Source organism: Simiaoa sp., from assembly GCF_051972595.1.
Taxonomy (GTDB): domain Bacteria; phylum Bacillota; class Clostridia; order Lachnospirales; family Lachnospiraceae; genus Acetatifactor; species Acetatifactor hominis.
The window spans coordinates 1-57,671 of record NZ_JBOKRY010000008.1 but is presented as its reverse complement, the minus strand read 5'-3'; the positions used below and the strand labels follow the sequence as shown (position 1 = coordinate 57,671).

The window sequence follows — 57,671 nt, the reverse complement described above, 5'->3', positions numbered from 1 at the left end:
ATATATATTTATATTCCATGGGAAGCATATCATAATGAGCCCTTACCATATATGAAAATTCGTGCTGAAATAGAAGGGGTATTAGAGGAAGTAAGTTCTCAATGATTGTTAAAAGAAAGTTAGAAAGAGGATTTACTTGATAAAGAAGCTATAGAAAATAGTTTCTCTTATTAAATACAGTATGTGATTGTGTATGCTGTACGAGAAATTATAACTGAAAGAGGCAATAGCATGAATCTGATCAATATAGAAAAACTGACTAAGTCCTATACCGAAAGAAAACTATTTGAAGATGCTTCTTTTTCGCTCCAGGAGGGAGAGAAGGTTGGTATTATCGGTATCAATGGAACAGGCAAGACTACGTTACTGCGGATGATTATGGGAACAGAAGAAGCAGAGGAAGGAAACATCACGGTTGCCAATCATGTGGTAATGCGTTATCTTCCACAGCATCCGGAATTTTCGCCTGAGAAAAGCAGTTTGGAATGTGTATTGGAAGGAAATGTGACCGAGGAAAACAGGTGGTCTATAGAAAGCGATGCCAAGGCAATGATGACCAGACTTGGGATTAAAGATTATTCGCAGCCTGCCGGACAATTGTCTGGCGGACAGAGAAAACGTCTTGCGCTGATTTCAGTGCTTTTATCTCCTGCGGATATTCTGCTTTTGGATGAGCCGACCAACCATTTAGATAATGATATGGCGGACTGGCTGGAGGATTATCTGAAAAAGTGGAGAGGTGCCTTGATTATGGTTACCCATGACAGATACTTTCTTGACAGCGTATGTAATCGAATTGTGGAGATTGATAAAGGGAAAATATATAGCTACCAGACAAATTATTCGGGATTTCTGGAACTGAAAACACAGCGTCAGGAGATGGAAGTTGCAAGCGAGCGAAAACGTCAGTCGATCCTGCGAGTGGAACTGGAATGGATACGCAGGGGAGCCAGAGCACGTTCCACCAAACAAAAAGCACATATTCAGCGTTATGAGGAGCTGAGGGATAAACAGGCTCCGGTACAGGATTCACAGGTGGAATTGAGTTCTATTTCTACAAGATTGGGAAAAACCACTGTAGAACTGGATCATATCTGCAAGTCCTATGGAGAGAAAAAACTGATTGATGATTTTTCCTATAATTTTTTGAAAGGGGACAGAGTAGGATTTATTGGCCCTAATGGATGCGGAAAATCGACACTGATGAAAATGATTGCAGGAATTATTTCTCCGGATTCTGGAAAAGTTATTATCGGTCAGACAGTCAAAATGGAATATTATGCGCAGGAGATCGCTTCAGAGAAACCCACGGATGAAACGGAAATAGATATGTCCTATATGGATCCGAACCAGAGAGTGATTGATTATGTGAAGGATACAGCAGAATACATCCAGACAGTGGACGGACTGATGTCCGCATCAGTGATGCTGGATCGATTCTTGTTTCCGCCGGAAAAGCAGTACAGCCTGATTGGAAAACTATCCGGTGGTGAGAAGAAAAGATTGAACTTACTTCGAGTGCTGGCATCGAGCCCTAACCTGCTCATTCTCGATGAACCGACCAACAATCTGGATATCGCTACGCTGACCATACTGGAGGATTACTTGGATCGCTATGAAGGAATTGTCGTTACGGTATCTCATGACCGATACTTCCTGGATAGAACGATGAGACGCATCTTTGCTTTTGAGGGCGATGGAAAAATCAGACAGTACGAAGGCGGCTATACCGATTATGCCTTAAAAAAACAGGCAGAGAGGGAAGCCGAAGAAACAGAAACACCCAAGAAAGCGGAAACGGCAACCGGAGCAACACAAAAGGGACAGCGTACCCGTGGCCCCCAGAAGTTAAAGTTTACTTATCAGGAACAGAAAGACTATGAAACTATAGAAGCGGACATTGCTGCGCTGGAAGGGAAAGTAGAAAAGCTTGATAAGGAAATGGAGACAGCATCGACGGATTTTGTAAAATTGAATCAATTGGTAACAGAAAAAGAAACAACAGAAAAGCTGTTGGAAGAGAAAATGGATCGGTGGATGTATCTGGAAGATCTTGCGACAAGGATTGCGGAGCAATAAAAATAGTTTGAAAAAGTGACCTCATGGGGTCACTTTTTTAGTGCCTGCAAATCTAGAAGGTGATAAATGGAGTCTTAGTATAAGGACATATAAAGACGAGGGGCAGAGATGATATAGGAAAGGAATTGCATGAAACGAAGAAAAGGGTACCAGGTAGAATATTAGGGAAAAAAATATGACTCATTAAGTGAACTTAGTAAAGACTTAGAACTACCATATTCTCCGCTTATGCATAAATATTATCGAACGAAAGATGTAGATAAGGCCGTGAAAATAGCACAGAGGGCAAAGGAAGCAGAAACTTATGTCGTATGGGGAAGAAAATATAAGAGTGTCTCAATGATTGCAAATGAGTATGGAATTAAACGATCAACTATTTTCAAAAAAATGGAGCAGGGAAACACGTTAGAAGAGGCTCTCACAGAAATACTTAAAAAAGAAGTTATTTTTTTTCAAGGAAAAGAATTTCACGGATTGACGGAGCTTAGCTGTTATTATGGTCAGGATGTGTCATTGGTATGGGAGAGATTAGCATATGGAATGAATTTGAAAGAAGCATTGTTCAGCCCGATCAGGAGAAGGAATAAGCCTCAATGCAAAATAGAGTATCACGGAATAACATATGAAAGTAAAAGAGATTTCTCGCGGAAAAAGAAAATAAGTGTTGGCTGTATTCATGAAATGATGGTCAATAATAACGTAGACTTTGAAACTGCTGCAGACATTTTACTGGAGGTAAAAGAGAAAGCGGGGATACCGGCGGACCGTATGATAAGTCGAATTCCTATGTGTATTATCCGGGGAAAGGAGTATAAAAGTATTGCTGAACTGGCATCTGAATTAAAAATTACAACAAGGGCCATTAGTACCTACAAAGCAAGAAATGGATGTGCCGGAATTTTGGAAGCATTAGCTCGAATGCAGAAGGAGAAACGAGAAAAACATATTATAAACGGGAAAGCAATTTCCTATGAGGAAATGAGTAAGATGGGATACTCTAAGTACAAATGTGGGAAAGTTCCCAAACAAGAGTTTCCTTTATACCCGCAGCTTATAGGATATGATTTTGCCACAGATTGTATAGATGTTGCTCAAATCTACGCGGAGGTAAAAGCAGAAAAGCTGGAACAGGTGAGGGGAATGATCATGGAAATATAGAGAAGCATTTTTATAGAACAAGGAAGACAATTATGAGACAGGAGGAGAGGAATGAAAATTACAATATTAATCGGAGGACATAGAAGTATTGAACTTCCGCTGTCAGATGAAGAACTAAATTTTCAAATGAGACAGATGGGCATGAGAGAAACGATACCTAAGGGCAAACTTGTGAAAGTGTCAGAGAAGGATAATCCCTTACAAAAACTGGAAGGACAGTTTCTGAATATGGATGAGGTAAATTTCTTTGCCAGGAGAATGGAGCATCTGACAGAATATGAAAGAAAAGTTTTGGCAGTATATGCCAATGACTGTGACGTGAGTACAATAAAGGATTTGATCAATCTAACATTTAGTATGAAAGGCCTTTCTCTGCTCACAGATTTTTCAGATGCCAGTCAGGTGGGAGTACGTCTTTATACGGACGAGTTTTCAGAAATACCAGAAGAGCAGATGGATTTCACAGAGTTTGCAAAAAACGCCTTAAAGGAGAGCAATGTGAAAGTACTACCTTATGGAGTGTTGGTAGATCATGGATTTGAATTGTTGGAAGTATATAATGGAAAGACATTCCCGAAATTTATTGTATCAGAGGAGACGGTTGCAGTTGTCGAGGTACAGAATACTACTGGGGATAGAGAATATCTGTATCTGCCTACGGATATCTGTTCCATGGATAAAGTAAAAGAAAGGCTGCAGGTGAGGGAATATCGGGAGATGAAAGTGACAGAAGTGAAAAATCTGCGTTTACCTGATACTCTTGTGCCGATACCGGAGGATATAAATGAGATTCAGCAGTTAACCTTGTTTAATGAAATGTGTCGAAAAGTCAGGAGATTTCAAGAAGCAGAACTGAAGCAGCTTGCGGCGGCTGTGCAGTTTACTGGTTTAATCAATTTCTCCGATGTTGCTTATATTGCGACGCATCTTAACGAGTTTGAAATTAATCCTACGGTACATAACGATGAAGAATATGGAAAGTATTTAATAACGGAATCGGGATTGTTTGAAGTGGATGAGTTGTTGCTGCCGCATATTAATTATGCAGCCTTTGGAGCGGATAAAAAAGCAGGGACATTTGAAGTAAGCGGTTATATAGATGATGGATTTGTAGGGGTAACCAGACCAATAGAAGAGTATAGTCAGTACAAGGGAGAATTTGCGGATCCATTGGAAATAACGGAGGAGGGCTTGGAAAAATTCTGTCTGTTTAGTCCATTGATTGCAAATCTGAACATGAGAGGAATAGCTGAAGGAGAACTGTACGGCAGTGATCTTGTACAGTATTTAGAAATAATAGAGGAGGCAATTGAAAGAGAAAAGTGTGAGGGGGAAGAAGCAAGAGGACTTATGCACTATTTCGATGAAAGCAGGGAAGTGGCGGCAAAAGTAGTATCGGCACATCCAAAGGTAGCTGATGTGGATGGTGAGCTGTATGGTGTGCTGGAATGTAAAATAAGGGATCCTTTAACGGAAGAAGAAATCAAGATATTGAAAGACTTTTGGACAGGACAGATGAGTGATGGCTGGGGAGAAGGATTTGAACAGCAACCACTTACAGTAGAAGATGGGGAAATCTATATCAGCTTTTGGAGCAGAAAAAGTTTTTGGAGTGTCATGACAGAGAGAGAACTTATAGGGAAACAACAGGTACAGAATACGGAAACACAGATGCATATGTAAAGCGGCGCTTATTAAAAAATAGGCGCTGCTTTTTTATGAAAAATAAAGGAGGATAATATTTTATGGCAGGATTGTTTTGCAACAGCCCGGAACTGCAAAGACTGGAGAAACAGATGCGGCAGCCCCCTGGGTATCGGGCGAGGGGACATGGCAGCATAGAAGACATGAGTGAGTGGAAGGAGATGGGAGCTTACTCTGAAATCGTGGATTATGTTATTGACCGTATGCACTTGGAATATTTGAAAAAAAGAATCAGTGAGATCTTCGATCAGACAGAGGATGAACACTTTTTCTACGACAGCGACCATAAAAAAGATTCTATTTATTATGGTCGGGATCGAAAGAGAATACGCTGTCCAGGTTACCGAACTATGCAGCTACTGTTTTTTTACTTTCTGCGGATGAAAAACTGTGGGAAAAAACACGCAGGCAGATGTCAGATACCGGAATTTATTTTAATCAAGTTCGGTTGGGAAGTGTTACTTTGGAACAATATATTCTGTTCCATGCGGCAAAAGACGCTTATCACGGGACAAAGCATATCCGCCTGTCGGAATTGACAGACAGAGAACTGGTACCGGATGAGATATTGAGACTTATTGTAAATGCTTTTGTGATCGAAAGATATGGCATGGATATTGTGGAACAGAAAATGTGTGAAGAAATCCTGGAAGAACGGAATTACACAGTACTTGCGCAGAGCTAATAATGTCACAGTAGAAGAAAATACAAGGAGGAAGCAGTGTTAAGCAAAGCAGAAGTAGATGAAATTAAAAGAATGTATCCGCAGGGGATGAAAATCCGCTTGATTGAGATGCAAGGGGAACCTCAGATGCCGGATGGACTTGAAGGAAAGGTCAAGATGGTAGACGATGCCGGACAGATTCATGTGGCATGGAGCAACGGAAGCAGTCTGGCGCTGAATACAGAAAAAGATTATTTCGAAGCTGTTATTACGCAGGAATATTTAGAGCAGAGACGTAGAGAAGCCATGGAGGAAAAACAGAATTCAAGAGAAAACCCTGAGGAAAGTGGTTCGGAAATAACCCAGAATATGATGTAATACAGGGAAGGAGCAAAGCTTGAACAGTATAATCAGTTGGGTCGGCGGGAAAAAGGCATTGCGGGATCTGATTTATCTGCGAATGCCATCGCAATATGACCGCTACATAGAAGTGTTTGGTGGTGGAGGCTGGGTATTATTCGGAAAGCCGCCGGATAAATGTATGGAGGTTTACAATGATTTCAATTCGAATCTTGCAAATCTCTTTTATTGTGTCAGGGAGAGACCTATGGCTCTCATTAAAGAACTGTCTTTTTTACCGTTTAATTCCAGGGATGAGTTCGTAATGCTACGGAAGTTTTTAACAATGGAGGAATTTAAGAGTGAACATCTTTCGGAAGAATTGGAGATCGCCACACATTTCTTAAAAGAACCGGAGGCGGCAGAGATCCGTGACATTCTTATGGAGCGGGCGGCGGTGGGAGATGTGAAGAGAGCAGCGGCATTTTATAAAATTATCCGCTACAGTTACGGAAGCGGATGCACCTCTTATGGATGCCAGCCCTTTGACATCCGCAAGACATTCACGATCATCTGGGAAGCAAACCGGAGACTGAAAGATACCGTAATAGAGAATAAAGATTTTGAGGCACTCATCCGTCAATATGACAGACCGAATGCCTTTTTTTATTGTGATCCTCCCTATTATGAGACAGAGGGGCATTACGAAGTGGTGTTCCGCAAGGAAGACCATGTAAGACTCCGAGATACTTTAAAAGGAATTCAGGGGAAATTCATGGTTTCTTACAATGACTGTGAATATATCAGGGAATTATACCGGGACTTTCAGATCGAAGCTGTAACCAGAATTAATAATATGGCACAGAGGTATGACAGTGGTAGTGAATTCCCGGAGGTGCTGATCGCTAATTATGACATGGGAGAGCGTAAGAAAAATCAGCCCAGGCAGATCAGTTTATTTGAAATGGGTGCAGAGGAAACTTCGATTTTATGGAGAGGAAAGGAGAAAGAATGCTCCAGTTAGTGGAAATGGAAGGAAGAGTGACAGAGAACGGGTGTATAGAGATTCCTATGACGGTACTGGATCAGACAGGGATCTGTACCGGTGATGCGATAAAACTGATTTACATGGCAGAAGAGGAAGAAGTTAAGAGTGCGGCAAAAGAATTTTTGCTTGTGAGAAATGATCAGGATGTAGTAGAGGAACTGGCAAGGGAGCAGCGTGTGTCACTACAGATCCCGGAAGAACTGTTACAGGATGCAGGAATTTCGATGGATGCAGATCTTGACATTGTGTGCCAGAACGGTCGGATTGTCATTTTTTCATCGGAACTTTTGAAAGAAATGGAGATCCCGGAAGAAGTTATGGAAATCTGTAATGAACTGGGAATCTCAGAAGATAAGGTAAAGATCATATTGAATACTACGGAAGGGGTATCGGATGAAAAAACAGGTACATAAGCTGTTGGATGAAAAAGGACGAATTCTGATTCCGAAGGAATTTCGTCAGATGACAGAAATGGAATGTGGAGACATTGTAAAGCTGTCTGTGAGTGGCGGAAAAATTATATTATCCAAAGTAGATATTGTAGAAATGGGAAGTCAGGATCCGGAGACCATGGAAGCCTATGTGAATGCCGCAGTAAAACAGTTGAACCCTGCAAAGCAAGTGGCACTTGCTGCAAGGATTTTGAAATTCGCACAACAGGAAACGTAGAGCAGGAATATTTTTCCAAACAGCGTGGTGGGGAGGACAGATGAAGAGAATAGATATTGTGGATGGAATCCTGTATTACTATGGAAATCCGGCTGGCTGTGTCAGTGGCGAAACTGCTATCCTCGATACCATGTTTCAGAAAGAGGAACTGATTCGTTTTTTAACAGAAAAAGGGATAGAGAATCCGGTATTCCGTGGCGGCGTATATGATCAACTATCGGAAGATAGTGGTACAGAAAAAACGATAACTATCGACAGAAAGGAGTCAAAAAAATTCAGGATCTATCAACTGGGACAGAAGAGTCCTGTTACGATGCGGTTTATCAGTCTGGCAGAGCGAAGGAAAAGAGGGTATGACAGACCGCAGCGAGGGGAATATGTTCTGGTTCATGAAGAGGAGATCGAAAAATTCAATCTGGAAGAAGTCTGGGAGAAATATGGACAGGCGGTTCCCGAAAACTTTGCGGGACATGCCTTGGCTATCTCGGACGTTATAGAGTTTGCGGATGGTGATGCCAGCCGCTTTTTCTATATAGACGCTGCCGGATATGAAGAAATTCAATTCTGATAAGGAGGAAGATTATGCCCAGAGAAAAGGCAACCCAACCCGGGGGAGAAAGCACAGAGAAAAGAGAACAGCCCAGTGAAGCACACAAGGAGGCAGCACCGATGCAGCTTGAGGTGCGTATCCATTCGATCCGACCGAGTGAAAGCATCAAGGGAACGGCATCTGTGAATATCAATGGAGCATTTGCTGTTCGGGGAATCAAGATCATCGAAGGAAGCAATGGACTGTTTGTATCCATGCCGAGCTATAAGGCCGGTAATGAATACAAGGATATTTGTTTCCCCATCACGCAGGAGTGCAGAAAGCAGCTTCATGATGCAGTAATAGGTGCTTACGAGCAGGCGATCGCACAAGGACAGGACACTGTAACAAAGCATCACGAGATGCAGGCTCCCGAGGGGCAGGCAATCGAGATGAGTGGCATGTAACACAAACAAGCGATAGTAACAGAAACCAATAAGAAGAAAATAACAAAAACAGGAGAAAAAATATGGCAAAAATGATGAAGAAAGTAGCAAACGGAGTTAAGACAATGGCAGCGAGAGCAACTGGTCTTGTGAGAGACAAAAAGGGTGAGAACTATGTGGATACCGCAGTCAAAATTCTGATTGCAGTGGTTCTCGGAGCATTATTGTTGGCAGGTCTCTATGCTCTTTTCGGAGATGTGGTCATGCCCACGCTTACGCAGAGAGTTCAGGAAATGTTTAACTATGCGGGATAGGATGTTTCACAGACATGGAAAACAGTTACAGGATCGGACAATTCACGGAAAGAAAAGGAGAATATAGATGCTCGGAGAAATGAATACCAACTTGAAGGTAGAAGATTTACAGATGGATGTAATGATCACGGAGACATACCCCGGAAAAGGGGTACTGGCTCTCGCAAATGTTAAGATCGGAAACTTTGTGACTATCCGCAATGTCAGAATCAAAAAGGATGATTATGGATTCACGGTTGCCATGCCTAAGACAAAGGGAAATGCAGCGGGACAGTACCAGGATACGGTGTACTTTGCAAACAGGGAAGCGAAGGAAAAATTTGATCAGGTGGTACTGAAGGAATATGAGGACTATATCCACCAGCCCACAGCACTGGAAAGGAGAGAACAGGGCAGAGAGGAATGTGACGACTTGGAGGATCTTGAACAGGAGGAAGATAACAGCATGAATATGGATCTGTAATATGATCCGGCTGTTGTATTTCTTTATGGCTCTGTTTTCGGCGGCAGTCATAGATCTGCAAAAGAGGATTGTCCCAAATTGGATGGTATGCCTGGTGGCACTGATCAGTATTGTGCCGCCGGGACGGCCCTGCCTTATGGGAATTCTGGCAGCCCTGCCGCTGTTCCTTGCAGGGATCACCATAGGAGGAATTGGTGGAGGAGATGTGAAACTGGTGGGAGCCTGCGGTCTGGTACTTGGCCTGTATCAGACTGTCATAGGATTGATTTTAGCACTGAGTCTGTTAATTCTGTGGCATATAGTGAGAACTGTAACTACCGGCAGAAAAGAAAAACAGGCGTATCCGTTGGTTCCGTTTCTTTTACTGGGAATGTTTATTAGTGTTTTGACAGGAGGATGAGAGAGCAATGAAATTGTTGAAGAATCGTACTGTGTTGGGACTGCTTTGCATTGCAGCAGCCCTGCTTATCTGTTTTGTACTGACCCCGTTACTGAATGCCGGGATGTCGAAGAAGACGACCATTGTGCGTTTTACGGAAAATGTGAAGGCAGGAGAAGAAATCAAAAAAAGCATGCTGCAGGAGATCGAGGTGGGAGCCTATAATCTGCCGCCTGATGTATTAAGGAGCATTACCGAAGCAGAGGGAAAATACCTGACGACGGATGTGTATGCGGGGGACTATCTTCTGGCAGAAAAGGTATCGGAGGAACCCGCTGCGGAAAATCAATATCTCTATCACTTAAACGGAGAGAAACAGGCGATCTCTATTACCATCAGTTCTTTTGCGGAGGGACTGTCCGGCAAATTGAAGAGCGGAGATATTGTGTCGGTGATTGCCCCGGATTACCTTGGCAGTGGAGAAACAGTGATCCCGGCAGAATTAAAGTATGTGGAGGTCATTGCGGTGACGGCAAAGTCCGGTAACGATGCGAACACACAGGAGATGGAGGAAGAAAAGGAGTTACCCTCCACCGTTACGTTGCTTGTCCGGCCGGAACAGAGCAAACTGCTGGCAAGACTGGAAGCGGAAGGAGAAATCCATCTGTCACTGGTATACAGAGGTGACAGGGAAAATGCAGCAAAGTTCGTAGAAGCGCAGGATCTTGTGCTGGAGGAAATGCAGCAGGAAAACGGGGAGGAAGAGTCTTGAACTTCATGAACAATTCTATATTCCAGAGAAACAAGGCATGTGAAAGAGAAGAAGAGAATCCGGAAGAGGGAGGGGTACTTGCTGTATGGGGAAGTCCCTCCAGCGGGAAAACAGTAGTATCCGTGAAATTGGCGGAACATCTGGCAAAGAAAAAAAGAAACGTTATCTTAATTCTTGCAGATATGATTACACCACCGCTGCCTTACTTATGCGTTCCTTCAGATATGGAACAGGAGAGGTCACTTGGAAGTATTCTTGCAGCAGCACATGTGACAGAAAATCTGATAAAAAAGAACTGCATGTTCTATCGGAAGAGCGAACATCTGTCCATAATCGGAATGTTGAAAGGTGAGAATGTATTCACATATCCACCTTATGAAAAAGAGCAGGCAGAGGAACTGATCCGCCAGACAGCGCAGATTGCACCTTATGTCATTATAGACTGTACCAGTAACATTGCGTCGGATATTCTGTCTGCGGTGGCACTGATGGAAGCTGATACGGTACTGCGGCTTGTGGGATGTGATCTGAAATCCATCAGTTATCTATCGTCCCAGCTTCCGATGCTTTCCGATCATAAGTGGGATGCCGATAAGCAGCTAAAGGTCGTATCCAATATCCGTAAACAGGATACCGGCAGTCATATGGAACAGATCCTCGGCAAAGTGGCATTCCAGATTCCCTACAGTAGTGAAGTAGAGGCACAGTTTTTAGAGGGTGAACTGCTGGGAGAGCTTGGCCTAAAGGAAAGTCGGGCATTTCGCAGAGAAATTGAGATAATCAGCAGGGAGGTGTTCGGAGTATGAAAAACAATCAGAACCTGTTCTTCGCTCCGGAGGAAACGGGAAGATCATTTTCGGATGTCTTAAAAGAAGTACAGGAGTATATCTCCAGCAAATATTCTACGCTTATGACAGAGAGCGGAAATGAGGAAGTAAAGCAGCAGATCAAACGGTATATTACAAAGTATATTTGTGATTACCGCATCACGGTGACAGGAAAAACGCAGGAACAGTTGATCGATGAGCTTTACACAGAAATGGCAGAGTTTTCTTTCCTCACCAAGTATATCTTCGGAACCGGGATCGAAGAGATCGATATTAACTCCTGGAGAGATATTGAAGTACAGTACAATGACGGCAGATGTGAAAAGCTGGAGGAACATTTTGAATCTCCGGATCATGCGGTCAATGTGATCAGGCGTATGCTTCATGTGTCGGGAATGGTATTGGATAACGCTTCCCCGGCAGTACTGGGACATTTGAGCAAGAATATCCGAATTGCGGTATTGAAAACACCCCTTGTAGATGAGGATGTGGGAATTGCGGCATCCATCCGTATCGTCAATCCACAGAGCCTGAAAAAAGAAAACTTTGTGGAGAGCGGTACTGCAACAGAGGAGATGCTGGATTTTCTGTCAGCGTGTCTGCAATATGGCATCAGTATCTGTGTGGCAGGAGCCACCAGCTCCGGAAAAACCACACTTGCGGGATGGCTCCTTACCACGATACCGGATGGAAAGCGAATTTTTACCATTGAAAACGGCAGTAGAGAACTGGCACTTGTCAGAGAAAAGGAAGGAAAAGTGACCAATAGTGTCATTCACACGCTGACAAGGTACAGTGAAAATGAGAAACAGAATATCGATCAGGATATGCTCTTAGATATGGCGCTACGTTTTAATCCGGAGATCATCTGTGTGGGAGAGATGCGGAGTTCAGAAGCATATACGGCACAGGAATCTGCCAGAACCGGACATACGGTACTGACTACCATCCATAGTAACAGTTGTGAATCCACTTACAGCCGAATGCGGACACTGTGCAAGAGAAAATATGATATGGATGATGAGGTGCTGATGGATCTGGTGACAGAAGCCTTTCCTATTGTGGTGTTCACCAAGCAGCTTGAAAACCGCAAGAGGAAACTTATGGAGATCATGGAGTGTGAGATCACAGCAGACGGAAAGAGAAAGTATAACCCGCTGTATCGTTATGAAATCACAGAGAACCGAATGGAAGGGGATCAGTTTATTATTAACGGCATTCATAAAAAGGTATGTGGAATTTCGGAAAGCCTCAAGAAAAGATTTTTAGAAAATGGCATGCCGGTGGATGTATTAGAAAAAATTGAGAAAGGAGGCGGGAAAGCATGCTGACTTTACAGATGATTGCCTGCATCGGAATGATTGTGGGAGCATTTCTGCTGCTTGGCATCCAGCTAAATGACTTTACAGGGAACATTTTCCGGAAGCTTTTGAACAAACCCCAGGGAATCAGGGAAGAGATACTGGAAGAGACAAAGCAGAAGAAAAAGTCTTACTTACGCAGAGAAATAGAAGAAGTACAGAAAATCCTGCATACCACAGGCAGGGAAGATTTTTTCCCGATGCTATGTACAATCTCAATGCTTCTGTTTGCAGCCGGAGCGTTTACGGCGGTAATGCTGGGAAATGTGTTCCTGATTCCGGTACTGGCTGGTGGGTTTCTGTTCCTCCCTTTCTGGTATGTGAAACTGACTGCCTCGCATTTCAAAAAGGATGTATCGGCGGAACTGGAGACCGCCTTATCGATCATCACCACAGCATACCTGCGCAGCGAAGACATTCTGACTTCGATAGAAGAAAACCTTGCGTATCTGAATCCGCCGGTGAAAAATGTGTTTGCAGATTTTGTGGCAAGGGTACGCCTGATAGACCCGGATCTGGAGGCGGCACTGGACGTGTTAAAAGAAACAATGGAAAACGAGGTGTTTCAGGAATGGGTGGATGCCATGAAAGCGTGTTTGTATGATCGATCACTTAAGACCACGCTGACATCGATTGTTGCAAAATTATCGGATATGCGTATTGTAAATGCAGAATTGGAATATCTGGTAGTAGAGCCGAGAAAAGAATTTATTACCATGGTGGTACTGGCGGTGGGGAATATTCCACTGCTATATTTTCTGAATCCATCCTGGTACGATACGCTCATGCATACCATAGCCGGACAGATTATGCTGGCAATTACCGGCATCGTCATTTTTATTTCTGCAGCATGCGTCATAAAACTGACGAAACCGATTGAATATCGGACATAAGGAGGAATAGAAATGAAAATCATACTGTTGTTTGTATTTATCCTGACAGCATGCGGTCTGTTCCTTTTGCTGTCCGGATTTTTAAGACTGCCTACGCTGCGGAGCGGCAGGGCAATGGTGCGGGCCGGAAAAAAAGAAAAGAAACTGCAAAAGGTACTGGATACCTTTTACATGGACGGGGCGGTATATCTTGGAAAATACATAGGCATGAATGTCTATAAGAAGAACCGGATGCAGAATGTATTAAACGCCGCGGGATTTAAAATGTCGCCGGAAACCTATATGGCATATGCTTATTTGAAGGCGGGAAGTGTTTTTTTACTGATTCTTCCGGCACTGTATTTTTTCCCGCTACTGGCTATTTTCCTCGTTCTGTTAGGAGTTATGATCTACTATAAGGAAACGGGAAAAGCAGAGGAAGTATTAAAGGAAAAGAGAGAGCAAATCGAGGGAGAACTGTACCGTTTTGTGTCTACGATATCTCAGGAACTGAAAAACAGCAGGGATGTATTATCCATGCTGGAACATTATAAGGGAAATGCAGGAGAAGATTTCCGGAGAGAACTGGATATCGTGTGTGCGGATATGCGTTCCGGCAGCTATGAAGCAGCACTTACCCGCTTCGAGGCAAGAATGAATTCACCACAGCTATCGGATGTAGTCAGGGGACTGATCGGCGTATTGCGGGGAGATGATGGAGCCATGTACTTCCAGATGCTCACTCATGACTTCAAGCAGGCAGAACTACAGAGATTAAAAGCAAAGGCAGCAAAGATTCCGCCCAAAATCCGTGTTTTTTCATTTGCTATGCTGTTGTGTTTTCTGGCAACCTATTTTGCCATCATCGGATATGAAATTATAAAGTCCATGGGAACACTGTTCTGATAAAAGCACAGGAAGGAGAAAAAATGAAGCGGGTTTGGAAAATTATGAGAGACAAAAAAGGGGAGGGATATATTGATGCGGCGGTTGTTGTATTCTGTGTAATGTTTGTCATCGCCCTTGGGGTCAGGGTATTTCCTGTGTTTATCACGAAACTCCAGCTTGATAATTTTGCAGATGAACTGGTGAGAGAAGCAGAGATCAGTGGCCGCATAGGATATGAAACAACTGCAAGACAGAGGACACTGGAGGAGAAAATGGGGATCCACCCGACAGTAAGCTGGTCCAGACAGGGGAAGATTCCTTTGAATGAGGAAGTCACAGTGACACTGATCCTGCAAAAAGATCTGGGACTGTTTGGGAGGCTTGGTTCTTTCCCGGTTACCATGAGAGCCAGAGCATCGGGAAAAAGTGAGGTATACTGGAAGTGAGAAAACATGATCAGAGAGTAAGAAAACTGTTAGGGGGACAGGAAGGAAGCATGGCTCCGCTGGCGGTGGCTGCAGCAATCGCCATGCTGATTATAATTCTCGGTGTTTCAGAGTATATGCGTCTTGTGATTACAGCGGCAGGGGTAAAGGATGCCCTGGAATCTGCGGCTATTGCGGTGGTAAATGATAATTATAATGAAGTATATCACGGAATCAGGGAAGGATATGCCGCAGGGTATGAGCCGGATGATACAGGATTTATGGAATCCCTGGATTATGGGGATGTTTACGGCAGAATGTGTTCCCTGCTGGGACTGGAAGAAGACGGAGATGGCTGCGTGTGCCGTAATACAGCAGGCAGACTGGAATATCGGATAAAAAATCTGACTGTGAATGTTCATAATACAGCGCTGGCATCACCGGGAGGAACTTATTATGTGGAGGCAGGACTTACCATAGAAATACCGGTATGTTTTGGAGGAAAGATTGTGTCGAATCTGTCCATTCCACTGAGAGTAAAAGCAGCTTACAGGGAGAAATTTTAGTAAAATATTACAGATATCGTGATTGTTTATACATTCTCATAGACTTTTCAAAAGTTTTATGATAGCGTGTGAACTACGACAGATAAACGGAAAACAAAAAGGAGGGTATGCCATGAAAGATAAGACAAAAAAGTGGCTGGCAGTGGTAATACTGCTGGCAGTATGTGCAGGTCTGCTGTTTGGAATTCACAGGATGTTTTACCGGGAACCGGGCAGAGAAGCAGAGGGAGTGCAGGCTACGTCTGAGGAGACAGAAATCTATGTGGAAACAGAGACGACCGATGTGAGTGAGACGGAAAATCAGGAAGCAGAACCGCAGGAATCCCTTGTGATCGAGGCAGAGGCAGCAACTTCTGTAAGTGATACAGAACAGGAGATTCAGGAAACCCCGGAGAAGACAGAAGATGCAAAGCCCGGTGTACCGCCGGAAGTGTCGGAGGATACAGGAATAGATCAGCCGGATACACCTCCGGTCTATATGGAAGAAAAGGCGGAGCAGCCGACAACGGCAGGGAGCCAACAGCCTAAGACTGGAGATTCCAAAGATGGAATGGTATATGTAGAAGGGTTTGGCTGGATTAAAGATGAAGGAGCCGGATCGGGGATCTATGCGGGAGATATGTATGAAAACGGGAATAAGATCGGAATCATGGATTAAGGATGAGAAAGCAGATGCGTAGAAATACGATCTGCTTTTTTCGTGAGGAAAATAAGATGAAATTTATAAAACAAGGACTTTTTCTGCTGGTATTTCTGCTTACTGTGAGCATTCCCATAACGACTTATGCGGCCGGAGAAGGGAACATTGACCATGGCGGTGGAATGCTGGGGGAAGGAACCGGTATTAACTTTTGGAGCAGTCATGACGAGGGAGTGCGGGTGACAGTGGTGCGGGCCAGTGACGGTGCAGTCGTGTCAGCATCCATTGATCTGACCAATAAGCAGCCGACAGACATTCGAGTGCATTTCGGCAAGGTGAGTAAAACGGCATACCGGAATGGAACGGGACTGTCTGCATGCATGGGCGGTTATACATTTTATAATCCGGCACAGCATCTTCCCCAGATTATCAGCACTTCAAACGGTGGGGCAAATCTTACTGCTATCAAACAGTATTTCACAGACGAGCAGGTTATCAGAGCCATTGCCGGATATGTAGGCATGGACTTTCAGGCATTGGTAAACGGTGAGTATAAGCTATTGCTGGAGCCTGTGGCTTATGTGACCTTTGAAGGAGTCAGAACGGCATTTACAGCTACAGAGGCAGCAAAATACAACCAGTTAAGAGGCGGCATGATTCGTAAGAAGATGCCGTCTCTTTCTCATAAGAACCTGCCACTGGCTATGTTTTTGGAGATATCGGATCTGGGATATCCGGCATGGAGCGGCTCCAGAACGGAGAAGGCAGGCGATGAAGATATCATCCGGGCATTGGGACTTGGTATTGTGAGATTTAATGAGACGATCACACCGGAAGTCATTCAGGCAGATTACACATACCGTGTGGATACTGATGTGATAACGGCAGTCACAGTGAGCGGAGGACAAAGCGATCCGGATCAGCCGGTCAGCGTGACATTTTCTATCTTGGGAAGAAGCTACAAGGTTGAAAATGTGTATTACCCAGAGGATGGACAGCAGCTCGTGTGGGTAAAATGGCATACCCCGTCCACAGAACAGCATATCACGATTAGCGTGACCGTCAGCGGAGGCAGTGCATCCGTGAGCCGGGGAACCATCACGGCGAACATTGAGGATCTGGATGACAATCCACCGCCCAATCCTGTTGCAGATGAAAGAAATGACAGCTACCGGAAAGAAAATGCAGTGATGCCCGTAAATCCAGAAAAGACAGAGGCAGCATGGAGTGTATGGAGACCCTGGTGGAAAGAAAACTGGGTATGGCATAGTGACTGGAATTGGGAGGATGACGGACATTCGGGGGACTGTGCAGCAGGATGTACGGAAAAACATGGGCACTGGGAAGACGATGGAGAATACAAGGATGAAGGCTGGTGGGAGTTTGCCGAGGATCATTATTCGGCGTCTCTGTCTGCAACAATGGAACTTGTTACAGATGAAACATCTCCCACAGCGGATGGAAGTACGATAAAGAGCGGGTATGGAGTCAATGTGTTTGTAAACACAAGAGCCGCTACCAGCCAGTCATCAGCAACAACGGCTCCGCAGACAGCGGTCAGCTATTTTCCGGAATTCTATTATGAACGATACTGGCGGTTGCTGGATAGAACAAGAAACGGTTATAGTGCGGTGTTTGAATTTCGAAATAACAGATATTCCACTTACCGCCGGCGGACACATTTTACTCCCATCTGGATGCCGGATGGGGAATATAGAGTCTATACCTATCTGCTGGACTGCTGGACACCGGATGGAATGCTATCCATGAATCTGACAGATTCGGTGCAGATAACAGGAAACCTGTGGGAAGACTGGCATATTGCACCGCAAAATATTAGATAGAAGACTGAAAAATACATGCACGGAAAGGAAAAGTGAATGAAGAAAAAGAAATGGATTATGACAGTATTCTTAGTGCTGGCACTTACGATGCTGTTTGGAATGACGGTATGTGCTGCTGGAAAAGGAGATGTGGCCGGAGCCATTGAGAAAACATGGGAGGATGCTTCCGAACAGATCAAAACGGTCGTCAACAAGGTAGTATTTCCGGCAATCGACCTGGTACTGGCTGTTTTTTTCTTTGTGAAATTGGGTACGGCATATTTTGATTACCGGAAGCAGGGGCAGTTTGAATGGACAGCACCGGCGATTTTATTCGTTTGCCTTGTGTTCACACTGACAGCCCCCATTTATATTTGGAAAATTCTTGGGATGTAGAAATCATACCTGAAAAGAGGTGCAGAATGACATTTTTTGAAAGTGAATTAGAGAAGATCCTTGGAAAAAGCTCTCTGTTAAAAAATAAAAAATATCTTGGGAAATGCTGTTATGGAATTCTGGACGGAGATATCAGAGCAAAGGTAGAATTCAAGGATAGACAAGTGGCGGATAATTATTCCGGCATCTGGGTGACGATCCTTAACCGGAAAGAAGGTCCCTTGGATACGGTGTATCTGTCTTTTTCCGAGATTCTTGGAAAGAAACAGGTGAATAACCCGAATTTCCGTGAGGGTGTAATTCCCCATATATGGACAAACGAAGGCAAAGATCAGTGGTATGCATATCAGCCGGTGAAAAGTGATTACCGGAAATTGACGGAAAAAGTCGAGGATTACCTGTCTGTATTTTTGGAAATGGACATAACAGAAGAAATGCAGGAAGGAGCAGAACAGAAATTAATTTAGGGCAGGATCGGGGAAAGAAGGTGTTACATGTTTATATTTGATTTTGCCGCAGATACGGTATTGGATCAGATCATTGACTGGCTGTATGGTAAGATCATTGGCTTTCTCAATGATTTTTTTGCAATGATGAACAATATGGGGGTGGAACTATTTGAACTACCCTGGGTAAATGCAATTACCACTTTTTTTGGCTGGATTGGCTGGGCGCTGTTTGTTGTTGGATTGGTAGTGGGAGCTTTTGAATGTGCCATAGAGTACCAGGGAGGCAGAGGCAGCATGAAAGATACCGCCCTAAATTATATCAAAGGATTTATGGCAGTCAGCCTGTTTTCTGTACTTCCCATCAATCTGTATTCCCTCAGTGTGTCACTACAGAGTTCCTTTGGATCAGCATTGTCTGGAATTACCAACACGGAAAGTATCGGCATGACAGCACAGGAGGCATTGACATCGGCAGTTCTGTCGGCTATGGGAGATCCGATTGTACAGATATTCTGTGTGATCATGATGGGATATGCAGTGATAAAAGTATTTTTCGGAAATCTGAAAAGAGGAGGAATCCTTGTAATTCAGATTGCAGTCGGGAGCCTCTATATGTTTTCTGTTCCCAGAGGATATATTGATGGTTTTACCCAGTGGTGCAAACAGGTCATAGGAATCTGTCTTACCGCCTTTTTGCAGGCAACCATACTGACAGCGGGACTTATGATATTCAAAGATCATCCATTACTGGGGCTTGGAATTATGCTTTCTGCTGCGGAAGTACCGAGAATTGCCGGACAGTTTGGAATGGATACCAGCACCAGGGCAAACCTGATGAGCGGAGTCTATGCGGCGCAGGCAGCGATCAACATATCCAAGACAATCGTGAAAGTAGTGGCGGCATAAGGTGGTGCAATGGAGAAAAAACTGGGAAGTCTGTTTGACGGGATCGGAGGGTTCCCGTTAGCAGCAAAAAGGAATGGGATAAGACCGATATGGGCAAGTGAGATCGAAAAGCTCCCCATGGCTGTGACAAGATACCGGTTTCCAAAAATGACACACATGGGAGATATTACAAAATTACATGGAGAAAATCTTCCGGTGGTAGATATTATAGCCGGAGGTTCTCCCTGCCAGGATCTGTCTGTGGCCGGGAAACGTGAAGGTCTTGCAGGGGTGAGGTCAGGTCTATTCTTAGAGCAGATACGGATTGTGAAAGAAATGAGAAAACAGGAGGAGAGGAGGCAGCGAAGCAGTGGAAGGAGAGCAGATGTCCCTGTTCGACCTCGGTATATGGTCTGGGAAAATGTCCCCGGAGCCTTCTCAAGTGGAGAACCTAAAGGGGCAGATTTCAGAAGAGTCCTCGAAGAAGTCTGTGGTATATCGGAGAAGTCCGTATCTATACCTGGACCGCCGGATGGGATATGGACTCCTGCCGGGATTGTGCTGGGATCGGGATTCTCTGTTGCTTGGAGAGTACTGGACGCTCAATTTTGGGGAGTCCCCCAGAGACGGCGTAGAATCTTCCTTGTCGCAGATTTTGGAGGCTATAGTGCCGGAGAAATATTATTTGAGTCCCAAGGCGTGTGGAGGCATTATCAGGAGAGCAAAGCATCGAGGGAAAAAACTGCCCAGGCTTCTGGAAGAGGCTCTTTTACAACAGCAGGAATAGGTGCAATAGATGAAGAACCTTACTGCATTGCGGGAAATATTATAAACAGACAGGACAAAAACGGCGGCAATGGCTGTGGCTATCTGCAAGGAATCAGCTATACACTCACAGCAACGGATCAGCATTGTGTAGCGTATATGGATGATCTGCCGGAACTTTATCAGAATGTGATCGGAGCCTTGTGCGCCAGGGATGAAAAAGGAGTAAACAGCACCTATGTCTCACAGGATAAATGTATCGTCAGCAGGAGAAAAAGAGTGAGGAGAATTACTCCGCTGGAATGTGAAAGACTCATGGGTTTCCCGGATCACTGGACAGACATTCCGGGGGCCAGTGACGGCGTAAGATACAGAGCCTTGGGAAACAGTGTGGCAATACCGTGTGTGGAATATATTCTAAGCGGTATTGCTTATTTTTTGGAAAAACAGGAGGAAGAAGATGTACATATATCCGGATAATCTGAAAGCAAAAGCAACCATGTGGCTGTGGGAGTTAAAAGACCTTGCAGTGATAGGAATCCTTGTATTGATTTCCGTGTTTGGATTCGCTTATGCAAAACTGTGGTTCCCGTTGATTTTTGCAGGAGTATATGCATTTCTTACCATACAGGTGGAGGACATTTCCATTTTGAAATTTATCCGGTATGCCTGCGCTTATTTTTTAGTGGAACAGCAAAGTTTTGAATGGAGATACAGGGGGATGGTTGCAGATGAGTAAGAGAAAAGAAGAAACAACACAAGAACTGCTGGGAATCAAAGAACTATTGGAGTATGGAGTACGCACTTACAGAAAGGAAGAACTGGCATACTTTCTGATCCAGCCGAGCAACCTGTCTGTGTTGTCTGAGGAAAGTCTGTCGGCAAGAATCTATGGACTGATGACGGTGCTGAAAGGGATTACGGAGATTGAAATGATGTGCTTAAATTCCCGTGAAAACTTTGAAGACAACAAAAGATATCTGAAGGAACGCATGGAAGAAGAAACAAATCCGGCCGTAGGAAAACTGTTGGAACTGGATGCCGGACATCTTGACCGGATACAGGTGCAGATGGCGACGGCAAGAGAATTTCTGCTCATTATCCGCATGAAAAAGCAGAAAGAAAGTGAGATGCTTTCCTACTTCAACCGTATTGAAAAGATGCTGGTAGAGCAGGAATTTAAAGTAAAAAGAGCAGAAGAGGAGGATATCAGAAGAATCCTTGCTGTCTATTTTGAGCAGAACGTTACAACGGAAAAATTCGAAGAATTTGATGGAGAGAGGTGGATAATCTTAAATGACTAACAACAAAAAGAAAAAAGTGCAGACAACAGAAGATGCTAAAGTGAAGGGATTTTTAGATATGATCGCTCCATCCGTCATCCAGTTTTACACAGATCATTATATCTGCGGAAATACCTTCCGGTGTGTCTGGGCGCTTAGGGAATATCCGACAGCAACAGATGAACAGGCAATCCTGCGGTATCTTGGTGAAATGGATGGTGTGACACTGCGGATATATACAAGACAGGTGACTCCGGCAGAGGAAAAAAGGATCATCAGTAATGCCGCAAATAAGAACCGCATGAAGCAGGGAAATACTGAAAACTTACAGGAAACGGTGACGGCTGCACATAATTTACAGGATGTGACAGATATTATCGCATCCATGCACCGAAACCGGGAACCGTTACTGCATACGGCAGTATACCTCGAACTGTCAGCTCCGGACATGGACAAATTAAAAATGTTGCAGACAGAAGTGTTAACTGAATTGATCCGATCCAAGTTAAATGTGGACAAGCTGTTGCTCCGCCAGAAGCAGGGATTTGTCTGTGTACATCCGGCTGGCAGAAATGTCTTTCTTGATCAGTTTGAGAGAGTACTTCCTGCTTCCAGTGTGGCAAATCTGTTCCCGTTCAACTATTCCGGCAAGACGGACCCGCAGGGATTCTATATTGGGCGGGATAAATTCGGAAGCAATGTTATTGTAGATTTTAACAGAAGAGCAGTGGACAAGACCAATGCCAACATTCTCATTCTGGGAAATTCCGGACAGGGAAAATCCTATCTGTTAAAACTGATACAGACGATTTTCCGGGAATCCGGAATGAAAGTTATTTGCCTTGACCCGGAACATGAATATGTAGAACTGACGGAAAATATGGGTGGATGTTTTGTGGATTTGATGAGTGGGGAATATATCATCAATGTCCTGGAACCCAAAACATGGGATGAAAATGGCAGCCCGGAGGACGCAGAGGCTCCGGAGGCGTTTCGATGCTTGTCCAGACTAAGTCAGCATATTTCCTTCTTAAAAGATTTCTTCCGAAGCTATAAGAATTTTACGGATAACCAGATCGATACCATTGAGATTATGTTGGAGAAGCTGTATGAGAAGTGGAATATCCGGGATAACACAGATTTTGGGGAACTGACACCGGAGGACTATCCGATTCTGTCGGATCTGTATGATCTGATGGAAGAGGAATACAAGCACTATGATCCGAAAAAGAAACAACTGTATACGGCGGAACTTTTACAGGAAATCTGTCTAGGACTTCACTCCATGTGTAAGGGAGCGGAGTCTAAATTTTTTAACGGATATACCAATATTACGGATAACAGCTTCCTGACCTTCGGGGTAAAGGGCCTGCTGCAGGCAAGCAAAAATGTAAAGGATGCCATGCTATTCAACATTCTTTCCTATATGTCGGATGCCTTGTTGACCAACGGACATACCGCAGCCTGTATCGATGAACTCTATTTGTTCCTTACCAATCTTACGGCAGTAGAGTATATCCGCAATTTTGCAAAACGTGTGCGCAAGAAGGATAGTGCGGTCATTCTTGCCAGCCAGAATCTGGAAGATTTCAATATCGATGGGATCCGGGAGTACACAAAGCCGCTTTTCTCGATTCCTACCCATGCTTTTTTGTTTAACGCCGGAAATATAGATGCCCGTTTTTATATGGATATGTTGCAGCTTGATAAGAGCGAGTATGAACTGATCCGCTATCCGCAGAGAGGAGTGTGTCTGTATAAATGCGGTAATGAACGCTACAATCTTATGGTTCATGCACCGGAATATAAGGAGAAACTGTTCGGGACAGCAGGAGGAAGATAATGGACCGCACGGAGAAAAGAGAAGGGAGGAAAAAACAGTAAGATGGATATGCGGGATCAAAAATTCGGCATAGAGATCGAGATGACAGGGATTACCAGAAAAATGGCAGCCAGCGTCATAGCAGCTTATTTTTCCAAACAGGCACAACATGTTGGTGGCGCTTACGATGAATATATGGTTAGGGATACTTCCAACCGAAGATGGAAAGTCGTAAGCGACTCCAGCATTATAGCGCAGCGAAAAGATGGTGGCTATGCAGATAGAGAATATAAGGTGGAATTTGTGTCTCCTATCTGTGAGTATGCAGATATCCCGGTGATCCAGGAATTGGTGCGGCAGCTTCGTCGTGCAGGTGCGATTGCAGGGAACAATACGGGAATCCATGTACATATCAATGCGGCTCCCCATGATGCCAGATCACTACGGAACATCACAAACATTATGTACAGCAAAGAAGATCTGATTTACAAAGCTTTGCAGGTAAATGTAAAAAGGGAGCATAAATACTGCAAGAAGGTGGAAGAAGATTTTTTGCAGGAATTGAACCGTAAGAAGCCCAAAACACTGAAGGAAGTAAGTGATATCTGGTATGGCGGTAATGACGGAAGTGACTACCATTATCATGAGAGCCGCTATCACTGTCTGAACCTGCATAGTGTGTTTCAAAAAGGAACGATAGAGTTTCGTCTGTTTAATTCTACAACCCATGCAGGAAAAATAAAGACTTATATTCAATTCTGTCTGGCGATTTCCGCACAGGCACTTAACCAGAAATCGGCAGGGCGGATCAAGACGACCAGCACCAATGAAAAGTATACGTTCCGGACCTGGCTGCTGCGCCTGGGAATGATAGGGGATGAATTTAAGACAGCGAGGAGGTTCCTGTTAGAAAATCTCGAAGGAGGAATTGCCTGGAAAGAGCCGGAACAGGCAATGCGGCAGAGGGAAAGGCTGCGAGCATTGAAGGAGAAAAAGGAGCAGGAGCCGGTGAGGACAGAGAATGCGGAAGACATGCCGGAAGAAACAGAAGGACTTCACATGAATATGTGAAAACAGCAGAATGGAGAAACAAGATGGACATGAACGGAAGAAAATATATTGCCTACGGATCCAATCTGAATCGTGAGCAGATGGCACAGCGCTGCCCCGATGCAAAGGTAATAGGAAGTGGAATGCTTAAGGACTATGAACTGCTTTTCCGTGGGTATACCGATGCGGCGGTTGCCACGGTAGAACCGAAAGAGGGAGAAAATGTGCCGGTTTTAATTTGGGAGATCAGCCCAAGAGATGAAGTTAATCTGGATCGGTATGAAGGCTATCCCAGACTGTATGGCAAACAGATGTTAGAGGTGGAGGTAGAAGGCGGCTGTGAAAAAATGATGGCATATATCATGAAAGACGGACCTACCATGGGAATTCCGTCGGGGCGTTATCTGAAAACCATACAGACGGGATACAAAGAGGCTGGGTTTGATGAAAATGTGCTGATGAAGGGGGTGAGAAAAAGCATGGATCGGATGATGCAGGAACTGGGAGAAGGAAGTATGGGGGAAGAAGAATGCGGCCAGCAGCAACTGTGATGACAAAGATAGCGTTAGCAGGCATTGGGCTTCCGGTGATCCTTGTGCTTTTATGCTATCTTAGTCTTTCTTCCGGAGGAGCAGATCATAACCGTGCGGCAGTGCATCTGGCGTTTGATGGAGGAGATATTCCGAAAGGAATGTCTTCAGACTATCTGGAATATATCCGTCAGATGCAGAAGAGCTTTGAGGAACTGGATGCGGTGCTGGATCATCTTGATGAAATGGCAGAAGAAGGGAAAATAGACAGATATCTGGTCAAGTCTGTTTTTTATGCTCTGTATTTCGGCGCAGACCGGGTTTTACTTTCCACAGAACGCTATACGCAGTTTGCAGATTGCTTTGTGAATTACGAGGAGCGGACGAAAACGGTATACCATGAGGATGAAACAACCACGCAGGAAACCTATACGGTGGTAATTCCGATCACGGAAAAGACAGAGATCTTTCAGAAGCTGGCGCGGAATTATGGAAGAATGGCGACCTATGAACAGCAGTCAAATGCCATGAATATCTGGTATATAGCAAGGTATGACAGACAGGCTCCCATGGAAGGGGATGAATTTAGCGGCTGGGGAAGCTGGAATGCGGCAGGAAATATACAGACCTATGACCTGGCGATGAATGAAACGGCAGGCGAAATCGTAAGGCTTGCCATGTCGAGACTGGGGGATCCTTACTCACAGGAACTTCGAGGTTTGGAAGAATATGTGGACTGTAGTTATCTGACGCTGTGGTGTTACCGACAGATAGGAATATCCCTGCCGGGAACGGCGGCCGAACAGGCGAGGTATCTGGAGGAACATTGTCTGACGGTTGCAAAGGAATCTTTGCAGCCGGGAGATCTTGTGTTTTGGAGTTATAAACCCAATGGACGATACAGAAACATTACACATGTAGGGATCTATGTTGGAGATGGCATGGTTGTGGATGCGTCTAGCTCCAAGAGAAAAGTGGTATACCGGAGCTTGTTTGACAGTGACAAACAGGTGATGTATGGGAGACCGCAGTAACCATTTTTGATGCCATCGGCATCTGTTTTCCACTGGGAGGAGCCTATGAGAGCAGCATTTCAAGGGAAGGAACCGCAGATCTGTGCAAAAGAATGTACCATCGAAAAGATCATCGTGTTACCTGTGCAGCAATATGAGAAATTTACGAAAAATCTATTGCAACGATATGATTTCATTGCTGAAAACCTGAATCTGATGGGAATATCCGGAGATACATGGAATTGTATTCTGGTAACGGCAAGAGGTGTACAGGAGGGGGTGTTGGTGCAGAGCGATGGTGCAGATTATGCGAGATATGCATCCCTCATTCCGATTTTGACGGAAGATATGATACAGGAATGTAGCGGATCGGAAGAACTTACAGAAGAAACATTACATCAGCAGATATTTTGAAAGGAGAAGACATGACAGAAAAAGAAATCAAAATTACATTTCCGGAAGCCAAGCTGGAGGCACTAACATTTTTCCTGATGGAACAGAATGAGAAAAGTGTGGAGGAACTGTTAAAGGGCAGCCTTGATAAATTGTACGAGAAGAATGTTCCGGTGGCAGTCAGAAAATTTGTAGAAAGAGATGAGACAATGGAAACTTCACAGGAGACGCTTTCAACAGAGCAGGAGACACAAAGTGAGAGGGCAGCAAGACAGCCCAGAACAGCAGGTAGAAGAAGCAGAACTGTACAGTCACAGGAAGAAACGCCACAGCAGCCGACAACGGAAACGTCAGAAGAGATGGCGGAAAATACTATGAGTATGGGGATGTGAGGGAAAATAGATGAATGGATACGAAGAAAATATAAAAGACCGTCTGTTTCTGGAAATATACAACGCATCCTTAGTGAAAGAAGGAAGTAGACTGGTCTGTGAGCGAAGAGAAGATCTGGTAGTGGTGTGTCGGCTTGCCGGATATGATGAGGAATTTCACAGAGACTGTCAGCTTGTTGTGAAGGAGCAGTTAGAGCACTGGGGCATTGAGGAAACTGTGCTTTTTCAGGATGCGTGGGCGAATACTCTGGAGAAACACCCTCCAATGCTGATAGGCAGTTATGAAGTTCGAAGGGGAAACTATGGTCATAATATTCTTAAAACCGGGGAAAAGTGTTGCACGGCAGATGCGGAGTTCTATGCTTTGATAAAAAACATAGGTCATGGAGCCGTATATATGATGGATGAGGGAACCATGCAGAAGTGTGCGGAGTTACTGGATGGTAATCTGATTGTTCTTCCAGCATCTATCCATGAAGCGTATCTCCTTGTAGAACGGGAGGATATGGATCTTGATCGGATAAGAAATACAGTACATACCGTCAATGGAATGTTTCCGGCAGAGGAATATTTGTCTGATGAGATCTACAGATATGACAGAGAGTCAGGAACTTTATCTATCATAGCAGCAAGCGTCTCGGAAGAATACGCAGAAATGGTACAGCAGTAAGAAAACGGAGGTAAAGGATGAAGCAAGCAGTTGTTACAATCAAATATGATGAGGAAAAGTTAAATGCAGTAAAGCAGTATATGGGGAAAAAGGACGCAAATTTTGATACGGAGATGAAGGAGACGCTCGGAAAAATGTATGAAAAATATGTACCCCAGGCAGTCCGGGAGTACATCGAGAGCAGGGGAGATGTTCCCCCTGTCGTGAAGAAGACAAGCCGCCAGCAGATCAAAAACAGAGAGGCATCCGATGGGGCTGAGGAAACCGAGTAAGGAGGAGCGAGGAAGAAGATATGCAAAAAATAAAGATTTTGAAGATTGAAGAGGGAAAAGCTCCCTTCGTGAAAGAGATAGCCAATAAACTTGAGGACTGTCAGGCAGAAGTCGGAGGACTTATTGACTGCGTTTGTTTTGAGGATGGATGTCTGGCAGTTGTCAACGATGAGGGAAAAATTAACGGAATGAAGCCGAACCGCAGAAATGGTAATGACATTATCTGCGGCCCTTTTTTTATTTGCGGAAGCGACAGGGAAGGCGATTTTACTTCTCTGACGGAAGAGCAGATCGAGGACTATACCAAAAAATTCGGAGAGATCGAGCAGTTTACGGGGCATGAACCGGAACTTGTGCCGAGGATGATGTTTCTTGGATTTTAGGATGCGGGGCACATAGCCCCGCGTGAGCCTGCGTGTGGCGCTGTGTGCCCTCATTTGACAAATAAGGATAAAGTTACCGATGGAGACGGAAAAAGCCCTGTATGAGCCGATTTGGAAAACTAGGAGGGAAAGAAACCAGTGGGGAACGGAAGCAGGACAGAGGATATGAGACAGTATAAACTGGGTCGAAAATAGTGCAGGTTAAAGGGGTTATGCCGCCCAAAGGCGGCTTAACCCGTGAAACACCCACCGGCAGAGCCGTTGGGTGTTTCTAAGAATGGCATAACATTTTTGAAAATATCGGAAATGTTATGCCACACATTTTTTTGACACAGAAGAATCAAATGCTAGAAACAAGCAAAGAATTATAAATAATTTTGGAAGATATATTTGAGGAAGCCATTGTTATCTGTTATACTTTGCGTACAGAGAAGAACTGTAAAGGATGGCGTATAATAGAATGGATTTGAAGGAGACATATGCTAATACGATAAAGAAGACACAACGTTTATTGGAAAGTAAGGGAATTGCTCTATCACTGAAGGAAATAAAGAAATTTAGTATGATTAATTTATCGGGCTTTAGAAATGATGGAGAAAGATTGCTAAGATTAGAGTTGGCAGAAAAGTATGGAGAGGATATCTTAGCACAGTCTTTAGGATACCAAATACTATATCCATTCATTGATGAAGGGGTTATTAAGACAACAACTAAGCGTGATGAAATATTTTATACACATTTCTGTGTGACCGCTAATAGAGAAAATGACTTTGATCTTGCTATTTTTGAATACAATCTACATAATGGGAACTTTTATTTGAGATATGGAATAACGGTAAATGGAATCCAAATGTGCAGGAAAGAGACCGGCATAAGGTATGAATTGTGTAGATATGGTTGTATGAAAAATTTTATTTTTGATGTTTTTTCTGAAAAAGAACTGCAACACTATTATACACCTATGGAGTATTTGATAGTGAAAGAGTTTGCGAGGCGAGAAGAAAAAAATTGTGACAACCAAACTGGCATTATTTTGAATCAGGTACTTAGTACTTTTTCAGCAATTAACTTTTTACTAGATAGAGATAAAAAATCAGTAGAGTCAATACGAAAGGCAAAACAGATGAAAATAGAAAATGATTTTACTGACGGGTCAAAAATAAAGAAAAAAGTAATTCACTTAGAGGAGAAGGTTCAACTTGAAGTGGCACCCTTTTGTGTAAATAAAGAGGGTGCGGAAGAAAAAACAATGAAACGACACACAAATGTATGGATGGTATCTGGACATTTGCGACATTATAAAAGTGGTAAAGTGATACATATTAGTCCATTCCCAAAGGGACCGGAAAGAGATAAGATGAAGCCTAAGAGAAAAGACTATGATTTACCGCAAGAAAATGATAACTAGGAAACAGTTAGAAAAAACAATAAGCGCAAGGAGGAAACTGATAACGGAAAAAGTCAGAAAAGCATTTTATATAGAAGAGGAATTACTGGAACAGGTGGATGACCTACTGGAACAGGCTGACGTGAGATCAAGGAATGAATTTGTCAATCAGGCATTAAAGTTTTACATTGGATATCTTACTTCAGAGAAAATAGAGAATTATATGCTGACGACCATCTCCTCCGTCATGCATGCAACTGTGAAAGACAGTGAGAATCGAATGGCCCGTGCAATGTACAAGCTGGCAGTAGAAACTTCCAAGTTGTCTCATGTGATCGCATACAGTCATGGCGTGGATGAACAGACCCTCAGTAAGCTACAGGCAAAATGCGCAGAAGAAGTGAAGCGGATTAATGGTGTAGTGCAATTTGAAGATTCGTATAAATATCAGAATGTTTAGAGTTATGAAAGAAAAATATAATGTAAACATAAGTGTATATTTGTTGTAGAAGGGAGAAAATTGCGGTAAAATATATGTGATAAAAAATAAGGGGGAGTTGTGTATGAGTAGTAATTCAATGATGAAATATATACAGGAACATGTTGATGATAGTACTAATCTGCCCGAAACATTGCCACTAATGCATTCATGTGATGGATTTGATTGTGAAAGAATTATTCAAGATACACAACTAAAACCAATGATGTGCCCTGTTTTCAAAGAGGATTTACTGTATTTTTTTTACGGTAAAGCCGCTTATCCGATAGGCGAGAAGGAAAAGTATAAAAGAACGGATGCTTTGTGTTGTCCGGTATGTTTTATTGTGGATATTGAGAAAGTGGATATTTACAGAGTTTTTCCCTTTGATACGGGAGCATATGATGCTAAGATGTATACACAATTTATTCATAGAAATATGGAGATGAGGGAATTTGAAATTGATAATAATAGTTCTGCAATAAGGGCGTATATTTCAGTGATTTTTGGAGACAATAAGAGATATCTAAGTGGTATTTCTGCTGAGAAGGAGACTGAAAATACATATGTAAAAGCTTTGTTGAAAATGTTATCTGCAAACGGAGCGTTTGAAATTGATGAGAGATCAAATACAATAGAAGTAATATGTAAAAAAGCGGTTGATATCAGTAAGGAAATAAAAGGTATTGTTCTTCCTGAAAGTTTGCAACGCAAGAAATCAATATCAAATTTCATAAAAAATAATAATATTGCATATAAGACGTATGAAGTAAGAAATATGACGGCACCAACGAGATACAATGAAATTGTATTCCAGTTAGCTAGGACGTTTATCTAAGGAGGTAATATATGGATAGGGCATATGAATTTGTAGGGGTAGTAAATTTATTTGACTTATATCCGGACTTTTTATTTCCAATTTATAAAAACCAAAATTGGTTTTTTTTCCATAATGGAGATAAAAATAGAATATATAATTTTGAACCTGTTACGGAGACAATTATTGATAAGATCATATACTTGGACTGTGAAGATGTTGTAATTAATAATAGAGCAAAAAATAAATATTATTTTGAACACGATAGCCCTGTCTATGCTTTTCAAAACAATATTAGAGAAATATTTTGCGCAGAAGCTGATGAGATGGTTGAGTACTTAAAGACATTTAGGACAAGAGACAGAATATTAAGTAAACAAATTTTGCATTTTGTCAAAGAGAATTCGATGGAATTATATATAAATCATTTATGCAGTAGTGTTTTAGATAGTCACTATGTAGTGACTCCTGTATTCTCAGAAAAGCCTTCATTATCAAGCAAACGTAAGCTGAGTGATTTAATTCCAGGATTGAGAATAAACTATGATGAGAATTGTACCAGAGAAAATGGTATATATCATCAATATATGAACTTGATTGATACAGCCTATTCCAAGGCCAGATTAGGGTATGATATAAATCATGAATTATACAATATGGAGTACTGTACGTGTAGAATGCAAAATATAGCTATGGTATCAGCAGATTTTACTGAATTAAAAAAAGCTTTTCATAAGCTTATTACCGAGCTTCAGTGTGATTCTTTGTATTATGATGTGTGTATTACTTGTCAAAAGGCAATTATAGATAAGGATGAAAATGAACTAATTATTACAATCAATAAGAACAGACAACTATTTATTGAATTATTAAGGGAGAATATTATGGAAAAATATCTAGCAACATATATCGGACAACATATACGTACGTATTCATCCAAATGGTCATAACAAGTTATATGATAGTATAATACATATAAGGTGCGAGTTGAGAAATCAGCATAGCTGATTTCCCCTAGCAAGCGGAAGTAATTCTGTAAGCTTTGGTAAGCTGATAATAATACAGTAGGAAAATCCTACCAGGTAAGGTCTAACCAACCGCCTGTACCGAGTCCTTGGAGCCGAAGCGGTAACGTTAGGTTTAAGCGTAGGACAGGGAGCAACAGAGCCGAAACGAAAGTGAAGTGATTGAGCTGGGAAATTATTATGAGGTTGGAAATGGTCGATGTGTTCTTATTCACAGCAGACAATATCGTTGTAACCGTTAGGGCGAGGCTATGATGGCATCCCCCAGTCAGAGAACTTGGCGAGGTTGATGATAAGTATGTTATCGGAACAGCTGAGGTCCTATTATCTCCTCAAATGAGGTATGATGTACAATCAAAGGAATAAGAGAGGAAGTCAAACGGATAATAGGAAGTCCGAGTGCTCATAGTACCGAAGAAACTGCTAATCACAGTGGAGGGAAGGGGCACACCTTATACGAATATAAAGAATTATTGCGTGGACAAGAGAGCCAATTAGCGCAATGCTCGAAGTTGAAGTATAGGGTTAAGCCGTATGCCTTAATAGGGCACGTACGGTTTGAATGAGGGATATGGGGAGCAATCCCCATATCTACTTAAGTAATTTTGACTCAATATAAGCAAGCGAAAATATGATGAAAGACATACAAGCAAAATATAATTTTGTATAATAGATTTGCAAGTTCGCAATAGTTAGGAAGAGGAGAAGCCCATGCCCAAACTGATCCTACGTTGCAACTACCTCAAGAATTCCCCATCAGCGCACCTAGCCAATTACATCAACTACATTGGCACTCGTGACGGTGTGGAGAAGGTAGGCAGCACGACGGCCTTACTGCCAGCGACTGTTAAACAGAAGGAACTGATCGCGGATATTCTGACAAAGATCCCAGATGCCAAGCGGATGCATGAGTATCATGACTATGTGCAGAGACCTACCAGAGAGAATGCGTCAGAGTTTATCACTCAGGCATTGGAAAACAACCTCGACATTATTGCGAAGAAGAAAAATTACATGGATTATCTTGCAAACAGACCGGGAGTAGAGATTATAGGTACTCACGGTCTGTTTTCTAATGAAGGGGATCCAGTAGTACTGTCCCGTGTGGCAGAGGAGGTCGCTAACCACACCGGAGTAATCTGGACAAATGTTATCAGCCTGCGAAGAAAGGATGCGGAACGACTGGGTTATGACAGTGCCGCACAGTGGCAGGCTTTGCTTCGGAGCAGAGTGCAACTTCTCTGTGAAAATTATAAAATTGACAGTAGAAACCTCAAATGGTATGCGGCCTTTCACAATGAGTCACATCATCCCCATGTACACATGGTAGTATATTCGAAAAATCCTTCCGAGGGGTATTTGACAACGAAGGGAATCAACGCTATGCGGTCAGCATATGCACATGATATCTTCCGACAGGATTTTATAAGCATCTATGAAAAGACAACCAAACAAAGAGACCGATTAAAAGAGCAGGCAGAAAAAAGTCTGCTTTTTTTATTGCAGCAAATGCAGAAAGGAATCTGCCATAATCCAAGAATCGCAGAGCAGATGCAGCTTTTATCCAAACGGCTGCAAAATATCGGAGGGAAAAAGGTGTATGGTTACTTAAAGGCAGATGTCAAAGCCATTGTGAATACTATCGTGGATGAACTGGCGAAAGAAAAATGCGTGGCAGAGTGTTACAGGGAATGGCAGAAGTGTAGAGACGAGATCCAGCACTACTACAAGGATACAGATATAGAGCGGATCCCCTTGTCACAACAAAAAGAATTGAAAAGTATTAAAAACGTGGTGATCCGAGAGGCGGTTCGCTTTGGGGAGGGATATCTGTATCTGGAAGAAGCGGACAACGAAGATGAGGTCACATACTATGCAAAATGGACAAACCGGTATAAAGAAGCAAGGGGGTATCTTTACGGTACTGCGGAGTCAGAAGCTGATGAGGAAGCAGCCTACGAGATTATGCTGGAAGAAGCAGAAGCTGGCAATGCCTATGCAATGCATGACATGGGAAAAATCTATGCACAGGGAATCGGGGCGCAGGCAAGCAGAGAACAGGCAGAAGAATGGTATGGAAAATCACTGAACACATTACTTCTTCTGGAAGAAACGCAGGAAAGGGTGTACCTGGAATATCGGATCGGCAAGATGTATCAGTATGGGCTTGGAACAGAAGAAAACCCGGAGGAGGCTGTGTGGTGGTTTCATAAGGCGGCAGAGAAAGGACATATCTATGCGTGTTATTCGCTTGCGATGCTTTATCTCAGAGGACAGGGAGTGGAACGGGACGATGAGAGAGCATACGGATTATTTCTTCGATCCTACGATGGTGGCAATCCTTATGCCGCATATGAACTTGGAAAACTTTGTGAGGCAGGCAGGGGAACGGTCAGAAATCCAGAGAAAGCACAAAACTATTACCGGGCAGCGTTCTTAGGATTTATAAACATGGAAAAGAAGGCTAAAGATGATACGCTCTGGTATCGCATTGGCTGTATGTATCTGCATGGAATCGGTACAGAACCGGATGAAGAACAGGCAGAACGTTATTTGAAAAAAGCGTATGATTATGGGAATACCCATGCAGCGTACCAGCTTGCCAGACTTTATATCCGACAGGAAACACAAAAGCTAAGAGAAGATCCAGAAGCAACACCTGACTATAAAAAGATCATAAAAGCAGTCAAGTGGTTGGAGGAAGCAGCCAGACAGGAGAATCCATTTGCAGACTATGCACTGGGAAGGTTATATAAGGAGGGGGTGTTACTGGAAAAAGATATGGAAAAGGCGGTTTTCCATCTGCAACGGGCGGCTGATGCCGGGAACAGCTTTGCACAGTACCAGCTTGGAAAAATCTATTTGGATGAGGAGTATAAAAATATTCCTGCCGCCGTGCAGTATCTGACACTGGCTGCGGATCAGAAAAATGAACTTGCGGCATACCGGTTGGGCAGACTTTATCTTATAGGAGAAGACTTACCGAAGAATATAGAACGTGCACTATATTATCTGGACATGTCGGCAGAAGCCGGAAATCAATACGCACAATATGTCCTCGGCAAACTATATCTGATCGGCAAAGAGGTAGAACAGGACAGGGAGAAGGCATATGAGTATTTTTCACGTTCAGCAGAGCAGGGAAATATATATGCAGCTTATTTTTTGAAACATTGGAATGATATGCCCCATCCGGATCTGTTATTGATGGCAACCAGATTGATGCATCATCTGGGAAATGTGATAGAAGAGAACATGGACGGAGATAAGAAAGGAGGCAACAGGCAGAGAATGGACAGAAAACTGGCGAGAAAGATTCGTCAGAAGAAGATCGCGCAGGGACATGCGGAAGACGACAGAGAACAGCAAATGATGTAAAAACTATTAGAAAAGGAGGTTTCGTTGGGAGAGTTTATTTATTTTACAGAGGAACAGAAGGAACGGGCGAATGCGGTTCCGATTGCTGATATTCTTCACAGGGAACGTGAGGAAGTGATCCGATCCGGTAACGAATGGCGGTGGAAGAGACATCAGAGTGTGACATTCCGGGGAAGTAGTTGGTATCGCCACAGCCAGCAGGTGGGGAGTCATGCCATCGATTTTATGCAGGAGTTTTTCGGGATGACATACCCGGAAGCGGTAACTTATCTGTTGGATGGGGAGACCGGGGAGGTTATGCAGGGAGGCAGCAACTGTCAGACAGATAGAATCAATCAGAAAGTTGGGAAAAAGAAACACATAGAAAAAAGAGAAGAAAAAGAACTGAAGGAACTAAAACCACCCGAAAAAAATCCGACGATGAAAAGAGTTTATGCGTATCTTCTGCAAAAGCGCCATATCAGCAGGGAGATTCTTTCGTACTTTGCAAAAGCAGGAACACTTTATGAATCTTCAGAGCATCATAATATCGTGTTTGCCGGACTGGACAAGGAAGGGAAGATTCGTCATATTCATATTAAGGGAACTTGCTCGGATGGCAGGAACTTTCGACTGAATGAAGAAGGATCGGATTCCTCTTATGGGTTCGGATACCGGGGAGGCGGTAACAGGCTCTATGTGTTTGAGGCTCCCATTGATCTGCTGTCTTTTCTGACACTCTATCCCCATAAGTGGCAGGAGAACAGCTACATAACATTAAATGGTGTGTCGGAACATGCTATGCTGCAGGCACTAAAAGATAATACCAAACTGGATACGGTCATTCTCTGCCTGGACCATGATGCCGCGGGAATTGAAGCCTGTGGCAGACTGGCGGAGATTCTGAAACGAAATGGATACAATAATATTAAACGATTACAGTCAACCTATAAAGACTGGAATGAAGATCTAAAGAACCGGTGTGGAGAAGAAGCAATTCCGGCGCAGGAACATCCCAAGATGAAAGAGTGCCGGACGTGGATTGAAGTGTTGAAAAAAGTGACGGAAACCATAGGAACCAAGTATGCGGACAAAACATATATCTGCCGGTATTACCAGGAAATCTATGAGGAACTGAAGAAAGGAAGAAGCAAAGAACAGGTGACGGATGCTTTTGACGGACCGGGAATGTTACTTACCGGTGTTCTTGTTCGCTGCATGGAGAAGGAAGGAGTCGCCCTTGGGGTAGAAACCGGTGCAGATCAGATTCTGGAGAATCTGCTGAAACGTTACCGGCCACATAAGGATAAAGGAAACTTCAATACCCGGATCCGACAGATGCAGACGGCATATGAAGAGACACTGGAAGTATTTGAAACCAAAGATTTACAACAAAAAGAGAATAAAGAGCTTCTTGTGAAAAAATGTATGAGCTTTGCGATGGAATGCATCCGGGCTCATATTTTTGTTGCCGTTGAGTATAAGGAACCTCAGTTAAAATCGGTGAAGGAAGATACCCAGGAGTCAAGGAAAGAACCGGAAGGAGGCATGATATTATGCAGCCAGTCGTGATACTGCTGATAGCTGGAAGTGCAATGTTCATTATGATCGGCGGATTGTCATTGTTATCGCACTATTACACCTTAAATGGAATCAAGAGCAGGACAGTAGGCGATGGACAGTATGGTACGGCACGATTTGCTACCCAAAAAGAAATCGCAGAAACCTACGAGAGCATCCCTTATGAACCGGAACGCTGGCGGAAGGGAGAACATTTGCCAACGGCACAGGGAATGATACTGGGAAGTGTTGAAAAAGCAGGAAAACTTTATGCATTGGTGGATACCGGAGACGTACATTGCCTGATGATCGGAGCGGCCGGTGTCGGAAAGACAGCGCATTTTCTATACCCGAACATTGAATATGCCTGTGCCAGTGGAATGAGTTTTCTGACAACGGACACGAAAGGCGACCTATATCGTAATTATGCGGGAATTGCTCAAAAATACTACGGGTATCAAACGGCGGTCATCGATCTCCGCAATGCGACCAGAAGCGATGGTGATAATATGTTGCACCTCGTAAACAAATACATGGATGTATACTTGGCGGATCCGACGAATCTGGGTGCCAAGGCAAAAGCCGAAAAATATGCGAAGATCACTGCCAAGACCATTATCTCATCCCAGGGAGCGGACAGTTCCAGTTATGGACAGAACGCTTTCTTCTATGATGCGGCGGAGGGAATACTGACGGCGGCCATCCTGCTCATAGCAGAATTCTGCCCGGAAGGGAAAAGACACATTATCAGCGTGTTTAAACTGATACAGGATCTGCTGGCACCTTCCAAAGTAAAAGGGAAAAACCAGTTCCAACTGTTAATGGCAAAGCTTCCGGACACTCATAAAGCAAAGTGGTTTGCAGGGGCGGCACTTAATACCGCAGAACAGTCCATGCAATCAGTTCTCTCCACGGCACTGTCCAGGCTGAATGCTTTCCTGGATTCCGAACTGGAACAGATTCTGTGCTTTGATACGGCGATAGATGCAGAGATGTTCTGTAAGCAGAAAACAGCGATATTTTTGGTGATGCCGGAAGAGGATAATACGAAATACTTTATCATTTCCTTGGTTTTACAACAACTTTATCGAGAGATCCTTGCGGTGGCAGATGAGAACGGCGGTAAGTTGGACAACCGTGTGATGTTTTTCTGGGACGAGGTAGGAACCATACCGAAAATTGAGAGTGCCGAGATGATGTTTTCTGCAATTCGTTCCCGGAGAGTGAGCATTGTTGCCATGATCCAGTCCTTTGCGCAGCTACAGAAAAACTATGGAAAAGAAGGAGCGGAGATCATTGTCGATAACTGCCAGGATACGATCTTCGGCGGGTTCGCACCGAATTCAGAGTCTGCGGAAGTATTATCTAAAAATCTCGGAAACAGGACAGTACTGTCAGGATCTGTTAACAGAGGGAAAAATGATCCGAGCCAGTCCTTGCAGATGATGCAGAGATCTGTAATGACTGCGGATGAATTAAAGTCTCAGCCGAAAGGAAACTTTATCGTAGCCAAGACAGGAGCCCATCCGATGCGTACGAAACTGAAGCTGTTCCTGAAATGGGGCATCACCTTTGAAGAACCGTATGAAGTCGAGGAAAAGGCGGCACGAAAAGTAGCTTATGCAGACAAGCGAGAAATAGAAGAGGAGATTATCCGCAGATATATGTGTTGCATGGAAAGTGGCGAAAATGTAGAAAACAATTCTGCAGTCAGAAGTGGAGGAATGCAACAGAATCAGGATCCCTCTCCTGCAAAAAGACGACGGCAGACATTACGCACAGAAGATTAGGAGGAGAAGTGAGCAAAAGAGAAATTTATAAGATAAATCTGCCACATAGAGCCATTGCGGTGTATCTGTATCTGGAGAGCCGTGTCAATAAAGACAGAACCTGCTATCCGGCAATCGGTACCATTGCCAGAGAACTGCATCTGTCGGTCAGCACAGTCAAACGAGCCATCACTGATCTGGAGAGAGAAGGTTTTCTGCGCAAGAAACAACGTTGGCGGGAAAACGGAGGCAGAAGCAGTCTGCTCTATGAAATTCTAAAATAAGCACCAAGGGGATATTGCGCACTTGTGGTGAACCAGGGGATGGTTCACCATGGACTATGCTGGGAACTTTTGCATTTTGATGATTAGGACAGAAAAAAATATGAACATTACAGTATAAAATAGTTTGAGGTTTATAGAGTAAAATAAGGTGATAAGAAATGAAGAAATTGTTATGAACAATGAAGACACATAAGGTGAATAATTGCTTGGTTGTTAGTAAAATATAATGAGTCTTTGTTTACTGGAGGGAAGCTGAGTGAGTCTGCAAGTGCGTTGAACGATAAATTTTCATTTTTTTACGAGTGTGTGAAGAAAACTCTGTAAATACGTAGATCTTCTATGATAATGAATGGCGGAAGGCTTGTGAATAAGCTTTCCGCCTTGTTTTTATATATAACAGCGAAATGATAGCATGTCAAGAACACAGGTCTGTTTCCCTGTGTTTCATGGTATTATTCCGGAAGGCGTCCCTCGTACATGATACTCAGTTCTCCATATACCTGCGCCCAGTTTCGAATCGTTGTAGTCCATTTCTTGGTAGCTTCAAAGGTGGACAGATACAATGCCTTTAACTGTGCAGTATCACTCGGAAATACGCTCCTCTGGCGGTTCAGTTTGCGGTATGTTACATTCAACGATTCAATGGAATTCGTCGTGTAAATGACCTTTTGGACCGCTGCTGAAAACTTAAAAATAGGCGAAACAGCATCCCAGTTGTCGTACCAGCGTTTCATGGAGTTGGGGTATTTCGGAGACCATTTTTCATTGACTCTCTCCAGTGCCTCTCTGGCTTTCGATTCATCTGAAGCATGATAGATGGTTTTTAGGTCTGTGGCAAAAGCCTCCCTGTCTTTGTCAGGGACGTATTTCAGAGTGTTTCTTACCTGATGGACAATACACCGCTGGTATTCTGTCTTGGGGAATGCAGCAGCAATTGCTTCCTTGATTCCTGTAAGTCCATCAGCACAGAGAATAAGGATATCCTTTACTCCGCGATTTTTTAACTCATTTAAAACAGAAAGCCAGTACTTTGCACTTTCGTTATCGCCTACATTGATGGAAAGTACTTCCTTTTTTCCTTCTGTATTGATACCAAGAATGACATATGCAGCAAGTTTCCGAATCACCCCATTATCACGTACAGAATAATGGATTGCATCAATGTAGACGATCGGATAGATTTCATCCAGAGGGCGGTTCTGCCAGTCTTCAATCTGAGGCAACAGCTTGTCTGTCACGTCGGAAATAAACCCTTCTGACACGTCAAAACCATAGATATCATCAATCGTTTCAGATATCTGTCTGGTAGTCATTCCTTTGGCATACATGGATATGATCTTACTGCCAATATCGGAAATATCTTTCTGACGCTTTTGAACAACCTTAGGCTCAAAAGAGGATCTGCGATCCTGTGGCACCTCAATCTCCATAGTGCCATAACTGCTGTTGACACGTTTGGTTTTGTAACCATTCCGGTAATCATCACTATCGGAGCGCTGGGATTTTTCATATCCAAGGTGATCATCCATTTCGGCTTCCATCATTTCTTTGATTGTGCCACCCAGGAGATCTTTGAGAGCTTCCTGAATATCTTCAGCAGACTGGATATCGTATTCGTCCAAAAGCTGATGAATGATATTCCGTTTTCCTTCGGTCATTTGTACTTTGTGAACAGGTTTCTTTTCTCTTGCCATAATAATAGGCCTCCTATGATTTAGATTTTATCATAGAAGACCTATTAGCTAATACTTATTTACAGAAAAACTTTCATTCACAGTTATTTTTAAATCATATAGATAATAGAATTTATAAACAAATAGTCTCTTGATTATTGTTGAACTCTATAAAATCCTCTTTTACCTATTTTCACCTCAAGAAAACCATCTGAAGGGATAACTATAATCTCATCAAGCTCGTTATGTTTCTCGTTATTAATACTAACAGATGACTGAGAAATCAATCTTCTAGCATTACTCTTACTCTCATTAGGCATACATTTGCATACTAAATCAAGGATCCCGATTGTTTCACTCTCGGTATTTACAATTGGAGCATTTTCGGGGAACTTACGCTTACTAAATGTGCTTACAAAAGTTTCCTTTGCATTATTTGCAGCATCTTCACCATGGAAGATTTTTGTTACTTCATATGCCATAAACATTTTAGCTTCCAGAGGTTGATTAGGAATGTCAAGTTCTTTTATCTTCTCTAATGAAATTCTAGTGTTGTTTACAAGAATGATTTCAATCATTTCGTCTGGCTGCTGCATTAGCTGACCAAACATATCAACAGCACCACTCTTAAGAAAAACACCCGTTCCGTTACTTTTAGACATAAGCTCACCCGTAACAGGATTTGCCATAAGATTAACTGCTACTACAAACTTCTCTTTATTGTTGAAATCACGGACAAGTGACCTACCCATAAGAGCATTAAATATCTGGTCAGTACCACACAATTCAACATCAACATCCATAGCGACACTATCATATCCCTGAAACATGGGATATACAAATTCATTTAAATAAATGGGCTTACTAGCTTCGAGTCTTCTTTGGAACATATCACGTTCAATAAGTTGTTGTACAGTTGTATGAGTAAATAAATCAACCATCTTAAGAGGAGTTAGCTGATCAATCCATTCACTATTATATCTTACATGTGCAGGATTTTTTGGATCATCAAAGTTTATGATTCGGGAAATTTGGTTAACCCAACTTGACGCATTCTCTCTAGCCTTTTCTCTTGTAAGCATTGTTCTTGAAGACTCTCTATCACTAGGATCTCCAATACACGCAGTAAAATCACCAAACAAAACATTTACATTATGCCCAAGTTGTCTGAATTCTTCGAGAAGCAAAAAGTTCTTTGCATGGCTTAAATGCAATGAATCTCCCGTGGGGTCTGCGCCAATATAGAAGGTTAATTTTTTTTCTAATAAAGCTTTTCTGAATTCTTCCTTAGAAGGTAGAATCTCCACTATAATACCTCTTGATAAAATTTCATCAATTTTTTTTTCTTTTTCTTTAAATGTCATTGTTCTCTCCTTTCATAAAAATAAAGTATTAGGTAATCATCCCTATCCCCAAAATAATATATTGGGAGTCTTACCATATAATGAATCACCTATCAACTCTAAATTCACTTGAGTTTTAATAAGTACAGTCCCATGAGTGAATATGAGATTTTCGGTGAGACAATGCATATTCTTTTATCCAATTTTATGATCAATACAAGATGCCGTTGGCAATGCACAGGCTATTTTGTTTGAAATCAGAACTTGATACGCTTCCCTACATAGAAGAGTATGTCCCAAATGCATTTTGCCAGACCGTAATATATAAAAAATTTTCCTTCCATCTAGTCTGCATTCTTCAGCTCTGTAAACTTGGGAGAGTCCGTGAGTAGAATGATATAAAATCAGAGCTTTGCTTGCATTCGGTTTTATGACTTGCAAGTTTTTATTTGGGCTGGTTGACCGAGGAGCATGTGAATCTTCATCAATTTCCACCTGCTTTTACCGGAATGTTTTTATTATGCTCTAAAAGGTATCAATGTTGAGAAAGCGATTTTGATTGATTCGGCCTTTCTGCCAGCTTTATTATCGGAACTTTAAATTTCATGCTACACCTCTGTCTATTATATGTTAATTAGAAGTGTTTCTTAATTCTTCGAATCTAGCAAGTATTTTTTGAGTAGTATACCTTTGACAATTAGAAAAATCTAGGGACAAAAAGTAATGACGACTTGAACAATAGAGGGTTCATGTGTGAAAGGAAAAATAATAAAATTTTTTTAATAATTTAAATGTAAAAATTTGTATGTAGAAATAAAAGCACAAATTCCATTTTGAAGAAGTCGATGAAGTACTAAGGAATAGAGATAGAGCAAGCAACTGTAAATATGTATACAAAAAGAGATGTACAGCTAACTGGCTACTAGCCTAGTAGACTTATGTAGGCGATTTACTATTATGGAAGAGAATTCAAGTGTTTTTTACTATGCCGTAATAAAGCCGTAGGAGTTTGTATATGCCTTCATGTATACATAGTGGAACTTGTTTTATGCCTGTTTTTTATTTATGGACAAGTACACAGGGTATCTTATGGTGTTGTATTAATCAGAGAATCTATGAACTGTAATAGGGATCGTTAGAATACTGGCGAGCCGTATTTGAATACGGAGTCTTTTCTACAAATAATTGTTTAATTTATTTACATCGAGGAACATTGATAACAGTAAAAACAAAGTTGGAGTATTTCCGCTTGAAAAACAGGTATATATAGAAAGAGTTAATGCAACTTGTATTGCAAAAAAATATTTAATATTACAAAAGAAAGGTATTTAAGTTATGGACAATCGAGAAATAAGTCGGGAATTGATTAAAATGTCAGATGTATATAATGATGAAAAACTATATTTTGACAATACTATTGGAGAAAAAATATTTGGAAAGATAATTCTTAATCGAATAGGAAATATTGCATACAGAAATCTTCTCAATGCTGGATGCAGTAAGTTTGGTGAGTATTCCAAAATTTTTGAGGTTATGTATAAGGACAATATTAGTAAGGCAGAATTATGCGTTAGTAATATCAACAAGGTAAGCAATATTTTAAAAAATGCAGATTTCCCGTATGCATTATTGAAGGGGGCCTACCTTATTACTAACATATATAATCTTGGTGATAGAGTATCAAATGATGTAGACATCTTGATTAATGAAAAAAACATCGGTGCATGTAAAAAGCTCCTTCAGAGTAATGGATTTAGGCAAGGGGAAGTGGTTAATGGAGAATTCAAGGAAGCATCTAGAATGGACATCATAATGTCAAAAATGAATTTTGGGGAAACTATTCCTTTTGTAAAAATGTCAGAAGAAGGATATATCAATGTTGATATTAATTTTTCATTGGATTATAAGCCGATGGAGGACGACGGTATCATAACGAAAATGCTGGAGAATAGAGTCGAAATTCCTATAGAAAATGCTACTTTGGTTACACTTGAACCAGCAGATTTCCTTATTCACTTATGTCTGCATCTGTACAAGGAGGCAACCACTTGGGATTGGGTGGAACGAAGAAAAGATCTTAACTTATATAAATTTAATGATATTTATAATGTTTTAAAAAAGAATGTAAATGATAAACTACCGGATATCCTTGTTACTAAAATCAATAATTATGGAGTAAAGAAGGAGTGCTATTATGCGTTGTATAATGCATTGAATATTTATGGAGGCCTTGGAGATATTGATGGATATCAGAAGGTTCTTGAGAAAATAAAGCCTGAGGATATTACATACCTTAAAGAAATTGTAAGTCCTATGGACAAGAAAGTATATAAGTATAATATGGATTTTATCGACTGGTTTGCCAGTGATAACAGGGTTGAACACTTAGAGTATTCACATCCATTTGTCCTTTAATTGTAAAAACTATGAAAGAGTGGATAAAAATGATTAACGAAAGAATTAAAAAATGTATAGCGGAAATGTTAGAACAGGTAGAATTTATTGAGGACAATGTGGATCTTAAAGTGTATGGAATAGATTCTCTTTCTAAGGTACAACTGGTAATTTCTCTCGAGGAAGAGTTTGGCATTGCTTTTGATGATGATGATATTAATCAGAGTCATTTTCAGAGTGTCTCATCCATAGGAGAACTACTGAAGAAGTATGGATTTGCATAAGATAAGCAAGGGAGGTTAATAGTGGGTGAGATTGGCAAGTTTATTGAGGAATGTATAAGGAAAAATCCTGAATCCTTTATAGAAGAATATAAAGGTGATAAATATAGTTATAAGGAATTCATTGAGGAAATCGACAGCTATATAAACAAAATTGATATAAATACATATCGGAGAAGAAAATGTCTAGTAGTATGTCGGCATAACATAGAAGAACTTAAGGCTTTAATTTTTAGCTGGAAAATGGATATGATTGCTGTACCAATGTCTATCCATTATGGAATAGAACAATGTAAAAGAAGCATTGAAGCTGTATCACCGGATTTAATTTTGACAGATGATCCAGAGATACAACTTGATGTTAAAGCCCCCATTTATTTCTTAAAGACTATGCCTAACAAGTGTAAATGTGAAGGGGTGGATGAAGATTTAGTAGGAATTGAGTTGATGATGTGTACATCTGGAACCACTGGTATGCCTAAAGCAAGTATGTTTGAAGGAGAAGCAATTAGAAGTAATTGTATTGCAATATCTGAGTATTTTCCAATAACATCGGATGATACAGTTTTGGTCGCTAGACCGTTATATCATTGTGCTGTTATAGTTGGTGAGGTGTTAACGGCACTTTATAATGGATGCAACATATTATTTTATTCTGACACATACAATCCAATTGTTTTAAGCAGAATTCTATGTTCTAATTACATAACTGTTATGTGTGGAACACCAACAATATTTAAAGGAATTTCCGAGGCTTTAATTTTTCAGAAGAAGCAGACTCAGTTAAAAGTAATTGCCTTAAGTGGAGAATATCTTTTACCAGAGCGTGCTAAGTCTATTTCAAGAGCATTTAATGCTATGATTTTTAATGTGTATGGACTCACAGAAGCTGGACCTCGTGTATCCTATTTACCGGCAGATAAATTTGACACAATACCATCTTCCGTCGGCATTCCGCTCAAAAATGTTGAGATATCAATTGTATCTGAACAAGAACCATTTAACGTTATGGCGAATAAAGAAATTGGACGTATTTGGATAAAAACACCATATTTAATGAAGGGTTATTATAAAAATGAATTAAAGACTAAGGAGCGAAAGTATGGTGATTGGTTTGATACGGGCGATGTTGGATATATAGATAATGAATATTTGTATGTCGTTGGTAGAAGTGATGACATGATAATTAAAGGTGGATTAAATATTTATCCAAGAGATATTGAGAACTGTATTTTGGGTATAGATGATGTTAAAGAAGTTTTGGTATATGGTGTGATTATTGATAATGTTGAGCAGATATGTGCAGATGTAATTTTAAGTGATAGGGATAATCAGGATATATTGGCGCTTAGGAAAAAAATTGCAAATAAGGTAGAAGGATATATGATGCCACATATTGTAAATATTGTTGAAGATTTTAAGCGTAATGCATCAGGTAAAATCGTTCGTCCTAAGAAGATATATCGAGTTTAATGGAATTTTAAAGGGATTAAATTGGCGAAAGAAGAGTATATAATTTATGAAAGAAAAATCATTTATTTTGTTAAAACCAGATGCAATAAATCGGCCTGAGGTTGTGACAAAAATAGTTGAAATGGTAAACAAAGCGGGTCTGAGAATAGAGAATACCAATAAGGTTATTTTGACAAAGAACGATATTGTTGCCCTATGGGGATATTTAGTATCTGACTATATTATGTTTAACATAATGGCTGATAGATTTACCCATAAAGAATTAGTTTTGTATGTAATAGAGGGAGAAGATGCGCTTAATAAAGTCCATAGTATAAAGAGATTTATACGAAACAAATACGCTTTAAATTCATTGGATAATTGTATACATGCACCGAGGAGTGTTTATGAATATAAAAAGGATATTCATGTTCTGAATAAAATTGAAACTTATGCAACTATAGATGAACCTATGAATATTTACAAGTTGAACAGATATAGTCAGTTAACTTTGAAGGATTTGACAGAATGTTTGCATAAAATTGGAAATATGTTGAATGCAAATGAAAATATAGAAAATAAGTATTCGAACTCTGGAAGATATTGTTTATATCTCTATGATGATGAAGAGCATTTACCAGGATATGTTGCAGGAATATTGTATGAGGCTTTAAATGAGTTATCACTGGAAGAATGTTATATGATATGTATCTGGGTAGGAAGCAAAGGAAAAATTTGTATAGTTTCCAATGATAATTATGATAGAGTTTTAGAAATTCAGAAGTTTCTAAGTCAATATATGTTAAAGACTGAGATTGTTGAAAAGGTGAAAGAAATAAAAGAAGATATAGAAATTATTGATTGGAAGATTATAACAGATTGTCAATGTGCGTGTGAGTTTTGTTACGCTTCGAATAGGGTTGAATGCATAAATAATGTTAAGTATAAGGATATAGTAGAATGTATAAAGAAATTAAATTGCAGGAAAGTTTGTGTAACTGGTGGAGAGCCGCTTTTAAATAGAAATATCGGCGACATTCTTCAGATGTTACATAGTAATAGAATTGAAATATCATTATCAACAAATGGACTTATGTATGATCAATACAGGGATATTATTGAGAAGTGCGTCGGTAGAATGTCGTTACCATTAGATGGATACAATAATATATCTAATGCGTGTAATGGTAGGCCAATTGATAATTTCGATAAAATTGTTGCTATTCTTGAAAGAAATAACAAATTAGGAAATAAAATCAAAATAAAAATTGCAACAGTTATGACTAGCAAGAATGCTAATATTGAGCATTTTAAAAAAATGTATGAATTTATTAGTAAATACAATGTGATGCAGTGGAAAATTTATGAATTGGTTGCAGAAGGCAGAGGATATGAAAATCGGGATGAATTAAACGTTGATATAGAATCCATTCAAGATATTTTAGAGTATTTTGAAGAAATCAATAACCAACAATTTAAGGTCGAATTCGTCAGAAAAAACTCAAGAAACAGGGCGTATTTTATGATCCAGCCAAATGGAGATATTGTTGTTCCAACAGAAGTTGAATTAGGTCATTTTGAAGACATTATGATCGGCAATTTTTTAAAGGACTCGGTCGCAAATGTATACAATAAATGGACCACACGGATTGATTTTGAAGTATATAGGGAAAACTGTACAAGAAGAATATAAAGGTAAGAATATGAAAAGTGAAGATGATAACATATATGTAAATATTTATCCAGATATCTCTTTCTTCAAGTATAAAAGTATGGTTGTAACCAAGGGAATTGAAGGGGTAAAAGTTGTTGGAGCACTTACCTTGTCTCTGGAAGATTCTGACATGGAGGAAGACATGGATATAGTAAAGAGATATTCACAACTTGTTTATGGCATACGAAAGGGATACTGGGAGAATGGGATTCAGCTTGTTGGAATATATAAACAAGAAGATACAACATATTTCCTTCCAGCTTATATTTCTGTATTAGAGGAACTAGGGGTAGACCCAGATGAATTTTCCGGATATCTTGCAGAGTATATTGATTATATTCCTACGAATATTAATGAATTATTAGAGAATGAAAGTAAGCTGTATATTTCTATAAGGGAAAATATAGAAGAGTACATGTCTTATTAGTTGAAATGATCTTAACAGTACCTGGAGAGAGAATACAAAATACTACATTATGGGAAGGTATTGCTTTAAAATAAATGGAGCTTATCACTATGGATAATATAGACGATATTGAAATTCTTGAGGTTTTTGATGAATCCGAGTTGCCTGTAAAAGCGGAAAAAGGAAAGAAATATTATATAAATTTGGGTGGTAGCAAAAATTTTCAGTGCATATATGCAGACAGTTCGCTTTCAAGAGGCGATTTTATGGAAAAATATCGAAGTATATTAGATTCTGCAATGAATCCAGTATATGAAGATAAAGATATTGTAGTCCGTCAAGATGCAAAATTAGCCCTACCGGGATTTTATATTGTGGCATCAAAAAAAAGATATGACAAAATTGTAGATATGCCCATTGAATTGTTTATAAAGTGCATGAAGTGTGCAAATCTAATTGCTGGATATATGAGAAAAGAGATGTCCGTTCATGATAAAATTTATGTTTATTATGAAGAACATTATATTAAGCCAATGACAGCACATTTCTGGGTGATGCCCTTGTACCAAAAGTATACGAACCAGTATGAGATTTATCCGGAAATTTTTAATAAAAATATATGGAAGTATGTTGAATCCTTTAGTTTTATTGAGACTCGAGAGAAAATATATAAATGCAATAATATAATTAGTCAAAAAATAGTTGACAACAATTTATACAAGATATTGAATCCCTGTGAGGAGGATAGATAAGTGAAAATAGAAGAACAGTTTTTTAAAGGAAAAAAGGAAGATATAAATAATATAAACAATATGTTTAACATGTTATATGATAGAATTTCTGTTTATGATACAGGGGATTATCCAGTGTTGGCAGGAGAGAAGCTTCAATATTCAGAATTTATAAAAGAGGATAGGATTGAAGAAAAATCTAAAGAGGTTTCTGAGGTATTTGATGAGATATCAAAATATTTTCAGAGAGCGATCAAGTGGGAACATAGTGGATGCATGTTAAATATAACTCCACCTGCCAATTTGGCGAGCATCGCAACTGCTTTATATAGTCTTCTCTATAATCCTAATTGTTCTCAAGATGAGCCTACAGGTTATATGCTTGCAATGGAACTCGCTGTCGTAAGAATGATGGCCAAACTAGCAGGCTGGAAACCTGATAATAGTTCAGGCATTTTTACATTTGGTGGAAAAGGTACAAATTTATATGCTGTAAAAATGGCAATAAATAAAATAAATTCTAAATGTAAAACAGATGGAGTTAAGGTAGATGATTTTTTTGTTGTTTCATCTGAAAAGGCACACCCTTGTCATAAAGAGATTTGTGATTGGTTAGGTCTTGGAAAAAATTCACATATTACTATTCCTGTTGCTTCTGATGGAAGAATGAATATGGAAATTTTGGAAAACATTTTAAGAGATAAAATAGAGGCTGGAAAAAAACTGGCTTGTATTATGCTTAGTGGTGGAACAACAAACGAGAATTTGGTTGATCCAATTAAGGAAGTATATGATCTCAGGCAGAAACTTGTTGAAGAATATAATCTTAATTATATGCCCCATATACATGTGGATGCTGTTATTGGTTGGGCATGGCTTTTTTATTCAAAATATGATTTTGAAAATAATAGATTAAATATTCCAACCGGAACCAAAAAGAAAATTCAAAGAATGTATAATCGAATTAAAGATATTAAATATTCGGATTCGTATGGTGCAGATTTTCATAAAACGGGATATTGTCCTTATGTTTCAAGTATATTGATGGTAAGCGATAGAACATGTTTACAGGGACTTGGTGATAAGGATAGAGAATATAGTACCCTTAAATGCGGCGAATATTCTCCTTTTGAATATTCTTTGGAATTGACAAGATCTTCTATAGGTCCTGTTGCAGCATTTACAGCATTAAGATTGTTTGGATATGAGGGTTATCAGGAAATTCTTTATAAGGTATTTTATGAGGGGGAATTCATTAGAGAATTTCTTAATCAGCAGAAAGATTTTTGCGTTTTGAATAATGCAACAGAAGGCTTTGCTTCTTTGTTTATTGCTCTTCCCAAAAGCTTAGATGGAATGGAAATTACTAATGAGTTGTTGATGGAAAAAGCAGAATTTATTCAAGATTATAATCACAGGTTTTTCTTATATCTAAACGAAAGTTTGGAGAATAGAAAAGTTAATTTTAAGATATCATTTTCTAAAAGTTTTAAGTTATTTGGTATGGAAAAATATATAGGTGCATTAAAGGCATATCAAACATCGCCCATTGCGGATCTTGATGAGGTAAGGAAGTGTTTGGAATGTTTGATTGTACTAAAAGAAGAATTTGATATTTATAAGCCTCTTGTAGAAGATGATATTAACAGACCAATTGATTTCGTATACAGATAATTTAGATGAAGATAGATTTTTATAATATATTACAAAAGTGCTACGCAGAAAATCTGATTAATATCGCTAATGTTAATAGGATTCGCTTTTTATCAAAAAAATATATACATTCATACGAAATGGTTGAATATGCAAAAAAGATATTCGGCAATGTTACGGATGAGGAAACAGGTGCTTTGCTGTTGCATGATATTGGATATTTTATTGATGCATCAGAAGAAGCAATGCCCCATACGGAAAGTGGTTATAATTATTTGAAAAATAATTATTGCGTGAATGAATGTATTTTAGCAGCTGCAAAATTTCACGATAGGGATTCCTCCGTGGATGCGGATTTGGAAGCATATTATAATCAATCAGAATTGTTTGGTAAAGTTGATTATTTGAAAACCACAGTGAAAAAAGTAATTGATTGCGATATTGTATCCAACCTTGATATGTGCATTAATTCTACGGAAATAGATGATTTGGGAATTCCTATTAATGAGAATATTGTTGAATGTTTGCTATGCAATAGATTAGGGAAAAATGAATTTGTCACAAATCGTATTGATGGTATCATATATATGGTTTGCGGAATTAATCTATTATTTTTTGAAGAAACAAAAAAATATGTGATGACGAATATGATTAATCGCGTAAAAAAAATAGTAAAACTAGGTTATCAAATAAGTAATCGGAATGAGTATATGAAAGTACTTATTTATTTAGATACTTTTGATTAATGTTATATAGGTATTGGTAATAATTATTTAGGCATAAAGGAAGGGGATTAAATAAATAAACAATGATTAAAATATACTCGACATTAAATTATTATGGTGATGATGGATGGTATTATGATAAATTGTCAAGTGCAAATGCGTGTGGGGTTTATGGAATACGAATTAATTTATGTAAATTCTCAGACGATAAAGCTTATGATGTGATTCAAAGGGTAATTTCAATTAGAAATAAGGTAAATAAAAATATTAGAATTGTTATTGATATCCCATATCCAAATAATAAAGATCGAATTCTTGATATGAATTTTAGTGGTATCGTAAAAAATAATGAAATATATCATATAATAGCTGATCAAAAATTAAGTAGACAACAAAACTTAATCTGTGTTGAGCAAATAAATTCTGGCTTACATAAGGTTGGTGAAATATTGATATATGGAGATGGCGAGGGAGGTTTTGAAATTATTGCTGTTGACGGTGATAGAATAACAGTAAAAGCATTAGGTACATTTGAAATTGGAAAAACTAAGAGTATCAATCTGGAACTAATCAAATGTAAAGTTAATGCTTGGAAAAAGACTTTGACAATAGAGGAACCGTTAGATTTTTTACTTTCTTTTGTGGAAAGTGCGGATGATGTAATTGAGTTACATAAATATATACAAAACGGTGGTAAAGTTATTTCTAAAGTTGAAACCTTAAAGGCTATGGACAATATCGAGGATATTGTAAAGGTATCAGATGGTGTACTGGTAGCAAGAGGAGATTTGGGATTGTGTGACAGTGTAGGACTATATGATAACTTTAACACTATTGTTAATGTATGCAAGAAGCATAATAAAACAGTATTATGTGCAACAGATATTTTGCTTAGTCATACAAATTTATATATACCATCTAGATCGGATATTATGGATATTTCACATATCATCAGTAAGGGATGTAAAGGTATTGTACTAAATAATGTGAATTGGGATTATGAAAAAACAGTTTGTTATATTAATAAAATTGAACAAAGATATAGTTAAATACGTGCTAGATGGTTTGCTATATTTTTCCCTCATGGCATGGAAATATTTGGGACTATGAAGAACGAAGCAGTATGCTACTTTTAAAAGTTGCTTGTACTGCGAAGTAAGTCAGGAACTAATTCGGCGTGGTATATAGTTGTCAGGATGAAAAGGGGCAACGCCCCTTTGTAAGACATCAAGAAAAGCGCCGGTTTATAGAAAAGTTCTGTAGTTACAAGGTATGAAATGAAATTTTGACTTGAGGATTACGAATACAAAAAAATATAGCTAAATTCTGATAAGGATGAGATAAAAGGTTGCCCCAAAGCGAACAGAGGCTTGTTATTAAAGATATAGAAGTACTTACTGTAGCCGGATTCCTGATTAAAGTGGGTAATGTGAGAGATTTCAAATTGCCTAGACAGAGATAAAAGTTAAAAGTTGGCAGGAATTTTATTAAGTGAGAATTGCTTAGAAAAGCGTAAAGGACAAATGGATATAAGTAAAGAGGTCAAAGTAAGCTACGAGAGGTATTGTTAGGCATAGAGATTCTGTTGATAGTTGGAAAGTTAAAGTTCTGGTCATTACATGAATATTTCATAATCAGAGCAAACAATTTGCGATTGCCGTCAGATGTAAGCTGGTAAGAGTTTTTTATTCAATTTAAATAAATGAAGTGATTTATGATCTGCAGAAGATGATTCCTGACATTCATAGGCAGTTACAAGGAAAGAACTATGAGATTCCGGAAGACATTCGTTGCATGGAAAGGAACAGGGAGAAATACAAAAATATAGAGAGCAAAAGTCAGATTTTACATCACCATAGCAGATGACTCAATTTAGGAACATCACAACTTTCTTTTATGAATAAGAGAGAATTATGGACTTTGATGCGTATGTGATTATTTATGGCAGGAGAGGTTAGGTTGCCATATGCAACTTGGGACAAGACGGCCTAGTCATAATTAAAACATGAGAAAAGGTGAGTTAATTGGATAAAAATAAAGAATATTATGAGGAAAAAATATGAATTTTCGAGAAAGCTATTTTCATAATGAATTTGGGTTATCTTGTGTTGAAGATTATATTATATACATATTATGCAAAGATACCATTAATTGGGCAAGGATTTTTTTCAAAAGCTATGTTGATATTGAAGAAATAATCAATTATCTATTTCTAGAGGGACAGGAATATAGTTCTATTAAATTTATAGAGCGTATTCAAAACACATTGATTCAAAATGGAATGTTGAATTTAGTTCCTTTAGAACTAAAAAACGTGGAAAATATAGAGAAAAAACTTGTCTTTCTAATGGAATTGAAGGATGATGCAACAAGAGGATTATTGAATATAAATACATGGAGAAATGACCATTTTATTATGGTTTATAAAGATGTCGATGATAAGTATTCATATGTGAATGACCGCCCTTATCTTACAGGTAATCTGGAATATAAAGATTTATTAAAATATGCAGGAAAAGAATATGTTTTAGATATTCGACTTATCAATAATGATATTTCTGCAGTAGTAAATGAAGAAAGTTTATTTCAACTTGAACAGAAACTGAACTCACAATCCATTTTAGCTCATAATATATGGTTTGAGTGTGAGAAAATCCGGGATTGTATAGGGATATATCGAGTCGTAGTAAAAAGATTGCAGGCTTTCTTTGGATCTTATGGAATAAGTGAGTTTATGCGTGATGAAATAGAAATGATAGAGCATATATACTTAAGGTTAGAATATATGAATCTTCGACGAAATTATGATATTGAAAAGATAAATACTTTGATTGACGAAATAATATGTATTCAAAAAAAGATTAAGAGAAAAGCATTAGAGCGGATGGAAATAATATACGAACAATGTAGAAGAGAGGGTTATTAAAGAAATTGGAATAATCGCCTTTCTTGGTAAAAAGGAATATTAATAATCTAAAATTAGTAGTAACGTGTAAAACTTTTTAAATTTTTAATCAATTATCAAAGCAATTCAGAGAGATCGAAAATAGAATTATATATAATTTTTTTGAGTCAAGATTATTTATCAAGAAAGAATGATAATAATATAAGGATTGCTATAGGAGAGAAAGAAAATGGGTGAAATTCATTCGCTACTAAAAAAGAGAAAAAGTTGTAGAAAGTTTTTGCCAAAATCAGTACCTATTCAACACATTTATACAATATTGGAAAGTGCACGATGGGCACCTTCAGGAAAAAACGGACAACCTTGGAGATTTGTTATTGTAAAAGAGAATATGACAAAAAATAAAATTGCTAGCTGCTCTATATATAAAGAATGGATGAAAGACCCAGATACATTCATTGTAATATATTTAGATAAAACAAATTCCTATAATTATAAAAAGGATTTACAAGCTATCGGAGCAGCAATTGAAAATATCTGCTTGCAGGCAGCATCGATGGATATAGGTACTTGCTGGATCGGAGAAATTTTAGAAAAGGAAGCAGAAGTAAATAAAATTATTAATGTTCCTAAAACATATGAGCTTATGGCTGTAATTTGTGTTGGATATGCAAAAGAAGATATACTCCGGGCGAATAGAATGGAATTAAATCGTTTGATTTATAAAGAGATTTATTAGAAACATGTGTGTGATATTATTTATAGATTGAAGAAGAGTGGGAGGCAAAATGATACTTAATATTAAACCAATTCGAACACCAGCACTTAGGATGAAAGAAGATATCTATGCTAGCTTCCTCAATTATATTGGCAGAGATTATATGTTGCTCTTGTCCTCTTCATGGGGGTTTAGAGTAAATTTAAATAATGTCAAAAGAGTAGATGAATATATTAATTTAGAAGAAAATACCTTGGAATATTGTTTGAACAATTATTTTGGTATCAATGATGAATTAATAACGCATAGTGATTTTGCTGATTATTTAAATGATATATATAACAGTTTGGCAGATAATATTCCTGTTGTATTGAATGTTTTTTCGATTGGCTTGCCTTATCATAGAACTTATATGAACCCGGAAACTGCACATGAACATCCTGTTCTGCTGATAGGTTATGATGAAAAAAATGTTTATATTTTAGATCCACCATGGACACTTGACGTTGTACAATTGAAGAAAAAAGAACTAGAGAAGATACTGTTAAGTATTGAAAAATTTGATATTGGAAATGCGGCTACGGATGTTGAAATTAATACGGTGCTAAAAATGATGTTGGATAAAGTTCAAAGAAGAGATGATATAGGTGATATGTTTGATTCAATATACTACTTTGCCGAGATAATTGAAGAGAAATTTGATATATTTATAGATTCCGATGGGAAAGAATATGATATGGAATCTTTGCGATTTCATCCTATGATTTCTGGACTGGATTATATAGGTCGTCTTCGGTTGTGTATGGTTGATGTGTTAAAGTATATGGCAAACAAATATGAAATGGATTCATTAAATCTAATCTCTGATTTGTTCCAACAAAGTGCTCAGGCATGGATAAGGATGAGGTATACGCTTATAAAGGGGTGTTGTAAAAGTAGAGATAACTTTTTAACTGCAAAAAAAAATGTTGCCGAGAAAATACGAAATTTGGCAACGCAGGAAAGAGAAATAAGAGATCAAATACAGAATATTTTGAACAATACTCTTTTGAGTACAAATTATATAAAGAGCGAAGATAATACTAGTTTTGAGATTGTTGAAATAGATTTAAGAAAATATTTTAATAATTGTGCATTTCATAACTCACAGAACGAACTAAAAGCAAATTTCAATATTAAAGAAATAGAGTATTATATATCTGATACTGTACGCCCCACAGCACAAATTACTTGTAAGAATATGCAGTTTAAAATGCCGGATATTTATTCGGAGGAACTTGATAATATTTCTTGTCAAGGGCAAAATATTGCAATAGATGTGAATTTTTATAGTAGTATAATGCTTATGGGATTCGCTGTGTATAAAGGGTATGCTGGATGCTTAACGGTGTTATATGAGGACGACTCAAAAGAAGAGGTTAATTTTGCACTAACTAACTCAGGTTCTTATAAGACTTTATTTGGGGAGGAGATAGTATTGACATTAGATTTTATGTCAAAGGGAAAAGTGAGGAAAGGGAATATTTATGCTACAGAAGTTCCATTAAAAAGCAAAAAGAAAATAAGAGAAATTATACTTCCAGAATGGGAAATGTGTAACATTATGGGTATATCGTTGTGTAAGGAGCAGGTGGTATAGGTTAATTGAGAAAAGGAAGGAAGCGTATGAAGCTATTTTGCTTAGTACATGCAGGAGGAGACTCTAGATACTTCGATAAATTTATAGCATATACAGAAAACAAAGATATTGAAATTGTTCCTATAGAGTACAACGGGAGAGGAAAGTGTAAAAAAGAAAAAATAGCAGAAAGTTTTGACGAGCTGCGAGAAGAAGTTTTAAATAAAATTTATATGTACATCACTAAGGAACCCTATGCAATTTTTGGGCATAGTATGGGTGGTCTGTTGGCATATGAAGTATGTGTTAGCATGAGACAGAAAAATATCAAATTGCCAATACATCTTTATATTTCGTCGAGGGATGAACCCTTGTCTTCACATTCCTATAACTTTTCTGATGATGAATTGGTACAGCACTTACTAGGTATCGGAGATGAGAATAATAATATTTATCGAAATAAAAGGTTTGCAAAGATTTATTTAAACAGGATAAAAAAGGATTTCCATCTTCTAGAACAGTACCTATGTCTAAAGCCAGTTAAGTTAGATATACATGCGAGGATTTTTTGGAGCAAGACGGATGATACGATATTAACAACAATAAGTAATTGGGACAATTATTTTACAGGAGCTGTAGAGTATGAGGAGTTCTCGGGAGGGCATTTTTATTTAAATAGTCACTATAGAAATGTTTTGGATATAATTTTGAAAGATTGTACAGGAGTTAACTAGAATAATGGATAAAGCAATAAAAGAAATAATAAAAAAATATACACAATATCAAGATGCAATAACAGAGGATACTTTATTAAGTGTGTTAGAGATTAGTTCTTTGTCATTTGTTTCTTTAATTGTTGATTTAGAAGATTATTATAGTGTGGAGCTAGGAGATGACGAGTTGGATTTCTCTGTATATGATACAATTGGAGAGTTATTAATAGCATTTTCGGATAATTAGTCTGAATAAACTATTAAATTGGGTTAAGAAATTTTCGACACATTTCTCACAAGTAAGATAATTAGAAAACGGGAGTGGTTATACTCCCGTTTTTATAATTATGGGCTTTAGCCTGTTGAGTGCATCGGAGTTTCTCCAAACGGAGAAATGGA

At 39.9% G+C, this 57,671-nt stretch carries 62 protein-coding genes (1 of these 62 running past the window's edge); 60 read left to right on the top strand and 2 right to left on the bottom strand.

Features of this window, described 5'->3' with window-relative positions:
- The 46 genes from ACTRDR_RS04850 to ACTRDR_RS04625 form a co-directional block, all read left to right on the top strand.
- On the top strand, window positions 1-105 hold the end of the coding sequence (locus ACTRDR_RS04850) for a hypothetical protein (RefSeq protein ID WP_418624547.1). Its footprint begins 1,146 nt before the window's first position; only the last 105 of its 1,251 coding nucleotides appear in the window; its start codon lies off the left edge, out of view; it ends in the stop codon at window positions 103-105.
- A gap of 126 nt (window positions 106-231) precedes the next feature.
- A complete protein-coding gene (locus tag ACTRDR_RS04845; protein WP_440526364.1) occupies window positions 232-2,079 on the top strand; it encodes an ABC-F family ATP-binding cassette domain-containing protein in 1,848 nt (615 codons plus the stop codon).
- Window positions 2,080-2,346: 267 nt separating this feature from the next.
- The gene (locus ACTRDR_RS04840) at window positions 2,347-3,237 is read left to right on the top strand and encodes a hypothetical protein (protein ID WP_440526363.1); all 891 of its coding nucleotides are present in this window, start codon (window positions 2,347-2,349) and stop codon (window positions 3,235-3,237) included.
- 51 nt (window positions 3,238-3,288) lie between these two features.
- Window positions 3,289-4,920: a hypothetical protein gene (locus tag ACTRDR_RS04835; RefSeq protein WP_440526362.1), complete on the top strand. Its 1,632-nt coding sequence runs from the start codon at window positions 3,289-3,291 to the stop codon at window positions 4,918-4,920.
- A gap of 484 nt (window positions 4,921-5,404) precedes the next feature.
- Complete coding sequence (locus ACTRDR_RS04830) at window positions 5,405-5,626, top strand: hypothetical protein (protein ID WP_440526361.1); 222 nt, start codon at window positions 5,405-5,407, stop codon at window positions 5,624-5,626.
- Window positions 5,627-5,662: 36 nt separating this feature from the next.
- Window positions 5,663-5,983, top strand: coding sequence for a DUF4314 domain-containing protein (locus ACTRDR_RS04825; RefSeq protein ID WP_440526360.1), 321 nt, complete (start codon window positions 5,663-5,665; stop codon window positions 5,981-5,983).
- A gap of 19 nt (window positions 5,984-6,002) precedes the next feature.
- Window positions 6,003-6,968 carry a DNA adenine methylase gene (locus ACTRDR_RS04820; protein WP_440526359.1) on the top strand — a complete coding sequence of 322 codons (966 nt, stop codon included), beginning with the start codon at window positions 6,003-6,005 and terminating at the stop codon, window positions 6,966-6,968.
- The gene (locus ACTRDR_RS04815; RefSeq protein WP_440526358.1) at window positions 6,956-7,405 is read left to right on the top strand and encodes a hypothetical protein; all 450 of its coding nucleotides are present in this window, start codon (window positions 6,956-6,958) and stop codon (window positions 7,403-7,405) included. Before ACTRDR_RS04820 ends, ACTRDR_RS04815 begins: the two co-directional genes overlap by 13 nt.
- Complete coding sequence (locus ACTRDR_RS04810) at window positions 7,386-7,661, top strand: AbrB/MazE/SpoVT family DNA-binding domain-containing protein (RefSeq protein ID WP_178047870.1); 276 nt, start codon at window positions 7,386-7,388, stop codon at window positions 7,659-7,661. The genes ACTRDR_RS04815 and ACTRDR_RS04810 overlap by 20 nt, the downstream gene beginning before the upstream one ends.
- A 40-nt stretch (window positions 7,662-7,701) precedes the next feature.
- Complete coding sequence (locus ACTRDR_RS04805; protein ID WP_440526357.1) at window positions 7,702-8,229, top strand: YodL domain-containing protein; 528 nt, start codon at window positions 7,702-7,704, stop codon at window positions 8,227-8,229.
- 14 nt (window positions 8,230-8,243) lie between these two features.
- Window positions 8,244-8,657, top strand: a complete 414-nt coding sequence (locus tag ACTRDR_RS04800; RefSeq protein WP_440526356.1) for a septation protein SpoVG family protein — start codon at window positions 8,244-8,246, stop codon at window positions 8,655-8,657.
- Window positions 8,658-8,719: 62 nt separating this feature from the next.
- Complete coding sequence (locus ACTRDR_RS04795; RefSeq protein ID WP_440526355.1) at window positions 8,720-8,950, top strand: DUF6133 family protein; 231 nt, start codon at window positions 8,720-8,722, stop codon at window positions 8,948-8,950.
- A gap of 67 nt (window positions 8,951-9,017) precedes the next feature.
- Entirely contained in the window at window positions 9,018-9,413 is a 396-nt protein-coding gene (locus ACTRDR_RS04790) for a septation protein SpoVG family protein (protein WP_440526354.1), read from the top strand.
- 1 nt (window position 9,414) lies between these two features.
- Window positions 9,415-9,813 (top strand): prepilin peptidase, encoded by a 399-nt coding sequence (locus ACTRDR_RS04785; protein ID WP_440526353.1) that lies wholly within the window; start codon window positions 9,415-9,417, stop codon window positions 9,811-9,813.
- 7 nt (window positions 9,814-9,820) lie between these two features.
- On the top strand, window positions 9,821-10,564 hold the full coding sequence (cpaB, locus tag ACTRDR_RS04780; RefSeq protein WP_440526352.1) for a Flp pilus assembly protein CpaB: 744 nt from the start codon (window positions 9,821-9,823) through the stop codon (window positions 10,562-10,564).
- Window positions 10,565-10,569: 5 nt separating this feature from the next.
- On the top strand, window positions 10,570-11,370 hold the full coding sequence (locus ACTRDR_RS04775; RefSeq protein ID WP_440526382.1) for an AAA family ATPase: 801 nt from the start codon (window positions 10,570-10,572) through the stop codon (window positions 11,368-11,370).
- Complete coding sequence (locus ACTRDR_RS04770) at window positions 11,367-12,722, top strand: type II/IV secretion system ATPase subunit (RefSeq protein ID WP_440526351.1); 1,356 nt, start codon at window positions 11,367-11,369, stop codon at window positions 12,720-12,722. Before ACTRDR_RS04775 ends, ACTRDR_RS04770 begins: the two co-directional genes overlap by 4 nt.
- Complete coding sequence (locus tag ACTRDR_RS04765; RefSeq protein WP_440526350.1) at window positions 12,716-13,645, top strand: type II secretion system F family protein; 930 nt, start codon at window positions 12,716-12,718, stop codon at window positions 13,643-13,645. The genes ACTRDR_RS04770 and ACTRDR_RS04765 overlap by 7 nt, the downstream gene beginning before the upstream one ends.
- A 12-nt stretch (window positions 13,646-13,657) precedes the next feature.
- Window positions 13,658-14,530, top strand: a complete 873-nt coding sequence (locus ACTRDR_RS04760; RefSeq protein WP_440526349.1) for a secretion protein F — start codon at window positions 13,658-13,660, stop codon at window positions 14,528-14,530.
- A 23-nt stretch (window positions 14,531-14,553) separates the two neighbouring features.
- The gene (locus tag ACTRDR_RS04755; RefSeq protein ID WP_440526348.1) at window positions 14,554-14,958 is read left to right on the top strand and encodes a DUF4320 family protein; all 405 of its coding nucleotides are present in this window, start codon (window positions 14,554-14,556) and stop codon (window positions 14,956-14,958) included.
- Entirely contained in the window at window positions 14,955-15,503 is a 549-nt protein-coding gene (locus ACTRDR_RS04750) for a hypothetical protein (protein WP_440526347.1), read from the top strand. Before ACTRDR_RS04755 ends, ACTRDR_RS04750 begins: the two co-directional genes overlap by 4 nt.
- Before the next feature lie 112 nt (window positions 15,504-15,615).
- A complete protein-coding gene (locus ACTRDR_RS04745; protein WP_440526346.1) occupies window positions 15,616-16,161 on the top strand; it encodes a DUF6550 family protein in 546 nt (181 codons plus the stop codon).
- Between the two features lie 56 nt (window positions 16,162-16,217).
- A complete protein-coding gene (locus tag ACTRDR_RS04740; protein WP_440526345.1) occupies window positions 16,218-17,987 on the top strand; it encodes a hypothetical protein in 1,770 nt (589 codons plus the stop codon).
- Window positions 17,988-18,023: 36 nt separating this feature from the next.
- Window positions 18,024-18,362, top strand: coding sequence for a DUF3852 family protein (locus ACTRDR_RS04735; protein ID WP_178047854.1), 339 nt, complete (start codon window positions 18,024-18,026; stop codon window positions 18,360-18,362).
- A 26-nt stretch (window positions 18,363-18,388) separates the two neighbouring features.
- Window positions 18,389-18,829 (top strand): hypothetical protein, encoded by a 441-nt coding sequence (locus ACTRDR_RS04730; protein WP_440526344.1) that lies wholly within the window; start codon window positions 18,389-18,391, stop codon window positions 18,827-18,829.
- Window positions 18,830-18,856: 27 nt separating this feature from the next.
- Window positions 18,857-19,717 (top strand): conjugal transfer protein TrbL family protein, encoded by an 861-nt coding sequence (locus ACTRDR_RS04725; protein ID WP_440526343.1) that lies wholly within the window; start codon window positions 18,857-18,859, stop codon window positions 19,715-19,717.
- A 9-nt stretch (window positions 19,718-19,726) separates the two neighbouring features.
- Window positions 19,727-20,941 (top strand): DNA cytosine methyltransferase, encoded by a 1,215-nt coding sequence (locus ACTRDR_RS04720; protein WP_440526342.1) that lies wholly within the window; start codon window positions 19,727-19,729, stop codon window positions 20,939-20,941.
- Window positions 20,922-21,200: a hypothetical protein gene (locus ACTRDR_RS04715; RefSeq protein WP_440526341.1), complete on the top strand. Its 279-nt coding sequence runs from the start codon at window positions 20,922-20,924 to the stop codon at window positions 21,198-21,200. Before ACTRDR_RS04720 ends, ACTRDR_RS04715 begins: the two co-directional genes overlap by 20 nt.
- Window positions 21,193-21,765 carry a hypothetical protein gene (locus ACTRDR_RS04710; RefSeq protein ID WP_440526340.1) on the top strand — a complete coding sequence of 191 codons (573 nt, stop codon included), beginning with the start codon at window positions 21,193-21,195 and terminating at the stop codon, window positions 21,763-21,765. Before ACTRDR_RS04715 ends, ACTRDR_RS04710 begins: the two co-directional genes overlap by 8 nt.
- Window positions 21,758-23,587 carry a VirB4 family type IV secretion system protein gene (locus ACTRDR_RS04705; protein WP_440526339.1) on the top strand — a complete coding sequence of 610 codons (1,830 nt, stop codon included), beginning with the start codon at window positions 21,758-21,760 and terminating at the stop codon, window positions 23,585-23,587. Before ACTRDR_RS04710 ends, ACTRDR_RS04705 begins: the two co-directional genes overlap by 8 nt.
- Before the next feature lie 42 nt (window positions 23,588-23,629).
- A complete protein-coding gene (locus ACTRDR_RS04700) occupies window positions 23,630-24,637 on the top strand; it encodes an amidoligase family protein (RefSeq protein ID WP_440526338.1) in 1,008 nt (335 codons plus the stop codon).
- 23 nt (window positions 24,638-24,660) lie between these two features.
- A complete protein-coding gene (locus ACTRDR_RS04695; RefSeq protein ID WP_440526337.1) occupies window positions 24,661-25,167 on the top strand; it encodes a gamma-glutamylcyclotransferase family protein in 507 nt (168 codons plus the stop codon).
- Window positions 25,146-26,180 carry a C40 family peptidase gene (locus ACTRDR_RS04690; RefSeq protein ID WP_440526336.1) on the top strand — a complete coding sequence of 345 codons (1,035 nt, stop codon included), beginning with the start codon at window positions 25,146-25,148 and terminating at the stop codon, window positions 26,178-26,180. Before ACTRDR_RS04695 ends, ACTRDR_RS04690 begins: the two co-directional genes overlap by 22 nt.
- Window positions 26,181-26,225: 45 nt before the next feature.
- Entirely contained in the window at window positions 26,226-26,573 is a 348-nt protein-coding gene (locus tag ACTRDR_RS04685) for a DUF6329 domain-containing protein (RefSeq protein ID WP_440526335.1), read from the top strand.
- Window positions 26,574-26,584: 11 nt separating this feature from the next.
- On the top strand, window positions 26,585-26,944 hold the full coding sequence (locus tag ACTRDR_RS04680) for a DUF6103 family protein (RefSeq protein ID WP_440526334.1): 360 nt from the start codon (window positions 26,585-26,587) through the stop codon (window positions 26,942-26,944).
- A gap of 10 nt (window positions 26,945-26,954) precedes the next feature.
- On the top strand, window positions 26,955-27,614 hold the full coding sequence (locus ACTRDR_RS04675; RefSeq protein WP_440526333.1) for a DUF5688 family protein: 660 nt from the start codon (window positions 26,955-26,957) through the stop codon (window positions 27,612-27,614).
- A 17-nt stretch (window positions 27,615-27,631) separates the two neighbouring features.
- Window positions 27,632-27,886 (top strand): DUF6103 family protein, encoded by a 255-nt coding sequence (locus ACTRDR_RS04670; protein WP_440526332.1) that lies wholly within the window; start codon window positions 27,632-27,634, stop codon window positions 27,884-27,886.
- A 20-nt stretch (window positions 27,887-27,906) separates the two neighbouring features.
- On the top strand, window positions 27,907-28,269 hold the full coding sequence (locus ACTRDR_RS04665; RefSeq protein ID WP_440526331.1) for a DUF3846 domain-containing protein: 363 nt from the start codon (window positions 27,907-27,909) through the stop codon (window positions 28,267-28,269).
- Window positions 28,270-28,729: 460 nt separating this feature from the next.
- The gene (locus tag ACTRDR_RS04660; protein ID WP_440526330.1) at window positions 28,730-29,677 is read left to right on the top strand and encodes a hypothetical protein; all 948 of its coding nucleotides are present in this window, start codon (window positions 28,730-28,732) and stop codon (window positions 29,675-29,677) included.
- Window positions 29,667-30,116, top strand: coding sequence for a hypothetical protein (locus ACTRDR_RS04655; protein ID WP_440526381.1), 450 nt, complete (start codon window positions 29,667-29,669; stop codon window positions 30,114-30,116). The genes ACTRDR_RS04660 and ACTRDR_RS04655 overlap by 11 nt, the downstream gene beginning before the upstream one ends.
- A gap of 103 nt (window positions 30,117-30,219) precedes the next feature.
- A complete protein-coding gene (locus tag ACTRDR_RS04650; RefSeq protein WP_440526329.1) occupies window positions 30,220-30,972 on the top strand; it encodes a hypothetical protein in 753 nt (250 codons plus the stop codon).
- Between the two features lie 11 nt (window positions 30,973-30,983).
- Window positions 30,984-31,901, top strand: a complete 918-nt coding sequence (locus tag ACTRDR_RS04645) for a hypothetical protein (RefSeq protein ID WP_440526328.1) — start codon at window positions 30,984-30,986, stop codon at window positions 31,899-31,901.
- 786 nt (window positions 31,902-32,687) lie between these two features.
- Window positions 32,688-35,354, top strand: a complete 2,667-nt coding sequence (mobP3, locus tag ACTRDR_RS04640) for a MobP3 family relaxase (RefSeq protein WP_440526327.1) — start codon at window positions 32,688-32,690, stop codon at window positions 35,352-35,354.
- Between the two features lie 24 nt (window positions 35,355-35,378).
- Window positions 35,379-36,905 carry a DUF3991 and toprim domain-containing protein gene (locus tag ACTRDR_RS04635; protein WP_440526326.1) on the top strand — a complete coding sequence of 509 codons (1,527 nt, stop codon included), beginning with the start codon at window positions 35,379-35,381 and terminating at the stop codon, window positions 36,903-36,905.
- Window positions 36,890-38,683, top strand: a complete 1,794-nt coding sequence (locus ACTRDR_RS04630; RefSeq protein ID WP_440526325.1) for a VirD4-like conjugal transfer protein, CD1115 family — start codon at window positions 36,890-36,892, stop codon at window positions 38,681-38,683. Before ACTRDR_RS04635 ends, ACTRDR_RS04630 begins: the two co-directional genes overlap by 16 nt.
- An 8-nt stretch (window positions 38,684-38,691) precedes the next feature.
- Window positions 38,692-38,946, top strand: a complete 255-nt coding sequence (locus ACTRDR_RS04625) for a helix-turn-helix domain-containing protein (RefSeq protein WP_440526324.1) — start codon at window positions 38,692-38,694, stop codon at window positions 38,944-38,946.
- Between the two features lie 452 nt (window positions 38,947-39,398).
- On the opposite strand, the gene ACTRDR_RS04620 is transcribed toward ACTRDR_RS04625, so the two are convergent.
- Window positions 39,399-40,640, bottom strand: coding sequence for an IS256 family transposase (locus ACTRDR_RS04620; RefSeq protein WP_440526323.1), 1,242 nt, complete (start codon window positions 40,638-40,640; stop codon window positions 39,399-39,401).
- Window positions 40,641-40,774: 134 nt separating this feature from the next.
- The gene (gene tyrS / locus ACTRDR_RS04615; RefSeq protein ID WP_440526322.1) at window positions 40,775-41,983 is read right to left on the bottom strand and encodes a tyrosine--tRNA ligase; all 1,209 of its coding nucleotides are present in this window, start codon (window positions 41,981-41,983) and stop codon (window positions 40,775-40,777) included.
- A 1,314-nt stretch (window positions 41,984-43,297) separates the two neighbouring features.
- On the opposite strand from tyrS, the gene ACTRDR_RS04610 reads away from it, so the two are divergent.
- From ACTRDR_RS04610 to ACTRDR_RS04545, 14 genes are all read left to right on the top strand, one after another.
- Window positions 43,298-44,377, top strand: coding sequence for a nucleotidyltransferase family protein (locus ACTRDR_RS04610; protein ID WP_440526321.1), 1,080 nt, complete (start codon window positions 43,298-43,300; stop codon window positions 44,375-44,377).
- A gap of 29 nt (window positions 44,378-44,406) precedes the next feature.
- On the top strand, window positions 44,407-44,640 hold the full coding sequence (locus ACTRDR_RS04605) for a phosphopantetheine-binding protein (RefSeq protein ID WP_440526320.1): 234 nt from the start codon (window positions 44,407-44,409) through the stop codon (window positions 44,638-44,640).
- Between the two features lie 21 nt (window positions 44,641-44,661).
- Window positions 44,662-46,110 carry a class I adenylate-forming enzyme family protein gene (locus ACTRDR_RS04600; protein ID WP_440526319.1) on the top strand — a complete coding sequence of 483 codons (1,449 nt, stop codon included), beginning with the start codon at window positions 44,662-44,664 and terminating at the stop codon, window positions 46,108-46,110.
- Window positions 46,111-46,156: 46 nt separating this feature from the next.
- Complete coding sequence (locus ACTRDR_RS04595; protein WP_440526318.1) at window positions 46,157-47,782, top strand: radical SAM protein; 1,626 nt, start codon at window positions 46,157-46,159, stop codon at window positions 47,780-47,782.
- 10 nt (window positions 47,783-47,792) lie between these two features.
- Complete coding sequence (locus ACTRDR_RS04590; protein ID WP_440526317.1) at window positions 47,793-48,230, top strand: hypothetical protein; 438 nt, start codon at window positions 47,793-47,795, stop codon at window positions 48,228-48,230.
- A gap of 89 nt (window positions 48,231-48,319) precedes the next feature.
- Window positions 48,320-48,961: a hypothetical protein gene (locus ACTRDR_RS04585; RefSeq protein WP_440526316.1), complete on the top strand. Its 642-nt coding sequence runs from the start codon at window positions 48,320-48,322 to the stop codon at window positions 48,959-48,961.
- Complete coding sequence (locus ACTRDR_RS04580; protein ID WP_440526315.1) at window positions 48,962-50,614, top strand: pyridoxal phosphate-dependent decarboxylase family protein; 1,653 nt, start codon at window positions 48,962-48,964, stop codon at window positions 50,612-50,614. It abuts the gene before it with no gap.
- A 5-nt stretch (window positions 50,615-50,619) separates the two neighbouring features.
- On the top strand, window positions 50,620-51,339 hold the full coding sequence (locus ACTRDR_RS04575) for a hypothetical protein (RefSeq protein WP_440526314.1): 720 nt from the start codon (window positions 50,620-50,622) through the stop codon (window positions 51,337-51,339).
- Between the two features lie 62 nt (window positions 51,340-51,401).
- Complete coding sequence (locus ACTRDR_RS04570) at window positions 51,402-52,367, top strand: pyruvate kinase (protein ID WP_440526313.1); 966 nt, start codon at window positions 51,402-51,404, stop codon at window positions 52,365-52,367.
- Between the two features lie 1,010 nt (window positions 52,368-53,377).
- Window positions 53,378-54,244 carry a hypothetical protein gene (locus ACTRDR_RS04565; RefSeq protein ID WP_440526312.1) on the top strand — a complete coding sequence of 289 codons (867 nt, stop codon included), beginning with the start codon at window positions 53,378-53,380 and terminating at the stop codon, window positions 54,242-54,244.
- A 208-nt stretch (window positions 54,245-54,452) separates the two neighbouring features.
- Window positions 54,453-54,962 (top strand): nitroreductase family protein, encoded by a 510-nt coding sequence (locus ACTRDR_RS04560; protein ID WP_440526311.1) that lies wholly within the window; start codon window positions 54,453-54,455, stop codon window positions 54,960-54,962.
- Between the two features lie 49 nt (window positions 54,963-55,011).
- Window positions 55,012-56,580: a C39 family peptidase gene (locus ACTRDR_RS04555; RefSeq protein WP_440526310.1), complete on the top strand. Its 1,569-nt coding sequence runs from the start codon at window positions 55,012-55,014 to the stop codon at window positions 56,578-56,580.
- A 26-nt stretch (window positions 56,581-56,606) separates the two neighbouring features.
- Entirely contained in the window at window positions 56,607-57,293 is a 687-nt protein-coding gene (locus tag ACTRDR_RS04550) for a thioesterase II family protein (protein ID WP_440526309.1), read from the top strand.
- Between the two features lie 4 nt (window positions 57,294-57,297).
- Window positions 57,298-57,519, top strand: coding sequence for a phosphopantetheine-binding protein (locus tag ACTRDR_RS04545; protein WP_418624654.1), 222 nt, complete (start codon window positions 57,298-57,300; stop codon window positions 57,517-57,519).
- The last annotated feature ends 152 nt before the right edge of the window (window positions 57,520-57,671 follow it).

Bases quoted from the DNA above. Each gene is read 5' to 3' on its own strand.
- ACTRDR_RS04665 (WP_440526331.1), top strand. From the start codon at position 27,907: ATGCAAAAAATAAAGATTTTGAAGATTGAAGAGGGAAAAGCTCCCTTC.
- ACTRDR_RS04585 (WP_440526316.1), top strand. From the start codon at position 48,320: ATGGATAATATAGACGATATTGAAATTCTTGAGGTTTTTGATGAATCC.
- tyrS (WP_440526322.1), bottom strand. From the start codon at position 41,983: ATGACATTTAAAGAAAAAGAAAAAAAAATTGATGAAATTTTATCAAGA.
- ACTRDR_RS04695 (WP_440526337.1), top strand. From the start codon at position 24,661: ATGGACATGAACGGAAGAAAATATATTGCCTACGGATCCAATCTGAAT.
- ACTRDR_RS04555 (WP_440526310.1), top strand. From the start codon at position 55,012: ATGATACTTAATATTAAACCAATTCGAACACCAGCACTTAGGATGAAA.
- ACTRDR_RS04700 (WP_440526338.1), top strand. From the start codon at position 23,630: ATGGATATGCGGGATCAAAAATTCGGCATAGAGATCGAGATGACAGGG.
- ACTRDR_RS04670 (WP_440526332.1), top strand. From the start codon at position 27,632: ATGAAGCAAGCAGTTGTTACAATCAAATATGATGAGGAAAAGTTAAAT.
- ACTRDR_RS04550 (WP_440526309.1), top strand. From the start codon at position 56,607: ATGAAGCTATTTTGCTTAGTACATGCAGGAGGAGACTCTAGATACTTC.
- ACTRDR_RS04680 (WP_440526334.1), top strand. From the start codon at position 26,585: ATGACAGAAAAAGAAATCAAAATTACATTTCCGGAAGCCAAGCTGGAG.
- mobP3 (WP_440526327.1), top strand. From the start codon at position 32,688: ATGCCCAAACTGATCCTACGTTGCAACTACCTCAAGAATTCCCCATCA.
- ACTRDR_RS04790 (WP_440526354.1), top strand. From the start codon at position 9,018: ATGCTCGGAGAAATGAATACCAACTTGAAGGTAGAAGATTTACAGATG.
- ACTRDR_RS04730 (WP_440526344.1), top strand. From the start codon at position 18,389: ATGACATTTTTTGAAAGTGAATTAGAGAAGATCCTTGGAAAAAGCTCT.
- ACTRDR_RS04805 (WP_440526357.1), top strand. From the start codon at position 7,702: ATGAAGAGAATAGATATTGTGGATGGAATCCTGTATTACTATGGAAAT.
- ACTRDR_RS04610 (WP_440526321.1), top strand. From the start codon at position 43,298: ATGGACAATCGAGAAATAAGTCGGGAATTGATTAAAATGTCAGATGTA.
- ACTRDR_RS04795 (WP_440526355.1), top strand. From the start codon at position 8,720: ATGGCAAAAATGATGAAGAAAGTAGCAAACGGAGTTAAGACAATGGCA.
- ACTRDR_RS04630 (WP_440526325.1), top strand. From the start codon at position 36,890: ATGCAGCCAGTCGTGATACTGCTGATAGCTGGAAGTGCAATGTTCATT.
- ACTRDR_RS04660 (WP_440526330.1), top strand. From the start codon at position 28,730: ATGGATTTGAAGGAGACATATGCTAATACGATAAAGAAGACACAACGT.
- ACTRDR_RS04655 (WP_440526381.1), top strand. From the start codon at position 29,667: ATGATAACTAGGAAACAGTTAGAAAAAACAATAAGCGCAAGGAGGAAA.
- ACTRDR_RS04800 (WP_440526356.1), top strand. From the start codon at position 8,244: ATGCCCAGAGAAAAGGCAACCCAACCCGGGGGAGAAAGCACAGAGAAA.
- ACTRDR_RS04745 (WP_440526346.1), top strand. From the start codon at position 15,616: ATGAAAGATAAGACAAAAAAGTGGCTGGCAGTGGTAATACTGCTGGCA.
- ACTRDR_RS04835 (WP_440526362.1), top strand. From the start codon at position 3,289: ATGAAAATTACAATATTAATCGGAGGACATAGAAGTATTGAACTTCCG.
- ACTRDR_RS04740 (WP_440526345.1), top strand. From the start codon at position 16,218: ATGAAATTTATAAAACAAGGACTTTTTCTGCTGGTATTTCTGCTTACT.
- ACTRDR_RS04845 (WP_440526364.1), top strand. From the start codon at position 232: ATGAATCTGATCAATATAGAAAAACTGACTAAGTCCTATACCGAAAGA.
- ACTRDR_RS04755 (WP_440526348.1), top strand. From the start codon at position 14,554: ATGAAGCGGGTTTGGAAAATTATGAGAGACAAAAAAGGGGAGGGATAT.
- ACTRDR_RS04760 (WP_440526349.1), top strand. From the start codon at position 13,658: ATGAAAATCATACTGTTGTTTGTATTTATCCTGACAGCATGCGGTCTG.
- ACTRDR_RS04605 (WP_440526320.1), top strand. From the start codon at position 44,407: ATGATTAACGAAAGAATTAAAAAATGTATAGCGGAAATGTTAGAACAG.
- ACTRDR_RS04590 (WP_440526317.1), top strand. From the start codon at position 47,793: ATGAAAAGTGAAGATGATAACATATATGTAAATATTTATCCAGATATC.
- ACTRDR_RS04690 (WP_440526336.1), top strand. From the start codon at position 25,146: ATGCGGCCAGCAGCAACTGTGATGACAAAGATAGCGTTAGCAGGCATT.
- cpaB (WP_440526352.1), top strand. From the start codon at position 9,821: ATGAAATTGTTGAAGAATCGTACTGTGTTGGGACTGCTTTGCATTGCA.
- ACTRDR_RS04715 (WP_440526341.1), top strand. From the start codon at position 20,922: ATGTACATATATCCGGATAATCTGAAAGCAAAAGCAACCATGTGGCTG.
- ACTRDR_RS04705 (WP_440526339.1), top strand. From the start codon at position 21,758: ATGACTAACAACAAAAAGAAAAAAGTGCAGACAACAGAAGATGCTAAA.
- ACTRDR_RS04560 (WP_440526311.1), top strand. From the start codon at position 54,453: ATGGGTGAAATTCATTCGCTACTAAAAAAGAGAAAAAGTTGTAGAAAG.
- ACTRDR_RS04815 (WP_440526358.1), top strand. From the start codon at position 6,956: ATGCTCCAGTTAGTGGAAATGGAAGGAAGAGTGACAGAGAACGGGTGT.
- ACTRDR_RS04570 (WP_440526313.1), top strand. From the start codon at position 51,402: ATGATTAAAATATACTCGACATTAAATTATTATGGTGATGATGGATGG.
- ACTRDR_RS04710 (WP_440526340.1), top strand. From the start codon at position 21,193: ATGAGTAAGAGAAAAGAAGAAACAACACAAGAACTGCTGGGAATCAAA.
- ACTRDR_RS04565 (WP_440526312.1), top strand. From the start codon at position 53,378: ATGAATTTTCGAGAAAGCTATTTTCATAATGAATTTGGGTTATCTTGT.
- ACTRDR_RS04545 (WP_418624654.1), top strand. From the start codon at position 57,298: ATGGATAAAGCAATAAAAGAAATAATAAAAAAATATACACAATATCAA.
- ACTRDR_RS04765 (WP_440526350.1), top strand. From the start codon at position 12,716: ATGCTGACTTTACAGATGATTGCCTGCATCGGAATGATTGTGGGAGCA.
- ACTRDR_RS04725 (WP_440526343.1), top strand. From the start codon at position 18,857: ATGTTTATATTTGATTTTGCCGCAGATACGGTATTGGATCAGATCATT.
- ACTRDR_RS04675 (WP_440526333.1), top strand. From the start codon at position 26,955: ATGAATGGATACGAAGAAAATATAAAAGACCGTCTGTTTCTGGAAATA.
- ACTRDR_RS04735 (WP_178047854.1), top strand. From the start codon at position 18,024: ATGAAGAAAAAGAAATGGATTATGACAGTATTCTTAGTGCTGGCACTT.
- ACTRDR_RS04645 (WP_440526328.1), top strand. From the start codon at position 30,984: ATGGATAGGGCATATGAATTTGTAGGGGTAGTAAATTTATTTGACTTA.
- ACTRDR_RS04775 (WP_440526382.1), top strand. From the start codon at position 10,570: ATGAACAATTCTATATTCCAGAGAAACAAGGCATGTGAAAGAGAAGAA.
- ACTRDR_RS04685 (WP_440526335.1), top strand. From the start codon at position 26,226: ATGAGAGCAGCATTTCAAGGGAAGGAACCGCAGATCTGTGCAAAAGAA.
- ACTRDR_RS04595 (WP_440526318.1), top strand. From the start codon at position 46,157: ATGAAAGAAAAATCATTTATTTTGTTAAAACCAGATGCAATAAATCGG.
- ACTRDR_RS04620 (WP_440526323.1), bottom strand. From the start codon at position 40,640: ATGGCAAGAGAAAAGAAACCTGTTCACAAAGTACAAATGACCGAAGGA.
- ACTRDR_RS04650 (WP_440526329.1), top strand. From the start codon at position 30,220: ATGAGTAGTAATTCAATGATGAAATATATACAGGAACATGTTGATGAT.
- ACTRDR_RS04575 (WP_440526314.1), top strand. From the start codon at position 50,620: ATGAAGATAGATTTTTATAATATATTACAAAAGTGCTACGCAGAAAAT.
- ACTRDR_RS04785 (WP_440526353.1), top strand. From the start codon at position 9,415: ATGATCCGGCTGTTGTATTTCTTTATGGCTCTGTTTTCGGCGGCAGTC.
- ACTRDR_RS04770 (WP_440526351.1), top strand. From the start codon at position 11,367: ATGAAAAACAATCAGAACCTGTTCTTCGCTCCGGAGGAAACGGGAAGA.
- ACTRDR_RS04720 (WP_440526342.1), top strand. From the start codon at position 19,727: ATGGAGAAAAAACTGGGAAGTCTGTTTGACGGGATCGGAGGGTTCCCG.
- ACTRDR_RS04810 (WP_178047870.1), top strand. From the start codon at position 7,386: ATGAAAAAACAGGTACATAAGCTGTTGGATGAAAAAGGACGAATTCTG.